The following is a 57,671-nucleotide window of genomic DNA, read 5'->3' on the forward strand; positions in this document are numbered from 1 at the left end:
ACACGGTGGTCGGTACTCGTTATGACGAGGTGACCACGCCGTATGATCTGACGTTCCTGACGCCGGGTCCGGGTGCGACGGTTCGTAACATCACGTTGCAGGACGGGTGTGAGCAGGACCTGTCCGATCACCTGACGCTGATGTACTCGCCGCGCGCGTTGTCGATCATCCTCAACACGCTGGATCCCTCCCAGCCGTTGCAGTGCACCTTCAACCCCTGGGTCATCGGGGGCGGCGGCAAGCTGTAACCCGAGACGTATGCTTCGCCGGCGGTTCCCGACCATGCCTTCCAGGCCGCCGGCAGGCATACCCCACCCGTCAGACTGTCGATGACACCGATCGAGCGGACGCTGCCCGGCCGCTCGGTAGGGCACCCACCCATCGCGTGACGGGCATCCGCCGAGTGGTCTCCCGGGACCACTCGGCGGCCGTCGTCGCGGTGTTTCCCCCGGGAGAGCGGGAATACCCGGCGGGCGTCGCCGGTTCTGGGGTCACGGGTGAATCGACGAAATCACGGAGGGCAGGTGCCGCCAAGATGCGCAGGTCAGTGGTGGGATAGGCTGGATCGGTCATGAGTTCGGCTTTCCCGGGTCCGGTCGGTGCGGCGCCCCAGACGGTCTACCTCGATCACGCTGCCACGACACCGATGTTCCCCGGCGCGATCGAGGCGATGACCGCTGCCCTGCACGGGGCGGCCAACGCGTCGTCGCTGCACGGTTCCGGGCGCGCGGCGCGGCGGCGGCTGGAGGAGGCGCGCGAGTCGATCGCCGCCGACCTCGGTGCGCGGCCCTCCGAGGTCATCTTCACCTCCGGCGGCACCGAGAGCGACAACCTCGGCGTGAAGGGCATCTACCGCGCGCGCCGCGACGCCGATCCGGCGCGGACCCGCATCCTGGTCAGCGCGGTCGAGCACCACGCGGTGCTCGACGCCGTCGAATGGCTCGAACAGCACGAGGGCGCGCGGGTCACGCTGCTGGAGGTGGACGGCACGGGCACGGTGTCGCCGCGCACCCTGCGCGCGGCACTGTCCGCGCACGCTGCCGAGACCGCGCTGGTCACCGTCATGTGGGCCAACAACGAGGTCGGCACGATCCAGCCGATCGACGAACTGGCCGCCGTCGCACAGGAATTCGACGTGCCGATGCACAGCGACGCGGTGCAGGCCGCCGCGCAGCTGCCCATCGACTTCGGCGCCGCCGGGCTGGCCGCGGCCAGTTTCGCCGGGCACAAGGTCGGCGGGCCGCACGGCATCGGCGTGCTGCTGCTGGGTCGGCAGGTGCCCTGCGTGCCGATGATCCACGGCGGCGGGCACGAGCGCGATCTCCGGTCGGGGACCTCCGATGTGCCCGCGGCCCTCGGCCTCGCCGCCGCACTGCGCGAGACCGTGCGCGGATTGTCCACGCGCGCAGCCGAATTGACCCGCCTGCGCGACGAGCTGATCGCCGGTGTGCGCGCCCGGATCCCGGGCGCGATTCTGAACGGGCCCGAGGGTGCGCGGCGGCTGCCGGGCAACGCCCACTTCACCTTTCCCGGCTGCGAGGGCGACTCGCTGCTGATGCTGCTCGACGCCGCCGGGATCGAATGCTCCACCGGATCGGCCTGCAACGCCGGGGTCGCCGCGCCCAGCCACGTGCTGCTGGCCATGGGCGTCGAGACCCGGCAGGCCCGCGGTTCGCTGCGATTCTCCTTGGGGCACACCACAACCGAATACGACATAGCAAGACTGCTGGAAGTGCTGCCGCCGGTGGTGGAGCGCGCCGAGGCGGCGGGGCTGGCCGGGGCGAAGGGAGGTACGCGATGAGAGTGCTCGCAGCGATGAGTGGCGGCGTGGATTCCGCCGTGGCGGCCGCGCGCGCGGTCGACGCCGGCCACGAGGTGGTCGGGGTGCACCTGGCCCTGTCGGCGACGCCCGGGACCTTGCGCACCGGGTCGCGCGGCTGCTGCTCCAAGGAGGACGCCGGCGATGCGCGCCGCGCCGCCGATGTGCTCGGAATCCCTTTCTATGTCTGGGATTTCGCCGATCGCTTCAAGGAAGACGTGATCGACGACTTCGTCGCCGCCTACGCGGCCGGCGAGACCCCCAACCCGTGCCTGCGCTGCAACGAGAAGATCAAGTTCTCCGCGCTCGCCGACCGGGCGGTGGCGCTCGGCTTCGACGCCGTGGCCACCGGCCACTACGCGCGCCTGGACGACGGGGTGCTGCGGCGCGCCGTCGACGCCGACAAGGACCAGTCCTACGTGCTGGCGGTGCTCACCGCCGAGCAGCTGTCGCGGGCGATGTTCCCGGTGGGCGACACCCCGAAGCCGCAGATCCGCGCCGAGGCGGCCGAGCGCGGCCTGGCGGTCGCGGACAAGCCCGACTCGCACGACATCTGCTTCATCCCCTCCGGCGACACCCGCGCCTTCCTGGGCGCGAAGATCGGGGTGCGCCCCGGTGCGATCGTCGACTCCGACGGGCGCAAGCTCGCCGAACACGAAGGGGTGCACGGCTTCACGATCGGCCAGCGGAAGGGGCTCGGGCTGCCCGGGCCCGCGCCGGACGGCCGCCCCCGCTACGTCACCGAGATCGATCCCGACTCCGGCACCGTCCGGGTGGGCGCCGCCGAGGAGCTGCGGGTGTCGACCGTGCGGGCCGAGCGGGCGATCTGGACCTCCGGCACCGCGCCGGTCGGGCCGATCGAGTGCGTCGCCCAGGTGCGGGCGCACGGCGGCACCGCGCCGGCGGTCGCCGAGGCGGTCGGCGGCGGGCTCGAGGTGCGGCTGCGCGAGCCGCTGACCGGGGTGGCGCGCGGTCAGGCCGTGGTGCTGTACCGCCCCGACGCGGCGGGCGACGAGGTGATCGGCAGCGGAACCATCAGCGACACGGGGCGTGCCGACGCCGCGGACCTGGCGGGTTCGGCCGCCGAGTCGGCCCGCTGACCGGGCCGCGCGTCGTAGGCTGTGGATATCGCGTCCGGCCGCCCTGTGACGTCGACGTCGGCGGCCCGCATCCGGGCGCGGACATTTCCTGGTGGCGCCTCGCAGGCGAGTGCGCGCCGACATCGCTATCGAACGAGCTGGATGGTGCACGGTGACATCGGGTGAGAAGGTGCTGTTGCGCGGCGGGATCGCGACCGGGGTCGGGTCGTGGCCGGGGACCGATGTGCGGGAGGCGGCGGCGACCGTCGTCGGCGAACTGGGCGAGCTGCCGCATCTGGTCGAATTGCCCGGGCGCGGACCGGGTTCCGACCTGATCGGCCGCGCCTCGGCGCTGCTGGTGGACATGCAGTTCGAGGTCTCGCCGCGCGGCTACCGGATGGCGCCGCGGCCGGGATCGGTGTCGCGACGGGCCTTCGACCTGTTGCGCACCGATCTGGACGCGCTCGAAGAGGCCTGGGAGACAGCGGGTCTGGCGGGCAGCGCGCGCACGGTGAAGGTGCAGTCGGTGGGACCGCTGACGCTGGCCGCGCAGGTCGAGCTGGCCGGCGGGCACCGGGTGCTCACCGATCCCGGTGCGGTGCGCGATCTTTCGGCGTCGCTGGCCGAGGGCCTCACCCAGCACGTCGCCGAGGTCGGCAAGCGGCTCGGCGCGAATGTCGTGCTGCAACTGGACGAACCGTCGCTGACCGCCGTGCTCGACGGGTCGATTCGCGGGGCGAGTGTCATGCACACCGTGCGCGCGCTGCCGGAACCGGAGGCGCTGGACGTCCTCGACACCGTCGTGACCGCGCCGGAGGTTCCCGTGCTGGTTCACACCTGTGCCGAGCCGCCCGCCCTGGGCCTGCTGCGCGGAACTTCCGCCGCCGCCATCGGTTTCGACATCGCCGCCATCGGCACGGCGGATCTCGACGGCATCGGCGAACTCCTGGACAGCGGAAAACTCCTGGCGCTCGGCCTGATTCCCACCATCGCCCCACCCGGCCGCGTCACCTGGCGCGACGTGGCCGAGCCCGGTGTTCGCCTGATCGACCGCCTCGGCTTTCCTCGTCGCACCCTGCGCGACAGCGTGCTCGTCACGCCCGCCTGCGGCCTCGCGGGCGCACCGCAGACCTGGGCGCGCCGCGCCCTGGAACTGGCCAGCGAAACCGCCCGCGTGTTCGCCGAGGACCCGGAGTCGATCGCGTTCGAGTGAGCTCGTGTGGCGCTCGCAGGTGAATGTGCAGGTGCCGCCCATGGCGTGCGCCGGTTACCGCACTACTTGCGCGCCGCGGGAGTCGGTCGCCGAAGTAGGCGTGTGCGGGGGATCAGCCGCCGAAGTACGGGCGTGCGCCGGGGTGGCCCAGTTGCCAGTTCTGGGGTTTGCCCGGCGGGTACTCGACCGGGATCTGCTCGCCGGGGGAGGGCCATTGGTTCACGTCCCAGGCGAAGCGGCCGTAGACGGTTTCGCCCGCGACGGTGGGGCCGGAGATCGTGCCCGTGATGGTCACGTACTGGTTGCCTTGGGCGGCCGGTCGGGGGCTGACGCCGGTGACGTGCAGCGTGCCGGTTTCCGGTTGCGGACGGTTCCACCCGCCACCGGGCCGCCCGCCGCCCCGGCCGCGCCGGTACGCCATCACCAGCGCCACGAGCACGACCACGGCCGTCACCAGGAACGCGAACTCCAACATGCCCCCATGCTATGCGCGGCCGTCGCCGAACCGGGACCGCGCAGGTCGGGGGCACATTCCTGGGTTCAGTGGGCGGTGAGTTCGGTGGTGCCCTGCGGGGTGCGGCGCAGTTGCCAGACCGTGGTGCGGCGCGCTTGTGAGCGGCCGTTGCCGCGGTCGACCAGCGTGCGGTTGCGCGTCGTGAAGATCAGCTGGGCGCCCCGCGAGTTGGTCTCCGGGTTCTGGAACAGCTGGATGAGACGGTCGGCCGCGTCGCCGGTGAGGTGGGTGTCGATGTCGTCGACGGCCAGCACCCGGCCGGTGTCGAGCGCGTCCAGCATCGGCGGCAGCAGGCGCAGCAGGGCCAGCGTCGCGGTGGACTCGTCGGCGATGTCGAACGCGGCGTCGATGCCCCCGTGCACCAGGCCCAGGCCGACGCCGCGGCGGGCCACCATGCGGGAGTAGAGGGTGTCGCGCGCGGCGCGCAGGTTGCTCAGCTCGCGTTCCAGGCCGGTCGGGGTGAGGCCGTGGGTCTGCCGCAATTGCTCGGCGCGCGCGGGCGAGGCGACGCAGGCGTCGAGTTCGCTTGCGGCACCGGCGATGTCGTTGTCCAGGTCGCGCAGGTAGTCCGCGTACAGTGGGTCGTTCTCGGCGATCAGCAGATCCTCGATGCCCAGGTCCGCCGAGCGCAACAGGGTGAGCAGCCGGGCCGCGTTGTCGGGGGAGCGCGAGATGTGGCTGCCGAGGTGGTGCGCGATGGTCTGCGTATCGTGCTGTCCCCGTTGCACATCCAGCTGCGCGGCGAACCAGCGGTACGCCGGGACCAGCGCCTCGGCGGACATCTGCCCGGTCAGGCTGAGCAGCAACGCATTCGGGCGCACCAGCGGCACCAGCGCGCCGATGCCGTAGCGCGCCGGTTCGAACATCGGGCCGACGCGGATCTGCTCGCCCTCCCGCTCGAAGACGATCCGCTTGCGGCTGTGCGGATGGCTGTGCAGCCACTCGGCGGTCACATCGGCGTTGTCGAGGCGGAACCCGTAGGTGTACGGCACCCCTTCGGCGACGAAGGTGGCGACGAATTCCGAAGGGCGGTCGGCGAATCCGAGATGCGGCGCGCGCACCGGCCCGGCGTAGGGATCCCAGCCGGTGACGGAGTTCAGCACCGCGTCGCGCATGTGGCCCAGCGCGTCGACGAGGCTGGACTTGCCGGTCGCGGCGGTGCCGTGGACGGCGGTCACGGGTGCGGGCAATGCTCCCGCTCGGCTGCCGACCAGACGCAGCTCCTGCGTCTCGGCCAGCGATCTGTGGTTCGTCACCTGAAAACTGCGCAGCACCCGTGCCATCCTGCCGCCCGCCCCGGCGCGGCGCGACACCGGTGTTGACATGCAACCAAACGGCTGCCTATTGTAGAAACGCAGCCAATTGGTTGCCTATGGAGGTGACGACGTGGACGAGGTGTTCAAGGCGCTGGCCGACCCGAGCCGGCGCCGCCTGCTAGACAGCCTGAACGCGGACAACGGCCAGACTCTCCGCCAACTGTGCGCCGTCCTGGAAATGACCCGCCAGTCCGTCAGCAAGCACCTGGCCGTACTGGAGTCGGCGAATCTGGTGACCACCCGCCGCCGCGGCCGCGAAAAACTGCACTACCTGAACGCCGAACCCATCAACGCCATCGCCGACCGCTGGATCAACCGCTACGAGCGCGGGCGCGTCCAAGCCCTCGCCGACCTCAAATCCGCCCTGGAGGCCACCATGACCGAAGAATTCGTCTACACCACCTACATCAGGACCACCCCCGAAAAGCTCTGGCAGGCCCTGACCCAGCCGGAATTCACCAAGCGGTACTGGGGTGCCTCCTTCGAGACCGACTGGCAGCCGGGCTCAGTGATGACTTGGCACGAGAAGGATTGGAAGAGTACCGATCCCGAACAGGTAGTGCTGGAAGCGGACCCGTACCGCAAACTGTCCTACACCTGGCACACGATGAGCCTCGAACACGCCGACGAGTTCGGCGTAGACCACGACACAGCACGGAAGTGGATGAGCGAGCCCCGCTCCAAGGTGGCCTTCGAAATCGAACCCATGGGCGAGACCGTGAAACTGACGGTCGTCCATGACGGTTTCGAACCGGGAAGCGCGCTGCTGGAGGGAATCCGCACTGGCTGGCCGACCATCCTGGCCAACCTGAAGACGCTACTGGAAACCGGGGAAGTGTTGCGTATTGAGTGATTTTCGGGACGTCGGCCTCCTTGCGCTGATGAGGACATCGCAGCAGGATTGAAGGGTGCAGAGCGAAGAAGCATGGGGCGTGGTCAAAGCTGCGGAGGCAAGCCTATGGGCGGTACTGCGTCCCTTTCTTACGAGCTTGAAGGAGCAAGCCCATCAATGGACTGTGCGAATTCAGCGCGCCGCAACGGAGCGACGGGGTGATTACTGGGATAGTAAGTATGAGCCCGAGGAACAGCAAGTGATGCGTGAATGTTTGGAGTGGGTTGCCGAGATTGCTCCTGAATGGCAGGATAGCATGAAGGGCTTGTGGCCATCATATGACCCACTCGGAAAGCATGCGGATCATGCGATTCTCTCAGATGGTGAATCTCTCATCGAGATTGAAGGCGCAATTCAGACTTGGGCCTTCAACCCCTTGGAGCGCATGCTCGCTCGGTTGGAAGAATTCGTCGGGGTAATGCTCGACAAACGCTTGGCGCTTGGCTCTGGATCCCAGATCTACGAGCTTAGTCCGCGTCTATTTACTGACGCGTTCCAGCCGCCTAGATACACAAGTTTACGCGATGGTATCAATAAGAGTTATTTTTCGGGTGATCTCGGTCAGGTTATCCGCGCAGGACAAGAGAGGGTCGGCCAACTAGGTCGGCTTGGCAACGAGCGCGGTGATGTTCCAAGCGACGTAGCGGAAGCTATAGAGCGATGGGTGGAAGAAGGTTTCAAGCTTCTTCGAGGTCTCCGAGTATCGGAACATTCACTGGATGCGGGACGTAATCCCGCTGACGAGTTCTTGTTTTTTGTGCAAAATTGGAAAGCGTATAAGAATCCCTACATAGATAGCGGTGTTCGGTTTGCTGAATGTGTCTTGTTTCTTGGAGTTGTTTACTTGGAAGAAGTGAGGAAAAATATGCCAGATTATATTGAATCTTCGGCTCAGAAATCGCAGCCGCAATATTCTATAACGATAAACGGTGGCACGATCTACGGACCCGTGGCTATGAGACTTGAAGCAATCAACTCATCTATTGCGGGGATTATGAAACAAGGTACTTCTGATTTGGCGGAAGCGCTCAAAGCCTTGGAGAGCGCGATTATTGCCGACACAGACGGTGACGACGAGTTGAGACAAGATCTACTCGACAATCTCGAACTCCTCGCCAATGAGGCTAAATCCCCCCCTGGGGAACGAAAGCGCGGCGTAGTAAAATCGCTGGTAACTGCGTTGAAAAATGCTGCCCTGTCAGGTCCGGAGATTGCCAAAGCTATGGAGGCATGGGGCGGGATCCTGAATACTCTTATCTAATAGATTCGGATCATTTAGCCTAACCGTTAATGGCGAGCTACTTTGGGTGAGGATATGCGGCGGCAGCAGGTCGAGGTTTATTGACGTGTGCGACGGTGAAATGTATATCTAGTTGGGTGTCGGGGTGTCCGCATGGGGTGAATTCAACTCCCGGGGGCAATCATCGAGTGCTGTCGGATCTCGCGGAGCTATGGCGATGGCCTGATACTGCCTGAGTTGTCTACGTCCTGACCGACAAGCTTCGATACGGACAAGCGCATGACCTCTTGCATTTTTTTGATTGTCTCGATGTGTTGGAGAATCGAGGTTTCGATGTCGACGCCCTGCTCGACGAACTTCTTGGTGAGATCGCCGGCCATCACGAAGTCTCCGAAACCGGCCACTGTTTTGGTGCGGCGTACCTGGATGAGGGTTTCCTCAAGGTCGGCGATGCGGTCTGTGCATGCCTTGAGGCACTCACGGGCGGCAGCCTCGTCGTCGAGGTAAAGACCTCCTGCCCGTGCTTGCTCGGCGAAACCCGTCCACTTTTCTGCATCCGCCGTACTCATCCTCGGCCTCCTACGGATAGTGGCGTTACTTCGGCAGGTGTGGGACCAAGGCTGTGGCGGCTTGCTGCAAGGCTGAGCAAGGTTCAGGAGGATTGTCCGCGCTGGCCTTGTTGAGTAGCTCGATTTGGACGCTTCCTTGTGCGGCAGCGAAGATTACGTCGCATGCGAGGTGACCGGCACCGCCGCTTTGGTCTCGAAACTGTCGACCACTTCGCCCGGCAATGGTTACGTCGCGGAAATCGCCATAGTCAGAGCGGCTCTCGTAGTCTGCGACCGTGCGGGCGGATGAGTACACCGTGATCGAGTATTGCTGGCCCCTCCATCCGCAGATTTCGAAGCCTGACTGCGGCACACCCGCAATGCCACTGTCTCTCGTTGCAGGGTCGACGCCGGCCGTGCGCAACGCATCGTCTGGGATGCTCGTGCACGGATTGAACAGGGCAGGTGCCGCGGCGCTGGTCGGTGTCTTGTCTGCCGACTGGCTATCCATACATCCACCTGCGGCCACGAGCGCTGCCCCGGCCGTTGCGACGGCCAATACAAGCTTGATTCGACGCATCCCCACCCTTTCGACCGCCCGATGTCGACTGGGTGAATGTAACAAACGGCGTAGCGACACGCACACGACGGAACGGGTGGTGAGCGATTCTCATGAACTTTCCTTACCTGTGGGTTCACAGAGCAGCCTGTGTGTGCCTTCTGGGTCAGTACGTACGGCCTGAGTCCGGACGGACTCGTCTGGCTTCCACTAGGGCTTGGTAGGCGGCGCGCTTGCGCGGGCAGTCCTCGCGGCGGCATGTGCGGTGTTGCTGCATCGTGCGGTGAGCCTGCGGTGTGGTGAACGGCCGCCCGGGAGCTGCGTGCGTGTATGCCACGAACTCGGCACGGGCGGGCGTCTCGCTGTCGTCACCCCGGCCCATGCGCAACAGAATGCGGACGACCCCGCCGTAGATCACGACTAGAGCCGTGAGGGCCAACCATGCTGCTCCGTTCATGTTTGCCCCGTCTCGCCGGGGAACATCGTCCAGCGCGCAAAACTCATTCGGGGAGTGAGTGTTTCGATGTCCACAATGCACATCAAGGCGTGTAGCTGGATGACGTCGAGGTGGCTGGGTGAGGGGGTGACCACAGCGTCGACGTCGGCGGCGCGCACTTGATCGACCAACGGGATTGCGGACGGGCCGGGCAGGTACAGCTCGTAGCCGAGTCGTCGGGCGAGCCGGCCGATTCTGGCGTTCTCCCACTCTCCCCACGGGCTGACGGCGAGGTCTACCCACGCGAACGCCGTTGGATGTGCCCTCATCGCCCTACCGCTGTCACGTCCGTCGAGGCGTGTGTTGTGCGGTCGTCGAGCACACGCGTACCTGACCACGGGCAACGTTCGCGGTCCTGAACTCGGTGCGAGACGATCTTGCCGTCCACTAGCGGGATGAGACCATCGCACAACCACGATGGGCATGCCACGCTCACCAGCTCGTCGGTATCGGCCGATACGTTCCCAATGCCGCACTGAGACAACAGGATCCATGGTGTGCTGCCGTCGGTGAAGAAAGCGTGCGCCCGGGCTTCGGATGGCTGGGGTGGTATGTGCGACTCGGGCACTTCGCTGCGTAGACGATCGTTTGCCGCAGTTCGGCTGTTCTCGGATTGTGGCCCGGCAAGTGCCGGTCGTTGGTCTGATGCTGAAGGCATGGCGAACCTCGCTGGGTGACGGGCTCAGGGTTATTGGCCCGATGACCGGCGTCCTGGAGGGCGTCGACCGCACAACGCCGTCCATTCGGTAGGGTCTCGAATCAAGTCGCATCCGGCGGGAATCGGTTGAGCGGCTTCCTGATCCAAGCTTTCCGGTCATCGGGTGAGTCCAGGACAGCACTGGACATCTTGCCGATGCAAGCGCACCATGCAATTGCACGGCACAATTTCCGAAGGCCCAGAGCGGCTTTCACGGAGGCACCCAGGTTCTTGCATGGTGCAAGGGAACGTCGCTCCTGACGACTAGCGAGGGGAACGGACCGTGAGCGAGGACAACTCGACGACACTGCCGCGGAGGCAGCTCGGGCAATACCTCAAAGAGGCTCGGATGGCGGCGAACATGAGGCTCGACGATGTAGCGCCGCTGATGCAATGGTCGGCAAGCAAGCTGTCGCGGGTCGAGGCCGGCAAGTCGCCCAACATCCGTGTGGTCGATGTCGAGGCGCTATGTCGCATCTACGGCATCGAAGACAAAGATGTGATCGCGGGCCTGGTCGGGCTCGCCAAGCAATCGGCGGGCAAGAGTTGGTGGCAGGCGTTCGACGATGTCATGTCCGGAAATTTCGATCTCTATGTCGGACTGGAATCCAGCGCCCGGCGACTGTCGATCTTTCGGCCCGACATGCCGTCGGGGTTGTTCCAAACACGTGCGTACGCGCGTGCTGTCGACAGGATCTACTTCCCGCAGATCACCGACGAGGAGCTGGAACGTCGGGTCGAGCTGAAGGTCAAGCGACAGGCTCTGATCATGCGTAAGACGAACCCCGCTGCGGTCGATCTGGTAATTCACGAGTCTGCGATACGGACCGTGGTCGGCGGGGCGGATGTGATGGCAGAACAGTTGGAGCACTTGGCAACCATGCCGGTCAACGTGAATGTGAGAGTCCTCCCGTTCGAGGCAGGGTTTCCTACCGGCATCCCGACGGGGCCGTTCACGATCCTCGACTTCGGTACGGGCGCCGGCGGGCGCGAGGTGTCCCCGACTGTCGTGTACGTCGAGTCCTACGCGGGCGACTTGTACCTTGAGCGTGCCAAAGACGTTGGCAGCTATCGTCAGGCGTACAGCGTCATAGTGCAATCGTCGCTCGACGTTGCATCGAGTAATCGCCGTCTACGGCAAGCAGCGAGGGAGTTTCGGGCGTGAACGTCGAACTGTCAGGTGCGAAGTGGTTCAAGTCGAGTCGTAGTGGTGGCGGTAAGGACTGTGTCGAGGTTGCTCATCTGGGGGATGGGCTTGTCGGCGTGCGTGACTCCAAGGATCCGAGTGGCCCGGCGCTGGTTTTCGGGGCGGGGGAGTGGGATTCGTTCGTTGGACGGCTTGGGCGGGGCGAACTGGGGTAGCGCGCGGCGCTGGGCGTCTTGGCATCGAAACCATGATTTGGGTCACGGTTGTTGGTGAAAACCGTGGGCTGGTCCAATAGATTGGCTGGGGTGAGCGGTGATCTTCGGTTTGTTTCGACGTTGGCGGAGCTCGATGCGTTGCCGCTGATGTCGGTGATCATGGCTGCGAAGCCGGCGCGGTCGGTCTATCAGAAATGGATCGATCAGCAGAGTGGGGCGCCGAGTTGGGTGCGGACGATGAGTAGTGATCGGTACACGTCCGAGGAGTTGGCGGTGGGGCCGTTTCCGTTGTCGGCGCCGCAGCGGTTCTGGTTCGTGGTGCTGTACGACCCGTCCGTGCACGGTCATCCGAACGATTGGGAGATCGCGGAATCGGTGACGCCCGCGCCCTGAACACGGCGCACCCTGCAAGGGTGTGGTCAGTTGCCGTACTGCTTGGTGTCAGGGCGCTCGATCATCAGAGCGTGCGCGGGCTCGTCGGCGACCGGACGGTGTTCGAGGCCGCGGGGTACGACGAACAGGTCGCCGCGCTCGAGGACGACCGGCTCGCGGTCGCGCAGTTCGAGGCGGAAGGTGCCGTCCCAGCAGAGGAACAGTTCGTCCTCATCGTGGTGATGCCAGGGAAATTCGCCGTGCAGGCGGGCCACGCGCACGATGGCGTCGTTGGCGACGGCCAGGTCCTGCGGCTGCCAGGGGCCCGCGAGCGCGGCGACGGTGTCGGGGATGGAAACCTTGGTCATGAATCCATCGTCGGAGCCCCGCCCGCGCGGACCTAGAGCCAATTCGGCACAATTGGTTTGCTCATGGAACCAATCGAACTGGCCGATCGGCTCGGCCGCTGGTCAGCGGGTCGAGGTCCGCTGTATCTGCTGCTGGCCGGGCGGCTCCGCACGCTGATCGACGACGGCGAACTGCCCGCCGGTACGCGGCTGCCGCCGGACCGCGTGCTGGCCAAGGCGCTGGCCGTCGGCCGCAGCACGGTGGTGGCGGCCTACGACCTGTTGCACGTCGAGGGCCGGGTGGTGCGGCGGCAGGGCAGCGGCACCCGGGTGGCGGGAACGAGTCCGGCCGCGGTGCCGCACACGACGCACTCCCCGGCGTTTCTGCAACTGCTGGAACCGGATTCGGATGTCATCGCACTCGCCTGCGCCGCCCCGCAGCGGCCACCGCCGGAGGTTGCCGAGGCGTATCGGAAGATGCTGCCCCGGCTGGCGGCGGTCGACAACGACATCGGCTATCACCCGCTCGGAGAGCCCTTGCTGCGCAAGACGATCGCCGATCGGTACCGCGCGAAGGGAGTGCCGACCGAGCCGGACCAGATTCTGGTCACGGGTGGCGGTCAGCATGCGCTGTCGCTGATCGCGCGCGCCTTCCTGCACCCCGGCGACCGCGTCCTCGTCGAGACGCCCACGTATCCCGGTGCGCTGGAAGCCTTCCGGGAAATGGCAGCGGTGCTCGAAGGTCGGCCGATCGGTCTCGGCCAGGTGGACGACGCCGCGCTCGCCTACGTGGTGTCGATTCACCAAAATCCCACCGGCGCTGTGCTTCCCGCGTTGCGCGGGCGGGCGCTGGTGGAATCGGCCGCGGCGTCGGGGGTTCCGCTGATCGACGACGAAGTGCTGTCGGAGCTGAGTTTCCCGGGCTCGGAACCGCCTCCGCCGCCGCTGGCCGCGTACGGAGACGTGATATCCGTAGGCTCACTGAGCAAGATCCTTTGGGGCGGACTGCGTGTCGGCTGGGTGCGCGCACCGGTCGCGGTAGTCGATCGACTCGCGCGGCTGCGCGCGGTGCAGGACCTCGGCGGCAACGTCCCCGCGCAGCTGGCAGCCGCCGAACTCCTCCCCGGCCTGGACCGAATACGCGAACGAATAGTGCTGGAACGCAAGGAATGCCACGACCTGCTGCTGTCCGAGCTGCACGCACTGCTACCCGAATGGGAAGTGGCTCCCGTCCCCGGCGGCCAAACCCTGTGGGTACCACTGCCTTACGGCGACGGCACCTCCTTCGCCCAGCGCGCACTCCGGCACGGCGTCGCGATCCTGCCCGGCACCGGGCTCGATGCCACCGGCGGCAGCACGGCGTACGTCCGCATCAGTTTCGTTGCTGCGCAAGATGATCTACGCCGGGCCGCGCATCGACTGGCGCAGGCGTGGCGCGGCTACGAGCCGCCGGTGCGGCGTGCGCTCGGTGCGCCCGTGTTGGCTGTCTGACGGTCCGTCGCGCCGGAAGACGCGCCGCCCGGTGATGACGTATTCGTCGCCCTCGCGCACCGCACGGATCGGCGGCAAGGGCAGGATGCGGCGGTCAGGGCAGCATGCCGTATGCCCGGGCGGGCGTGATCCGGACCAGCACGCGGCGTTCGGTGACCATGGCGCGGCGGTAGTCGTCCCAGTCCGGGTGTTCGCCGCTCGCCTCGCGGTAGTAGTCGACGAGGTCGTCGACCGTCGCGTCGTGCGGGTCGGCCGCGACCGGTGTCAGCTGCGCGTCGCCCTCCAGGACGGCGTAGGACCAGAAGTCGTCGCTGGTGATGTGCAGCGCTGCCCACGGCTCGCGGCGGAGGTTGGCGTACTTCGCGCGGTCGGCGGTGATCGAGATGCGGACGACGCCGTCCGGGCCGACGAGATGCAGCACATTGGACTGCTGCGGGCGGCCGTTGCCGCGGATGGTCGTCAGTACCGACCTGCGGTGTGCGCGGGCGAAGTCGAGTGCCTTGCCGAGTTCCATCTGCCCTCCCGATCGCGGCGCCGGAATGGTCGCCGGTACGACTCGATCATCGTCCTCCCGCGGCCCCGCTGTCGACCCGATGCGCGCGGGCGCGGGACCCCGCGCACCGCGAATCAGTGGGCGCGACGTGCCCGTATGTGCCGGAGAGGTGTCGGTGGACTCGGCTAATCTGCCTGCTGTGAGCGAATCCGGGATCGAGGGCACCGAGGCGACGGCGGACGAGCGTACCCAGTGGCAGCAGCTCGCGGAGGAGGTCCGCGAGCACCAGTTCCGCTACTACGTGCGCGACGCGCCGATCATCTCCGACGGCGAGTTCGACAAGCTGTTCCAGCGCCTGCTGGCCCTGGAGGAGGCCCACCCGGACCTGCGCACCCCCGATTCGCCGACCCAGCTGGTCGGCGGCGGTTTCGCCACCGAATTCACCGCGGTCGACCACCTCGAGCGGATGCTCTCGCTGGACAACGTCTTCGACGAGGACGAGATGCGCGTGTGGGTGAGCCGGGTGGAGGCCGAGACCGGTCCGGACATCCATTACGTGTGCGAGGTGAAGATCGACGGCGTCGCCCTGAACCTCGTCTACGAGGACGGCCGCCTGACCCGCGCCGCCACCCGCGGCGACGGCCGCACCGGTGAGGACGTCACGCTCAACGCCCGCACCATCGACGACATCCCGGTCCAACTCGCCGCGAGCACGGAGTTCCCGGTGCCCAAGCTGCTCGAGGTGCGCGGCGAGGTCTATTTCCGGCTGGCGGATTTCGAGACCCTCAACGCCGCCATCGTCGCCGAGGGCAAACCGCCCTACGCCAACCCGCGCAACACCGCCGCCGGCTCACTGCGGCAGAAGGACCCGGCGGTGACGTCGCGCCGCCGGCTGCGGATGATCTGCCACGGCTTCGGCCGGATGGAAGGCTTCACCCCGGCCTCGCAGTACGAGGCCTATCGCGCGCTGGCCGCGTGGGGCCTGCCCGTCTCCGAGCACACCGTCCGGGTGCAGGGCGCCGACGCGATCGTCGAGCGCATCCGCTATTGGGGCGAGCACCGCCACGACATCGAGCACGAGATCGACGGCCAGGTGATCAAGGTCGACGAGATGGTGCTGCAGCGCCGCCTCGGCTCCACTTCACGCGCGCCGCGCTGGGCGATCGCCTACAAGTACCCGCCGGAGGAGGTCACCACCAAACTGCGCGACATCCAGGTCAACGTCGGCCGCACCGGTCGCGTCACCCCGTTCGCGGTCATGGAACCGGTCACCGTCGCCGGATCCACGGTCTCGATGGCCACCCTGCACAACGCCGCCGAGGTGAAACGCAAGGGCGTCCTGATCGGCGACACCGTCACCATCCGCAAGGCCGGCGATGTCATCCCCGAGGTCTTGGGCCCGGTGGCCGACGTGCGCGACGGCTCCGAACGCGAATTCGTGATGCCCACCCACTGTCCCGAATGCGGCACCGAACTCGCCCCGGAGAAGGAGAGCGACGCCGACATTCGCTGCCCCAACCAGCGGCACTGCCCGGCGCAGTTGCGCGAGCGCGTGTTTCACGTGGCCGGGCGCGGCGCGTTCGACATCGAAGCGCTCGGCTACGAGGCCGCCGTCGACCTGCTGAAGTCCGGCGTCCTCACCGACGAGGGCGACCTGTTCGACCTCGACGAGGAAAAGCTGCTCAGCACAACGCTTTTCACCAACAAGAACGGCAGCCTCTCCGCCAACGGCAAACGCCTGCTGCAGAATCTGGACACCGCGAAGGACCGGCCGCTGTGGCGGGTGCTGGTCGCCCTGTCGATCCGGCACGTGGGCCCCACCGCCGCCCGCGCGCTGGCCACCGAACTGGGCAGCATGGAACGCATCGAAAGCGCCACGCTGGAGGAACTGTCCGCCGTCGACGGTGTCGGCCCCACCATCGCGGCCGCGGTGAAGGAATGGTTCACCGTCGACTGGCACCGCGCCATCGTCGAGAAGTGGGCCGCGGCCGGCGTGCGAATGGCCGACGAGCGCGACGAATCCATCGAGCGCACCCTCGAGGGCCTCTCGATCGTGGTGACCGGTTCGCTGCAGACCCTTTCCCGCGACGAGGCCAAGGAGGCGATCCTGGCTCGCGGCGGCAAGGCGGCGGGCTCGGTGTCGAAGAAGACCGCCTACGTCGTGATCGGCGACGCACCGGGCTCCAAGGCGGCCAAGGCGGAGGAACTCGGTGTGCCGATCCTGGACGAGGACGGCTTCCGCCGATTACTCGAGGGCGGCCCGTCCGCGGTGGAGTGAATCGGTGGAAGGCGCGGGCACGACGGCGAGCGGTGCCCGAGTACGGGGTAGGTACGAGCGAAAGGTGTTGTGTGATGGTGTATTCCGGCGTCGAGGTCCGGAAGGCGCGGACCGAGGAGTTCGCGACCGTGGGCGCCCTGACCGTCGAGGTCTATGTCGGTGAGGGGCACGTCGACGCCGAAAGCCCTTACGTCGCAGAGCTGTTCGACACCGCGACCCGCTCGGCGGCAGCCGACGTGCTGGTGGCCGTGCGCGACGGCGAGGTGCTCGGCTCGCTCACCATCGCCCGCTACGGGACCGAGTACGCCGACATCGCCCGCCCGGGCGAACTGGAATTCCGGATGCTCGCGGTCGCCAAGCGGGCGCGCGGCGCGGGTGTCGGTACCGCACTGGTGCACCGGGTCATCGACACCGCGCGCGCCGAGGGACTGTCCGCGGTGGTGCTCACCACCATGCCGTCCATGCCCGAGGCGCGTCGCATCTACGAGCGGCTGGGCTTCGCCGGTGTGCCCGAACGTGATTGGCAGACCGCCAGCGGACTACCGCTGACGGTCATGCGACTAGCGGTGTGAGTACTCGAATCAGCCCAGCACCGTGGCGATTATCCCGGTGAGGTAGCCCAGCCGCGCCACCTCCGACGGCCGGAATTCCGGGCCGCCCGGACGGCCGAGCAGCAGCACCTTGCCGGTGTTGCCCAGCGGGGCCGCGGCCAGCTTGGTGTCCATGTCCTTCCAGATCTGCGGCACCCAGGCGGCCTCGCCGTCGAGCGCCGCGGGCTTCTCCAGCGGCATCCACGGGACCGTCACCGCCTGCGTCTCCGGCGCGCTCTGGCTGCCCACCACCCGGTAGGCGCCCTGCGGGCCCATATCGATCACGGTGCTCCAGCCCACCCGTAACACCCGGGGCACACCGTCGACGAGGACCTGCAGCCGGTCGTCCCGGGCGCTGGCCACCTGGTCGATCAGTTCCAGTTCCCGATGAGTGTCGAGGATGCCGGAGTACGGACGTAGCGAGTCGACCCGCACATCGGCCAGGGACTCGGCCGCGGTGATCAAGGTGTCGGGCAGCGCGCCCGAGGGAACCTCCACCACCAGATCGTCGATCGCGTAACCGGCGCCGCGTTCGACCACATCCAGCGAGAGGATGTCGCCGCCGACGGAGCCCAGCGCGAGAGCGAGTGAACCGAGACTTCCTGGGCGATCCGGAAGTTGCACGCGAAGCAGGAATGACACGTGCGTTCCTTCCTTTCCTGTGCGACCGAGACTTTCGGACGGATACCCCCGCCTCGCAATACTTACACTCGCGGGTCTCGGCCACCGACTCGAAGTCCGCGGAGTGACGTATGCCACTCCATTGTCGGACGGCGGGAGCGTCGGTGCCAGCGGTAGCGCGAAGGTAGGGGCGCGGGCGCCCACCGCCGGCTGCGCGGTGCTCCCGCGCGGGTCGCCGGGAGGCCGGTCGGATAGGCTTTGTCTTCGCCGACAGGCTACAACCTTGGTATTCAGTCGTCTCCGCGCGCCCGCGCGGGGAGCTAGCTCGAACCTGCCGAAAGGGGTCCCGCGGTGCCCGCCATCTCCCGCGACGAGGTCGCACACCTCGCCCGGTTGTCCCGGCTCGCCCTGACCGACGAGGAGCTCGACCGGTACGCCGGTCAGCTCGATTCGATCCTGAGCCACGTGCAGGTCATCGCGGAAGTCGCCGCCGACGTGCCGGCCACCGCGTCGCCGAATCCGACCACCAACGTCACGCGCCCGGACGTCGTCGTGCCCGGCCTCACCCCGGAGCAGGCGCTGTCCGGCGCGCCCGCGGTCGAGGAGCAGCGGTTCATGGTCCCGCAGATTCTGGGAGAGGGCGAATGAGCGACCTGACCAAGCTGTCCGCGGCCGAGCTGGCGGAGAAGATCCACGGCCGCGAGGTGTCCTCGGTCGAGGTCACCGAGGCGCACCTGCGGCGCATCGGCGAGGTGGACGGCGAACTCAACGCCTTCCTGCACGTGGCGGGCGAGCAGGCGCTGGCGACCGCCGCCGAGGTGGACCGCGCGATCGCCGCGGGCACGGTGGCCTCCGCGCTGGCAGGAGTTCCGTTGGCGCTCAAGGATGTTTTCACCACCACCGACATGCCGACCACGTGCGGCTCCAAGATCCTGGAGGGCTGGGTCCCGCCGTACGACGCGACGGTGACCGCCAAGCTGCGCGAGGCCGGGATCCCCATCCTCGGCAAGACCAACATGGACGAGTTCGCGATGGGTTCGTCGACGGAGAACTCCGCCTACGGCCCCACCCTGAACCCGTGGGATCCGCAGCGGATCCCGGGCGGCTCCGGCGGCGGGTCGGCGACGGCGCTGGCCGCCTTCGAGGCGCCGCTGTCCATCGGCACCGACACCGGCGGCTCGATCCGCCAGCCCGCCTCGATGACCGGCACCGTCGGCACCAAGCCGACCTACGGCACGGTGTCGCGGTACGGGTTGGTGGCCTGCGCCTCGTCGCTGGACCAGGGTGGTCCGTGTGGTCGCACCGTGATCGACACCGCGCTGCTGCACGAGGTGATCGCGGGCTACGACCCGAAGGACTCCACCTCTCGCAACGCCCCCGTGCCGCCGGTGGTCGCGGCCGCACGTCAAGGCGCGCAAGGTGATCTGCAAGGCGTGAAGGTCGGCGTGGTGCGCGAACTGCACTCCGACAGCTACCAGCCGGGCGTGCTCGCCTCCTTCGACGCGGCCGTGGCGGTGTTGAAGGATCTCGGCGCCGAGGTGGTCGAGGTGTCGTGCCCGCACTTCGAGTACGCGCTGCCCGCCTACTACCTGATCCTGCCCAGCGAGGTCTCCTCGAACCTGGCCCGCTTCGACGCCATGCGCTACGGCCTGCGTGTCGACGACGACGGCGCGCACAGCGCCGAGCAGGTGATGGCCGCGACCCGCGAGGCCGGTTTCGGCCCGGAGGTCAAGCGCCGCATCATGATCGGCACCTACGCGCTGTCGGCCGGTTACTACGACGCCTACTACGGCCAGGCGCTCAAGGTGCGCACCCTCATCGCCCAGGACTTCGACAAGGCCTACGAGCAGGTCGACGTGCTGGTGTCGCCGACCAGCCCGTTCACCGCGTGGAAGCTGGGCGAGAAGGTCGACGACCCGCTTGCGATGTACCTGTCGGACCTGTGCACGCTGCCGACCAACCTGGCCGGCTACTGCGGCATGTCGGTGCCCTCGGGCCTGAGCCGCGACGACGGCATGCCGGTCGGCCTGCAGATCATGGCCCCCGCCCTCGCCGACGACCGCCTCTACCGCGTCGGCGCGGCCTACGAGGCCGCCCGCGGGCCCCTCACCTGACACACGCCGCAAGCGCTACCCGGCTCCACGTCGGGTAGCGCCTAAAGGCGCGCTCGCCTTCGGGAACATCGGCGGCCCGGCGGTGAGAAAAGCGTTGGGCCGTGCCGAGGGAAGCGTCAGTGGCGCCGCCGGAAGCGTTGGGTAGCTCCGCCGGAACCAGCTTGCGGCCCTTGTGATTACGACTCGGGGCGCGGCCAGGGCCGTCCGTCGAGGCGCTCGATGTCGGTGTTGAAGCGCTGGAGGTAGGCGGCGAAGGCGGCCACGTCGTCGGCCGACCAGTCCGCCAGTACCCGGCCCAGGCCCTCCACGTTGGCCCGGCGCTCGGCCGCCAGTTTGCTTTCCCCGCTGTCGGTGACGCGGAACTTGCGGGCCATGCCGCCCTGCGGGTCGGGGATGCGCTCGACCAGTCCGCTCCGGACCAGGGCGGCGGTCTGGCGGTTCAGCGTCGAGGCGTCCAGGCGGAAGGCGTCGCTGAGCTGCCCGATGGACATCGGTCCGTCAATGGACAGGCGGCTCAGCAGCAGGTAGGCGCTGCGGTCCAGGTGAGTGCTGTCGCGGCGATAGCGCGGATTGAGGGTGTACCGGCCGAGCAGCATGGTCTCGAATTCGACCAGGTCCGTGGGCTTGTCCATGCCGTCCTTCCGCCTGTTCGCGCTGCCGACCTGCGAGGACCGGTATAGCACAGGCACCCTTGCCCGAGCCGACGATGTGCGCGATACACATAATATGCGCTGTGCATATCGGCCTGCGCGGGCCCTGCGCTCAGCAGTCGCCCAGCGCGGTGCCTTGGTCGGCACCGTAGCGGTGGCCGTGGCCCGGGGGCGGACTCAGTGCCGTCAGCAGATCGGCGGTGGTCTGCACGAAGCCGAGCACCGGAAGCCAGTGCGGGCGTGGGGCGTCCGTCCGGGTGCCGGTGAGATCCGGTGCGCGCCAGAGCAGTTCGGGCGACCAGTGCACCACCGGATCGGAGGAATTGGCGAGCACGGTGGCGCCGGCGCGGTGCACCCGCCCGGCCGGCGGTCCCGCCCAGAGCGCGGCGCAGACCCGGCTCCGCTGCTCGGTCTCGTCGGCGAAGATGGCGCTGCCGGCGGTGGCGCCCAGGCTCTGGCCGTAGACGTAGAGCCGGGGCTTGTGCGCCAGCGTCGCGAGGCGCTGTTCGACGGCGGTGAACAAGGCGCGCGCGGACTGTTCGGCGGCCCGGCGGCCGAAGACGAAGGTCGCCCAGCTCGGCGCCTCGGAGTACTGGAGTCCGACCAGCGCGACGTCACCGGCGAAACGTTCCTCCAGCCCCTCGGCGGCGCGGGCGTCGATCCAGCCGGAGCCGGTCGGCACCGTCACGACGAGGTGCGAGCGGTTCAGTCCGCCGGAGCGCTCCAGCTCCCGAATCGCCAGCGCGACACGGGAATCCAGATCCGGCGCGGAATTCAGCCCGACGTACAGCCGCACCGCCCGCGACGCCGGACCGGCGACGAACTTGCGCCCCTCGGCACCGAGCGAGCCCCAGCCGACCGCCGATTCGGTGCTGCCGGAGCGGGTGATCGACACCGGTTGCACCAAGGCCGGATCCACGGTCGCGTTGGCGGCGGCGTCGGCCGCGCGCCGCCAGTCCACGACGGCGGGCAGCAGCACGAACTGCGCGGCCAGCGCGGCCACCACGGCGATACCGACCGTGCGCGTCCGGCCCAGGCGGCGGAAGACCCACCGCAACCCGCGGACCGTCCCGACCAGGATCGCGGCGAGGAGCGCCGCGCCGAGCGCACAGCGCACCCAGTGTCCGGCGGCGACGGCCGGAACGCCCATCGCGGCGCGTAACTCGTTCTGCCACTGCTGGGCTCGCACGATCGCGCCGAGCACCACCAGCGTGCCGACCAAGGCCACGGGCGTCCGGGCGCCGGCGAGCGCGCGGTTGATGTCGAAGCCTCGCCGCCGCGTGACCGCGCGCAGCACACCGGCGACGGCGAGCGCGAGCGACACCAGCAATCCGGTCAGAATCGCCTGTGCCGTGGCGGTGCGGGGAAGAAGTCCGGGGGACAGCGAGGCCGCGGCGCCCAGTGTGACGGCGAGCGAGGTCCCGATGCGGGGCGGCGTGCGGAGGTTCCGGAGACGGAAGCGCGGACGGGGCGGCCGATCGTTCGTCGGCGGGTGGAGCTCGAGGCGGCCCCGGCGGGCCTCTGGTCCGGCAAGGGTTGCAGACATGGCGAATCCTCAGTGCTGTAATCGAATTCGTGCCGACGCGGGCCGTGCGGCCGGTGGGCACGTCGAAGAAGCCGTGCCACCCGTCGGTGGTCGAAGTGGTGTTCCGCGCGCCGGGTGACGGCGGATGAGCGCACCGGCCGGGCCGGTGCGAGGCGGATGCGGTGCTCGCGAGCGGGTCGCGCTCACGAGAGAGCGGAGCCGGGTGTGCTACCCGGCGCGGGCGCTGCCGCCGTCCGCGGTCAGCAGGCAACCCGCGGCCTCCTGCGCAGCACTGCGGCCGGGCCGAAGCCGCGGCGTCGGGCGCGCCGGATCCCGAAGATCAGAGCGAGCAGTGCGGCCAGCGCCCCGGCGGCTGGGGCAACCACCTGGTGACCGATATCCGTACCGGACAGTTCGGTACCGAAGACGTACTCCGGGACCGGCGTGGCGTAGTTCTGGCGGCGCGAGTTCAGGTCCACGGCGGTGGTGGCCACACTCGCCAGCACCTCGCACCGGGTCCGGTCCAGCGGCTCGGAGTGGGTGCCGCACGCGGCGTACATGCGCTGCTCCAAGGCCGCGTCGACGGCTTGGCGGGCCCACGGCCCGAGCGGCTGGTGGTCACGGTCGGCGTAGCGGAGCAGGTCGTAGCCCAGATCGTGGGCCTTGCAGGCGTTCTCGAAGTCCGGCGGCAGCGGGATCGGCGAGGAGCAGCCCCCGCTCGGATCGATCAGCAATCCGTCCGCTACTACGGGGCGGTAGCCCTGCCGGGCCTGGAAGTCGGCGGGAATCGACGCGTCCGCCGGACGGTCACCGGTCAGTTCCGCGACCGCGGTGCGCGCCGCCGCGCTCTCGGGCACGTGCGAGATGGCGGCGGCAGCCGCCGGGGCGAAGGCAACGGTCGACCCTGCCACCATCGCGACCACGCCCGCGGCACCCACCATCCGCCGTAGCCGTCCCGGTCTGTCGTGCGGCGTCGCGGCGGCCCCGTGGCCGCTCTCCGACACCCCCGACATCGTGTCCGCATCCCGCGACTCACGTGAGCCGGCGATCGACTCGACGCGGGATGGGTGGTCCTGCGTTGCATCGCTCATGACAGCCAAGGTTATGAACACCCCCCTCACCCGTCGTCACGCCGGGGATCGATTCCGCCGCCGCAGCGGTGGGGGAGCGCCGGCGAGGCGTCGTACCGGGGTAGGGGGTGCGAATTCACCCGGGGGTATGACGACGCAGGTCGCGCGGATTTCTAGGGTCTAAGGCATGGCTCGGATCACGCGCGGTGCGCGGCTTGCGACACGGACGGCACGCGACCCCGAACGGATGCGCCTCGCCTTCGACGGCTTCACCGCCCTGGTCACCGGAATCTTCTTCGCGGTGGCGTGGCCGACGCTGCACGTGACCCATCAGGTGCCGGTGGCCGCGCAGCCGTTCATCGCCGGGCTGGCCGCCTTCCCGTTCGCGCTGATCCGGGTCAACGCCCCCCTGGGCTGGGCGATCTCCGCGGGTTCCGCGCTGGTGATCTCGCTGGCCATCCCGCACCAGCCGAACAACACGCTGCCGTTCCAGGTTGTGCACATCCTGGCCCTGTTCGCGTTGCTGTTCGCGGTGGCGATGCGGGCGCCGATGCAGATCGTGGGCGTGACGTGGCTGTGCTCGGCGCTGCTGTTCGGTACCACCATGGCGGGCACCGGCGACGCGGCGCTCGGCTGGCCGATCGCGATCACCGGCCTGGTCGTCTTCGGCCTGATGGCACGCTGGCTGACGCTCTCGCGCCGGGCGCTGGTGCGGCAGGAGGAGGAGAACGAACTCGAGCGCGCGCGCCGCGCGATCCTCGAGGAGAAGGCCCGCATCGCCCGCGATCTGCACGACGTGGTCGCCCACCACATGTCGATGGTGGTGGTGCAGGCACAGACGGCGCCCTACCGGGTGGCCGACGTATCACCCGCGGCCCGAACCGAATTCGAGTCGATCGGCGCCTCCGCGCGCGAGGCGCTCAACGAGATCCGCAGCATGCTCGGCGTGCTGCGCAGCGACGGCCAGCTGCCCGAGCACGCGCCCCAGCCGGCGGCCGCGGACGTGCTCGCGGTGCTCGACGGCGCGCGGCGGGCGGGCGTCTCGATCGAGTGGACGATCGACGGCGAGCTGACGGGCATCCCCGACACCGCGGGCCTGGCGCTCTACCGGATCGTGCAGGAGTCGCTGTCCAACGCCTCCCGGCACGCCGCCGGGGCAGCGGTGCAGGTCGCAGTCACCGCGCGTCCCGGTGTGGTGGAGGTGGTGATCGGGAACGGGCCGGGGACGACGTCCGCGAGTGGCACGCCCGGCACCGGCATCGCGGGCATGCGAGCCCGCGCGGAGGCGATCGGCGGCGTGCTGACCGCCGGACCCCGCCCGGACGGCGGTTTCGAGGTGCGGGCGGTGCTGCCGTGCACCGTGGACGGCGACGCGCTCGACGGGCCGCGGTTCGGCGCCGCGGCCGCACCCGAGCTCGAATCGTCCACGCCCGCCGAGTGACCGTCGCATCGCCGCGGTGCTCCCGGTACGGGTGCGGCGGTTCCGGCCGCCGCATGCGAGACTCGTTGCGATGCTCACCTACCTCCCGGCGATCGACGCGCTGCCCGGCCACTCCGGCGCACCCGCGATCGCCCGATTCCGCTGAGGTCCGCTCTCGTGCCCATAACCGTGTTGATCGCCGACGACCAGGCGATGGTGCGGCAGGGTTTCGGCGCCCTGCTCGCCGCCCAGTCCGACATCAGCGTCATCGGTGACGCCGCGAACGGCAAGGCCGCGGTCGACGAGGCCAAGCGGCTGCGCCCGGACGTGGTGCTGATGGACGTGCGCATGCCGGAGATGAACGGCCTGGACGCCGCGCGCGCCATCCTGGCCGCCAACTTCGACCCGCCCGTGCGGGTACTGATGCTGACCACCTTCGACATCGACGACTACGTCTACGAGGCACTGAGCCTGGGCGCCAGTGGTTTTCTGCTCAAGGACGCCCCCGCCGAGGAACTGGTGCGCGCGGTGCGGGTGGTCGCCGACGGCCAGGCGCTGCTGGCGCCCACGGTGACCCGGCGGCTCATCGCCGACGTCACTCGCCGCCGGGCCCGCCCCAAACCCACGCCCGCGCTGGACGCGCTCACCCCGCGCGAACGCGAGGTGCTCGAGCTGATCGCGAAGGGCATGTCCAACACCGAGATCGCCGAGGCCCTGTTCGTCGCCGAGCAGACCGTGAAAACCCATGTGTCCAAGGTGTTCTCGAAGCTGGAACTGCGCGACCGGGCCCAGGCGGTGGTGCTGGCCTACGAATCCGGCCTGGTCACGCCCGGCTGAGCGGGCAGGTAGGATCCCGGACTTGTACCTCGCAGGAAGGGGCGACGCAGGTGTTCAGCAGCGGTGACGTGTTCGCCGGCTTTACCATCGAGCGGCTCCTCGGGCAGGGCGGGATGGGGTCGGTGTACCTCGCGCGGCATCCGCGCCTGCAACGCCACACCGCCCTGAAGCTGCTGAACCGGGAGTTGTTCGCCGACGCCGAGATTCGCGCGCGCTTCGAGCGCGAGGCGGACCTGGCCGCGCAGCTGGACCACCCGAACATCGTCGCCGTCTACGATCGCGGCGTCGAGGACGAGCAGCTGTGGATCAGCATGCAGTACGTCGACGGGGTGGACGCGGCCACGGTCTACCCGCATTCGCTGCCGCCGGAGCGCGCGGTGCAGATCATCGAGGGCGTCGCCGCCGCGCTGGACTACGCGCACGGCAACGGCGTCCTGCACCGGGATGTGAAGCCGGCCAACATCATGCTGGCCCGCTCCAGCGGCGGCAAGGGCGAGCGGGTGTACCTCACCGACTTCGGCATCGCGCGGCTGCGGGAGGATTCCCAGCACCTGACCCAGACCGGCATGTTCACCGCCACCCTCGCCTACGCCTCGCCCGAACAGATGACGGGAGCCGAACTGGACCACGGTTCGGACCAGTACTCCCTGGCCTGCGCGCTGTACTGGCTGCTGACCGGGACCGGCCCGTTCGATTCCGACGACCCGTCCGAGGTGATCCACGGCCACCTGCAACTGCCGGTGCCGCCCGCGAGCATCCGCCGGGTGGGGCTGTCGCCGGCCGTGGACGTGGTGATCGCCAAGGCCATGGCCAAGCGGCCCGTCGACAGATTCGCCAGCTGCGCCGATTTCGCCGCCGCCGCCCGGCACGCCCTGACCGCGCCCGCACCGGTGGGCCCGGCCACGGGCCGCTACCCGGCCGCGGCGAATATGCCTGCGCCGCACGGCTATGCGGCCGTCGGCTCGCCCGGTGCCCCGATCGGTGCCCCGCCGCCCGTGCCTGGCTCACCGGTGGCTTCGCCTGTGCCGGGCTCGCCGCTCGCTTCCCCCGTGCCGGGTTCGGTGGTGGGTTCGCCTGTGCCCGGGGCACCGGTTGTTGCGGCCGTGCCACTACCGGGTGGGGGGACGTCCACTCCGGCATCGGGAGTTGCGGGCTCGGCGAATTCGTCCTATGCCGCGTCGTCCGCTCCGGGGACGCCGGGGTTCCCGGCGCATCCGGCCGGCTATCCGCCGAAGCGGTCGTCGAGCCTGATGGGTTTGCTCGTCCTCGCGGTCGTCGTGCTGGTCGCGGTGCTGGCCATTGTCATCGGTGTCGTCGCCTCCGACGATGACGACGAGAGCGCCGTCTTCGAATCCACTACACCCGCACGGGCCGTCGACCCGGTCCAGGGCCTGCGCGCCATGCACACCGCGTTCCCCGGTCTGGCTCCCGAACTGCCGAACGACGACGGCACCGGGAACGGCATGGGGTTCGGCGGCAAGATGTGCTACGCGACCAAGGCGGGAAATCCGCTGATGCAGCACAACGAAGGCCAGCCGCAGCTGGGCAACTGGGTGGCCGCCTGGGACTGCTGGGCCGGCGACGAGTCCCAGCCGGACTACGCGCTGCTGTCCTACGGCTCGCCGGCCGACGTGCACACCGTGCTGGCGCGCCTGCCCGCGAACCGAAAACTGGTGGAGCAGAACGGCGGCCGGTCGTACACCAACCACCGCTGGAACACCCCCGAGAACGAGTCGCGCACCACCTATTACGTGACGACCTCGTTCGAGGACGACGCGCAGCGGTCGAACTTCCTGCTGTTCAGCAGTGCCGACTACTGGCCGTCGGTGCCGCGCGGGTTGTCCGGTCCCGAGTTCGCGGAGTGGTGGAAGTCGCTGCCGCTGCGGTGAATTCCGCGCCGCCCGGCCGGGTCACCCGAAGAACGCCGCGGCCTCCTCGTGCCGGTCGGCGGGCACCAGCTTCAGCTGCTTGGTCGCCTCCGACAGCGGCACCAGCTCGATCTGGGTGCCCTGCAGCGCCACCATCTGCCCGAACTGCCCGTCGTGCACGGCCTCGGTGGCGTGCACGCCGAACCTGGTCGCCAGCACCCGGTCGAACGCGGTCGGCTTGCCGCCGCGCTGCACGTGCCCGAGCACGGTGGTGCGGACCTCCTTGCCGATGCGGCGCTCGATCTCGACGCCGAGCTGATGCGCGACGCCGGTGAACCGCTCGTGGCCGTACTCGTCGATGCCGCCCTCGCGCAGGTGGAAGGAGCCCTCCTTGGGCTTGGCGCCCTCGGCTACCACGCAGATGAAGTGCGAATCACCGCGCTGGAAGCGGCGTTTGATCATCGTGCACACCTCGTCGACGTCGAAGGGCACCTCGGGAACCAGGGTGAGGTGCGCGCCGGAGGCGATGCCGGAATTCATCGCGATCCAGCCGGCGTGCCGGCCCATCACCTCCACCAGCATCACGCGCTGGTGCGATTCGGCGGTGGTGTGCAGCCGGTCGATGGCGTCGGTGGCGATGGTGACGGCCGTGTCGTGACCGAAGGTGGTGTCGGTGCAGTCGATGTCGTTGTCGATGGTCTTGGGCACGCCCACCACGGGCACGCCCTCGTCGGCCAGCCAGCTCGCGGCCGTCAGCGTGCCCTCGCCGCCGATCGGGATGAGCGCCTCGATGCCGTTGTTGTCCAACGTCCGTTTGACCTGGCCGAGGCCGGCGCGCAGCACGTCGGGATTGGTGCGCGCGGTGCCGAGCATGGTGCCGCCCTTGGTGAGCAGCCGGTCGGTGCGGTCGTCGTTCTGGATCTGGATCTTGCGATCCTCGAGTAGCCCGCGCCAGCCGTCCTGAAATCCGACGACCGCGTCCCCGTATCGGCCGTTCGCAGTGCGAACGACCGCCCGGATGACCGCGTTCAAGCCTGGGCAGTCCCCGCCTCCGGTCAAGACTCCGATGCGCATGCCAGCTATCTTGCCGGGCGCGCCCCGGTAGCGCAGCCCCGACCCCGTGAAGCCTCGGTTACGGCATCGCCGGGCGGGTCATTGCGCGCCCCGGCACTGACCGGCGGGCAACTCGCCCAGATGCTTGCCGACCAGGGCCGACAGCTTGTTCAGGATCAGGGTCCCGTCCTCGAAGCCACCCGAATTGGCCTGCGCCGCAAGTGCGACGGCGAGCTGACCGTTCGGCGTGGTCACCAGCCCGAACTGGCGCACCAGGTAGGCGCCGCCCTGGTCGGGGCCCCAGCCGCCCTTGTACTGGGCGTTGTCGAGCCGGCCGATGCCCCACTGCTGGCCCCACACCACCTTGCCCATCAAACCGACCACCGTGTCGGCGTCGGGCAGGCAGGGCAGCCGCGACGCGAAGCGCACCTGGTCGGCCAGCGACCAGTCGGCCTGGCCGAACGCGGAGTACTCGGCGCGGGTGCGGGTCGCGGGCACCTTCGTGGTGGTGTCGCCGCCCTCGCGCAGCACCGCCTCCACGGCCTGCGCCGCGCTGTCGCCGCCGCCCAAGGACTGCCACAGCCCGTCGGCGGCGCTGTTGTCGGACTCGGTGATGGCGGCCGACATCTGATAGGTGCCGGTGTTGCCGTTGGTGCGCAGCACCGCGAGGGTGAGCGGCACCTTCATCGTCGACCAGGCCGGTCCGGTGGTCCAGTCGCCCAGCGACGTCATTCCCTCCCCGCCCACCGGCATCAGCGCCAGCCCGGCGTGACCGCCCAGCGACGGCTGGAGGTCCTTGAAGTCGGCCGCCAGCGTGCCGGGCAACGCGACCATCGCACCGATGGTGGGATTCGCGGGGCGGGCCACGGTGGTGGGCAGCCCGCTATCGGTTTCGGACGAGCACGCGGCGCCGCCCAGGACCAGCGCGCCGCACAGCACCGCCGCCAGCCGCCGGACGGCCCTGCGCGACCCCGTGCGCCGCTCGACCGAGCTCACACCGAAAAAGCCTGACAGCGGGCTCTTTTGGGCCCGTCCGGACCGGTCGCCCGGACGCCGGTGTGGTGCGTCCACCGGTTCACCTCCAACATCGCGGGGCGGCGCGCAACCCGGCCACCCGTCGGTCGAGGCATTCTGTGCCGTCCGCGCGCGGCGGTCAAATGCCGTGACTCACGGTGTCGCATATGAGCCGGAATCCGACATCACTTCCGGCATTCGCCGCCGCCCAGTTCGCCGACGTGCTCGGCCAGCAGGGCGGCCATCTTGTCGAGCATCGCGGTGCCGTCCTCGAAGGTGCCCGAATCCGGTTGTGCCGCAATGGCCACCGCCAGCTGCCCCGACCAGGTCGGGATCAAGCCGAACTGGCGGACCAGGTAGGCGCCGGTGTCGTCGTCGGGACCCCAGCCGCCCTTGTACTCGGCGCCGACGAAGGAGCCCAGGCCCCACGCCTGGCTGGAGGTGATCTCGCCCATCAGGTTCACCACCCGCGCCGCGTAGCGCAGGCAGGGCAGCCGGCTGGCGAAGCGGACCTGGTTGACCAGGGTCCACACGGTGGCGCCGAAGGCCAGCGGGTCGTCGACCGTCTCGCGGGCCTCCGGGTTGTGCCGGTCGGCGACATCGGTGGTGGTGTCCCCGGCTTCGCGCAGCACCGCCTCGACCGCGTCGGCCGCCTGGTCGCCGCCGCCGAGCGCGTCCCACAGCTGCTGGGCCGCGTCGTTGTCGGAGGCGGTGATCGCCGCGGAAGCGGTGTCGAACAAGCCGTCCGGTTCCTTGCGCAGGGCCGCCAGCGCCAGCGGGACCTTGATGGTCGACCAGGCGATTCCGGTGGTCCAGTTGCCCAGGGTGATGGCGCGGTCGCCGCCGACCGGCATCACGGCCAATCCCATGGTGCCGGGCAATTCCGCTTGCAGCGCGGCGAATTCGGTGGCCAGCGAACTCGGCACGGCCAGATCGCCGCCGACCCGGTGCGTGCCCGGCTGCGCCGCCGTGTTCGCGGTGGGCGCCGGGACGACGACCTCGTCCGCCACCGGGACCGGGGCGCCGGCGTTCGCCGCGCACGCCGAGATCGTCACCGTCGACACCGTCAGCAGCGCCCACCGAAAAGCTTTGCGCCGGAAACCATTCACCTCAGTAGACATACACCACCGCGTTCTCACCACCGGTGCAGGTGACGATGCGGCCGGAGGTCGTGCAGTTCATGGTGTACGACCGCCCCGTCACCGGGCTCACCGCGACCACCGACGACGGTGCGGCCGACCCGCCCGCGGCCTGCTGCGCGTACGCCTCGCGGACCGCCTCCGCGAACGCGCACGAGGTCACCGAACTGCCCGTCGCCGATTTCGAGTACTTGCCCGTCGCCGCGGTGCCGCTCTGGCATTCGGTGGCGCCGGCGGGCACGGCGGCGGTGGTCGTCGTGGCCGAGGTGGTGGTGGGCGTGGCCGACGTGGACGGCTGGGGCGCAGCGACATTCGGTTCGCTGGTGTCCGAGGCCGCCGACGGGGCGGTGTCACCGGGTTTGCTCACAATGCGCCAGCCGACCGCGGCGACGCCGAAGACGAGCACCACCGCGAGCACGCCGAGGACGGCCGGCAGGACGTAAGAGCGTTTCCCGTTGCGTTCGCGGCCGTCGCCGGGGGCGGCGGTCCGGCGGTCGTAGTCCTGGTGTCCGCCGAAGGCGTAGTCGTACTCCTCGTATTCGTCGCCGTAAGCGCGGGATGGTTCGTATTCGTCGTTGTACGCGCGGGGTGACTTGTATTCGTCGCCGTACGGGCGGGGTGACTCGTTTTCGTCGTCGTACGCGCGAGGTGATTCGTATTCGTTGTAGGCGCGGGGTGACTCGTATTCGTCGCCGTATGCCCGGGGGGACTCGTACTCGTCGCTGTATGTCCGGGGGGACTCGTGTGCGTCGCCGTACGCTCGGGGTGAGTCGTGTGCGTCGCCGTATGCCCGGGGGGACTCGTGTGCGTCGCCGTACGCCGCGGGGGAGCCGTACTCGTCGTCGGGGCGGTCGTAGTCGCCGGTGTGGTTCTGCTGCGCGTAACCGTCGCGCTGGTCGTAATCCGGGTCGTCGTATCCGGCTGGGGCGTAGGCGTTCTCGGCGTAGTCGGCGTAGGCGCGCGGCTCGTCGTAGCCGCGCTGGTAGTCCTCGTCGAGGGGATAGCCGCTCGCGGGTTCGGCGTAATCGTCGCCCACCGGGGCGCGGTCGCGGGGTGCGTCGGATTCGCGGGCGGGCGGCAGCGGGGCGAAACGGAAGTCGTCCGGGCGCACCTGCGTCGGATCCGTCGGACGGATAACCGGGAGATCGCCGGAGGTGTCGCGATCCCGGTCCGGGTCGGGCGGCGCGATGATTCGCAGCGAGCCCGTGGTGGAGTAGCCGCGCGCCGCGGGGAGTTGCTCGTCCTCGAAGGACGTGCCGCGCGGTGCGGTGGTCGGGTCGTCCTGGGGCGTGCCGGGGCGGTTGCGTGCCGAACCGGCGTCTGCGGCCGCGGGACCGGTGCGTGCGGATCGGTCCGGGAGCGCGCCCGCGGCGCCCGTGCCGGTGCGCATCACGGTGGTGGGCTGTCCGGCAGGAGTGTTTTCCGCAGGCGTCGCCGGTGCGGCCTCGTCGCCGGGCGTGGCGACCGGACCGCGCGGTGGGAAGCGGGCGGGGATGGTGGGACCCTCGGGGCCGAACGGCTGGAAGGTGTTGGCGCCGGGCGCCTTCGGCACCTGCTCGGGGTGCGCCGCGCCCGCGTCGCCGGGTGCCAGGGTGTCGGCGCGCAGCACGGTGGTGGGCTCGGCCGGCGTTCGGTCGAGGCTGAACGGTCCCGGCCGGGCGGCGTGCGCGACGCCTGCGGCGCCCGTACCCTCGGCACTCGCGCCGGGGTCCGGACCTACCAGGAACCGGCCGCGCGCGGAGAAATCAGCGGGGGGCGACGCTTGGTAGGCGTCCGAGTCAGAGGTTGCGATCGATTCGAAGGCACCCGAGTCAGGAGGTGGGAACGACTCGTAGGCATCGGATTCGGGGGGTGCGGATTTGAAGGCACCGGATTCGGTGGGGGCGTACGACTCGTAGGCGCCCGAGTCGGTGGCGGGGAACGATTTGTAGGCGTCGGAATTGGCAGGCGGGCGGGATTCGTAGGTTTCGGATTCGACGGGGGTGCGGTCGGAATCGTCGAATGCGGCGGTGGCGGCGTCGAATTCGTGGGAGCCGGTCGAGTAGCGGCCCGCCTCGTCGTACTCGTCGGGCTGGTCGGTGTTGTCGGCGAACATGTCCGCGCCGGCGTAGGCCGCGGCGATGGCTCCGCTATCGGCCGGGCTGGGGCCGTATCCGGCGGAAAGCCCGAAGGCCGCGCGGGCCGCCCCGGCGAATTCGCCTGCCGTCGAATAGCGATCCTCGGGGGCCTTGGCCATCGCGTGCGCGATCACCGCGTCCAGCGCGGGCGGGACATCGGAGCGTTGCAGGCTGGGCCGCGGCGGCGGATCGGACAGGTGGGCGCGGATCAGCGCGCTCACGTTCTTCGCCGGGAAAGGGGCGTTGCCCGTGAGGCATTCGTGCAGCACACAGGCCAGCGAGTAGATGTCGGCGCGGCCGGTCACCGGGCCCACGTCGAACCGCTCGGGGGCCATGTAGGTGTAGGTGCCCGCGGCCGTGCCCACCAGCGTCACACTGCTGTCGCCCTCGCTGCGCGAGATCCCGAAATCGGCGAGGTAGGCGAAATCGGCCGCGGTGACCAGGATGTTCGCGGGCTTGACGTCGCGGTGCACCACGCCCGCGCGGTGCGCGGCGTCCAGCGCCGCGGCCACCTGTTCGACGAGATTGACGGCCCGATCCGGATCCATCGGGCTGTGCCGGCGCAGCAGCGTGCGCAGATTGTCCCCCCGGACCAGGCGCATATCGATGTAGAGGACGCCGTTGATCTCGCCCCAGTTGTGGATCGGAATGACGTGCGGCTCGGACAGTTTCGCCGTGGCCTCCGTCTGGCGACGGAACCTCGCCCGGTAGGCCGGGTCCTCCGCCAAGGCTTCCGACAGCAACTTCAGCGCGACGACCCGGTCCTGGGTCGAGTCGTAGGCCTCGTAGACCTCGCCCATGCCGCCTCTGCCCAGCAGCGAGCGCAGCTCGTACGGGCCGAATCTGTCGCCGGCCCGGGACCGCGGTGCGTCCACCGGTGAAACCTCCACATCCTGGGCAGGGTGCGAAACCCGTGCCCGGTGTGTCACCGGGGTTGTGCCTGCCCCTCAGACTGCCGATTCTCCGGGTGCGACCACGCCGTGGTCAAACGCGTACACGATCGCCGCCGCCCGATCCCTTAACCCGAGCTTCCCGAAAATATGTCCTACGTGGCTCTTTACGGTCACCTCCGAGATACCGAGCTCTTCCGCGATTTCGGAGTTGACACGCCCGCGGCCGATCAGCCGCAGCACCTCGAATTCGCGGGCGGTCAGCTCGTCGAGCCGGTTGTGCGTCTTCGACGGTGCGGGGCGCACCGACCGGTAGGCCGAGAGCACGCGGCCGGTGACCGACGGATCCAGCCACGAACCGCCCGCGGCGACCGTGCGGACCGCGCGGATGAGGTCCTCGGCGGGCGAGTCCTTGAGCAGGAACCCTGCCGCGCCCGCGCGCAGCGCGCCCGACAGCAGCTGGTCGTCGTCGAAGGTGGTGAGTATCAGGACCGGCGGGGCGTCGCCGTGGGCGCGCAGCAGGCGGGTGGCGTCGATGCCGCCGACCCGTTTCATCCGCAGATCCATCAGAACCACGTCGGGGCGCTGCGCGGCGACGGCCGCCGGCACCTCGTCGCCGTCGGAGCATTCCGCGACCAGGAAACCGTCGCGGCGGCGCAGGATGCGGCGCAGTCCGCCGCGCACCAGTTCCTGGTCGTCGACCACGAGGACGGTGATGGTGCCGGCCTCCGCTCCCACGGGGGCGCTCGCGGTGTCCGGTCCCGAAGTCACGTACCCTCCTGCATTTTCCGTGTCATCGAGGCGAAGGCGTCGCGCACCAACCGCAGCGGATCCTCCACGGCGCCGGCCGCGCAACCGCCTGCGGATTTCTCGCCGCCCAGTGGAATGCGTGCTCGCACTTGCCATCCGCTCTCGCCGGGGCCGGCGGTGAGGCTGCCGCCCAGCAGCGTGGCCCGCTGGCGCATGCCGGAGATGCCCATGCCGCGCCCCCGATGCACCGTCCAGCCGGGCGTCGTGTTGGTCACCAGCGCGGACACCTCCGATGCGGTGATCTCGATGCGCAGCACGACCTCGGCGCCGGGGGCGTGCTTGGCGACGTTGGCCAGCGACTCCTGGCTGATCCGGTAGAGCGCCAGACCCGTGGCCGCGGACACCGAGCCGGTGTCGCCGACGAGGGTGTAGTCGACCGGGAGGCCGGCGCGGACGAAATCCGCTACCAGGCCGTCCATATCGTCCAGGCCGGGTTCGGGCGCCCAGCTCGACGGCCGCTGGTCGAGCAGGCCCACCGTGCGACGGATGTCCGACATGGCCTGCCGGCCGAGCCGTTCGGCGTCGGTGAGCGCGTCGACCGCCTCGTCCACATCGCGGTCGGTCTGCAGGGCGTGGCGCGCGGCGGTCAGGTGCAGCATGGTGACGCTGAGCGAGTGCGCGATCACGTCGTGCACCTCGCGGGCGATGCGGCGGCGCTCCTCGTCGGCGGCGCGGATGGCGCGGTTCTCCTGGTTCTCCCGCTCCTGGTAGAGGAAGCGGCGCTGGAACTGCAGCATCAACCCGACCATCCAGCCCAGCACGACGCCGACCAGATACATCGGCAGCCCGGCCTCCACATTGCCCAGCGCGGCGAACAACAGCAGCTCGAGCAGGGCGGCGACGGTGACGGCGATGCTCACCTTCTTCGGCGCGATCGCGGCCACCTCGCCCACGACCACCGTGAGCACCAAGGTCGAGCAGTCGGGGGAGACCGGCTGGGCCAGGAAGATCGCCGCAGCGGCCATGGCCGACCCGGCCAGCACGATCGGATGCGGCTCCAGATCGAACAGGAAGATGATCGGGTAGCACAGCACCAGGATCAGCACCGCGACGAACGGCAGTGTGGTGGCGAAGTAGTCGTGCCGCAGCGCGGCCGCGGCGATGGCGGTGATGATCATCGCGCCGTCGGCGGTGTAGATCACCGAGGGCGGATAGTCGTAGGACGTGTTCTCGATCTTGCGGCGCACCGAATTGACCGGGTCGTGCAGGAATTCGCGGAGCCGCGCGCCGATCCGGGCGGGCAGCCGGGAACCGGCGACGGTACCGGTCGGCCCGGTCTCGCCCTGCGCGGGGGCGCTTCTGCCCTGCCCCGTGGCGTCGGTCACAGCCATTCTGCAAGGCTAGCCGCCCCGCCGGTGCCGCGGCATCGTGCCGTGAACGCAGGGGTACTCCTACCACGGTAGGAGGCGAAGTCTCGTCCGCGGCACGAAGACGCGGCGGCCCGGCGACCGTAGCGTGAGTGTCACCGTGCCCGGTGGTGAGCGGCGGGCACACGAACGGAGGAGGTGGGTGCGATGACGTGGACCGACCTGCACGCTCGTACCGAAATCCTGCACGAGGTACTCGCCCGCGCGGCCGCGGACCCGGCCACACCCGGCTTGTTCTACGACCTTCCCGAATGCGACAGACTCTTCGGCGGCCCCGCCGGGGTGCTGGCCGCCCTGCAGTACCAGTGGGACAACCACTTGCGCGCAAAGCTGGATCAGGCCCTGCTGGAGGGGAGGTCGGCCGCCGAGGCCTACCTGGAGCTGGCGGCCGAGCAGCCCGTGCTCCGGGCCGTCCTCGATGCCCAGGACGCCCGCCGCTGGCGGGAGTCGCGGGCACTGGCCTCCTGATCCGGCACCCGAAAGCCGCAGCATGCCGGCGCGAGTCGAACCGCGCCGAAGAACGACAGAGAGGCGACCGCTGTGTTGGAACTGACCGACGTCAGTAAGGAATACCTGGTGGGGGAGCAGCGGGTGCGCGCTCTGGACGGCGTGAGCCTGCGCCTCGAACCCGGGGAATTCACCGCGATCATCGGGCCGTCCGGATCCGGCAAAAGCACCCTCCTGCACCTGCTGGGCGCGCTGGACACCCCGAGTTCCGGGTCCATCGAGTTCCGCGGCGAGGAGATCGGCTCGCTCGACGACGACCGCCAGTCCGAATTCCGGCGGCACCGCGTCGGTTTCGTGTTCCAGTTCTTCAACCTGCTCCCGACGCTGTCGGCCTGGGAGAACGTCGCGATCCCGAAACTGCTGGACGGCACCGGATTACGCCGCGCCAAGCCGCGTGCCTTGGAACTGCTGGACCTGGTCGGCCTCCGCGACCGCGCCAACCACCGGCCCGCCGAGCTGTCGGGCGGCCAGATGCAGCGCGTCGCGGTGGCCCGGGCCCTGATCATGGACCCGCCGCTGATCCTGGCCGACGAGCCCACCGGCAACCTGGATTCCAAGACCGGCGCGGCGATCCTCGAGTTGCTCGGCGAGATCACCGGCGGCGGCAACTCGGTCGTCATGGTCACCCACGACATGGGCGCGGTCCAGTACTGCGACCGCGTGATCACGCTGCGCGACGGGAAGATCGGCTCGAACGACAAGGTCGAGCGCGGCCGCGCGAGCATCGCCGAGATCGAGAAGGCGGTGCGCGCGTGATCGGTGCGGGCTGGGACCGGCTGCGGCTGTTCAACATCGGCGAACTGTTCGTGCACCGCGGGCGCACCCTCATGTCGATGTCGGTCATGGCGGTGTCGGCGGCGCTGCTGGTGGCCGTGCTGAGCATCGCCGGATCGGTCACCGGCTCGGTGGACAAACTCACCCACGCCTTGGGCGGCAAGGCGCAACTGGAGATCTCCGGCATCACCGAATCCGGCTTCGACCAGCAACTGCTGCCGGAGCTGCGGGCGGTGCCGGGCGTCGAGGCGGCGGTCCCGATGCTGCGCACCCGGGTCGGCAGCCACGGCGACCGGACGTTGCTGGTCGGTGCCGACGCCAGCGTGGCGGCACTGGGCAGCGATCTGGACGGTCCGCTGCGCGACCAGGCCACGAAGCTGCTGTCGGTGCCCAACGGCGTGCTCGTCGGCGCGGTGCTCGGCCACGGCGAGGGCGAGCAGTTCCAGCTCGGGTCCGCCACGGTCACGGTCGCGGGAGTGCTAGACGAGGCCGCGTCGAAGGATCTCAACGACGGGCACATCGTCGTCGCCACCCTGCCGGTGGCGCAGAAGCTGGTGAATCGCACCGGCATGCTGGATTCCGTCCAGATCGTCCCGAAGCCGGATGCCGATGTCGGCCAACTGCGTTCCCGGCTGACCGACCTGGTCGCCGGTCGCGCGGTGGTGGCCGACCCGAGCCTGCGGACCGCGCAGGCCGGCGGCGCCATCCAGCTGGTGCGGTATTCCACCACGATGGCCTCGGCCGCGGCGCTGATCGTGTCGGGATTCCTGATCTACAACGCGATGAGTATGGCCGTGGCGCAACGCCGCCCGGTGCTCTCGCTGCTGCGCGCCATCGGCGGCCGGCGCGGGCCCATGGTGCGCGACCTGATCGCCGAGGCCGCCCTGCTGGGCGTGGTGGGCGGCGCCATCGGCGCGGTGATCGGCATGTTCGCCGGGCGCACCGCGATCGACAAGATCCCGTCGGCGATGGTGGCGGCGGTGGAGTCGCGCACGCAATACATGGTGCCCTGGTACGCGATTCCGGTCGCGATCGTGGCCTGCGTGCTCGCCAGCGTGGCGGCCGCCTCGATCGCCGCCCGGCAGATCTACAAGGTGGAGCCGATCGAGGCGCTGGTCCCCGTCGGAGTGTCGAAGTCCGACATGGTGCCGCCGCTGTTGCGGTGGTTCTCCGGATTCACCGGCATCGCGATGCTCGTGGCGGCGGTCTTCGTCGCCGAGTCGAAGCTGGGCCGGCTGTCGCTGGCCTCGATCTCGCTCTCGATCGCGGGAGCGGTGGGGCTGTGCTTCGCCGCGGCCGGGCCGATCATCCGGATGACGGCCGCGATCGCGCGCTGGTTCGGCGCACCGGGCGCCCTGGGCGCGACAACCCTGGAACGCTCCCCGCGCCGAGTGTGGGCCACCACCATGACCGTGATGATCGGCATCACCGCCACGGTCGCCATGGGCGGTGCGTCCCGGAACCTGGTCGATTCGGCGGCCGCGTCCTTCCAGGACCTGGCCGACCGCGACGCCTACGTCAGCCCGTCCGCGCTGGCCGAATTCCCCACCGGCCCACTGCTTCCCACCGATCTGAAGGAGCGGATCCGCGCCGTGCCGGGGGTCGAGGGCGTCGGTGCGGCCCAGATGGCCTTCGCCACCCTCGGCCGTGATCGGGTGATGTTGCAGGCCTACGAGAACGGCGTGCGCGCCAGCCTGATCGGCGAACTCGACGAGGGCGTGCGCAAGCAGATGGCCACGGGCGCGGGCGTGGTGCTGTCCCGAGACGTCGCCAAATCGCTGGGCGTGCAGGAGGGTTCGACGCTCGACATGCCGACGCCGACCGGCATCCACAACGTCCGGGTGCTACAGGTGATCCCGTATTTCTCGGCCGTCTCCGGCATCGTGCTGCTCGACATCGACATCCTGCGTCAGTGGTACGAGCGGCCGGGCGAGACCATCCTAGGCGTCGACTTCGCCCCGGGCACAGACAAAGCGGGGATGATGGCCGCGCTGCGCAGCGTCGCCGGCCCCGACTTGGCCGTCGACACCGGCGACGAGGCGGTGGCCGCGGTCTCCCAGGGAGTCCGGCAGGGCACGTCGCTGTCGGCGTCGATCCTCTGGATCGTGGTCCTGGTCTCCACCGCCGCGCTGCTCAACACGCTGATGCTGTCGGTCCTGGAGCGCCGCCGTGAACTAGGGGTGCTGCGCGCCATGGGCACCAGCCGCCGCTTCCTGCTCCGCACTGTCATGACCGAGGCCGTCGGGATCGGATTGACCGGGGCGGCAATCGGTCTGGTCACCGGCGCGGGCGTGCAGTACCTCGCCACCCTCGCCATGGGCCAGGCCATGACCATCGACGTCGTGTACCGGCCGAGCCCGATCCTGCTGGTGTACGGCGCCGCCGCACTGATCCTGGCGCTGCTCGGTTCCATTCCACCCGCGTTCCGAGCAGCCCGCATGCCGATCGTCGAGGCCATCGCCGTCGACTGATCGGCCGAGGAGGGGAACCCTCACCCGGCTCGGGCGGGTGAGGGTCTCCGGGGCCGGTCGGGAGGGTCGGGTGGGCGCTGAGCGGCGCGCGACTTTCCTTAGACTGAGGGACATGACTGCACCCACGGTGGACTTGATGGACTATGCCGACGTCGTCGACCGGTACGAGCCGGTGCTGGGCATGGAGGTCCACGTCGAACTGGGCACCGAGACGAAGATGTTCTGCGGGTGCCCGACGGCGTTCGGCGCCGAGCCGAACACCCAGGTGTGCCCGGTGTGCCTGGGCCTGCCGGGCTCGCTGCCGGTGGTGAACCAGAAGGCCGTCGAGTCGGCCATTCGCATCGGCCTGGCGCTCAACTGCTCGATCACCCCGTGGGGCCGGTTCGCCCGCAAGAACTACTTCTACCCCGACCAGCCGAAGAACTACCAGATCAGCCAGTACGACGAGCCGATCGCCACCGACGGCCACCTCGAGGTCCCGCTGGACGACGGCACCACCTTCCGGGTCGAGATCGAGCGCGCCCACATGGAGGAGGACACCGGCAAGTCGGTGCACGTGGGCGGCGCCACCGGCCGCATCCACGGAGCCAGCCACTCGCTGCTGGACTACAACCGCGCCGGCGTGCCGCTGATCGAGATCGTCACCAAGCCGATCACCGGCGCCGGCGACCGCGCGCCCGAGGTGGCGCGCGCCTACGTGACCGCGCTGCGCGATCTGCTGAAGTCGCTCGCCGTGTCCGACGTGAAGATGGAGCAGGGCTCGCTGCGCTGCGACGCCAACGTGTCGCTGATGCCCAAGGGCGCCACCGTCTTCGGCACCCGCACCGAGACCAAGAACGTCAACTCGCTGCGCAGCGTGGAGGTGGCGGTGCGCTACGAGATGCGCCGCCAGGCCGCGGTGCTCGCCTCCGGCGGCACCGTGATCCAGGAGACTCGCCACTTCCACGAGACCGACGGCACCACCTCGCCCGGCCGCGTCAAGGAGACCGCGGAGGACTACCGCTACTTCCCGGAGCCGGACCTCGAGCCCGTCGCGCCCGACGCCGCCTGGGTCGACGAGCTGCGCGGCACCATCCCGGAGTACCCGTGGCTGCGTCGCGCCCGCATCCAGGCCGACTGGGGCCTGTCCGACGAGGTGTTCCGCGACCTGATCAACGCCGGTGCGCTCGACCTGATCATCGCCACCGTCGACGCGGGCGCCTCGGTCGACGCCGCCCGCGCCTGGTGGGTCAACACGCTGACCGAGCGCGCCAAGGACCGCGAGGTCACCCTGGAGGAACTGCCGATCACGCCGAAGCAGGTCGCCGAGGTGGTCGCGCTGGTGGACGCCAAGACCATCAACAGCAAGGTCGCCAAGCAGGTCGTGGACTTCGTGCTCGCCGGCGAGGGCGACCCGGCCCAGATCGTCGAGGCCAAGGGCCTGGGCATGGTCTCCGACGATTCGGCCCTGCAGACGGAGGTCGACAAGGCACTGGCCGCCAACCCCGACATCGCCGACAAGATCCGCTCCGGCAAGGTGCAGGCCGCCGGCAAGATCGTCGGCGACGTCATGAAGGCCACCCGCGGCCAGGCCGACGCCGCCCGCGTCCGCGAACTCGTCCTCGCCGCCTGCGGCGCCGCCTGACCCCGCCCCCACACCGAAAACCCCTGGCCGCGTTCATCTCTCGATGAAACGCGGCCAGGCTGGGGCCCGGCTGATCGGCCCGGATGCAGGTCCTCGCGATGTCCAGAGCACCACGAGCGCCGAACTCGCTGCGGCACTTCGGTAACCACCGCTGCCCGAGCATGCCGGAGTGGCGAAGGCGGCCCGCCGAAGCCGGATCGACATAGACGGACCGGCGTACCGCTGCGAGACCCGGACCGGCGTACCGCTACGAGACCCGGCCCGCCTAGTCCGGCGTACCCCCGCCCCCACCCGCGGGCGAGATGACGACCACGCGGTCGTCGGTCGGGGTGGGCTGGCCGCCGACCTTGTTGGCCGTGCTGGCCCAGATCAGGCCGTTCGGGCCGGGGGCGGCGTCGTTGAGGCGGCCCCACTTGTCCTGGTACATCAGGGCGGGGGCCGAGGTGATGGCGTGTGAGTCCTTCTCCACCTTGGCCATTGCCAGGCCCTTCGCGTCGGACATGGCGACGGCCACGTAGTCGTCGCCCGCGACGCAGCCGGCCGCGCCCGGGTGGTCCGGCCAGTTCCATGCCGTGGTGACCGTGCCGTTCGGGTCCAGCCGCTGGAGCCGGTCGGCGACGGGGGTGCGGTCGGTGAACCAGATGTTGCCCTCGGCATCCGGGCAGACGCCGCCGGCGGTGCCGACCCCGGAGGCCAGCACTTCCGGCGAATTGCCGCCGGAGGTCGGATTGGTGACGCGCAGCAGCTTCCCGGCCAGCGAACCCGGATCGGCCGCCGCGCCGGGATTGCCCGCATCGCCGGTCAGCACCAGCATCTTGTCCAGCGAGACGAATTCGACCGAGCCTCGATTCCCGCTGTCGCTCTTGGGAATTCCGGTGACGATCGGCTTGGCCGACCCGTCGGACCCGATGCGCACCACGCGATTGTCGCTGCCGGTGGTGATGTAGGCGTAGATCAGCCGATCCTGGCTGTAGGTGGGCGACAGGGTGATGTCGAGCAGCCCACCGTCGCCGGACGCGTCCACGTCGACCTGCGCGATCTGCTTCATGTAGTACGGCCACGGCCCGGGATCCTGCGTGTCGATCAGGAAGATCTTCCCGGTGGCGCGCTCGGCGACGATCCCGGTGGTGCCGTCGGGCATCGCGAGGACGCCGGTGGATTCGTTCACGCAGCTGGCGACGACGGTCGGGTCGGGATCCTCGCACGGCCCGGGCGGGCGCTTCTTGGTGCTCGGCGCTTGCGGAGTGGTCGGCCCGACGCCCTCGGGCCGAATGGTCGGCGCGGGGGTGAACGGATCGGACGCGGATTCGTCGAAGCGCGCACAGCCGGCCAGCAGGCCCGCGGTGACGGCCAGGCTCAACGCGACACGGCCGGCGACAACCACACTCATGGCTCAGACGTTACGGAAATACCCCGACCCGCGCTCGCACGGGGTTGCCGCGCCGACGCCGCCGCCACGGGACACGCCGAGATCGGACAGCGCGCAGACCGTCCGCCCGTCATACTCTGTGCCCGTGACCGAGAAGCCGAATCAGACACCGGAGTCGAACGAGCCGACGGAGCAGCCGGCGCACGAGACGTCCGGTCACGCGGCCACCAGCCCCTTCGACAATCCGACCGGCGAATTCCCGCCGGTCCGGCCGCCGACGGGCAAGCAGGTGCCGCACACCGACGACGAACTCGGTCTCGATCCCGAGGTCCCGCCCGCGGGCGCCGCGGGCTCTGCGGGCGCGGCGAGCGCCGCGGGTACTGCCGGTGCCGTCGGTCCCGAGGACGCGGACGCACCGACCTACGCGTTCGCCACGATTCCGCCCGCCCCGGCCGCGACGGCCGAGAACGGCCGCCCGCGCCGCCGCGATTCTCGCCGCGGCACACAGGATCTGGGCCTGCTCGGACTGCGCCTGGTGATCGGCTTGACCTTCCTCTACCACGGCCTGCAGAAGCTGGCGGGTTGGTTCCACGGCCCCGGCCTGGACGGCACCAAGCAGATGCTGGAGCAGGGCGGCTGGAAGCACGTCGAACTGTCCACCGCGATGCTCACCATCTCCGAGGTCGGCGGCGGCGCGCTGGTGGTGCTCGGCCTGGCCACGCCACTGGCGGCGGGCGCGCTGTTCGCCTCGATCGCCGACGCGTGGCTGTGGAAGCAGGGCATGGCGCCCGGATTCCAGTACAAGACAACCGAGTTGGAGGCGATCCTCGCCGGCCTGGCCGCCGTGCTGATCCTCACCGGCCCCGGCCGCCTGTCCTTCGACCGCAACCGCGGCTGGGCCTCCCGCCCCGCCTGGGGCTCCTTCGTGGTCCTCCTCCTCGCCCTCGCCGCAGCCATCGGCGGCTGGCTGGTCCTCCACGGCGGCAACCCCTTCGTCGGCACCATCGACTGACCCGTCACAGAGATAACGAAAGCCGGGACCCCGCAAGGGATCCCGGCTTTCGCGTAGCGGTGGCGCCTACGGCACCCGGCGGACCGCGCCCTTGTCGGCGGAGGTCGCCAGGGCCGCGTAGGCCCGCAGCGCGGTGGTGACGGTCCGGTCGCGGTGGGCCGGCTGCCAGGGGCGTTCGGAGGCATCCATTTTCGCCCGGCGCTCGGCGAGAACCTCGTCGGGGACCAGCAATTCGAGTGCGCGGGTGTGCACGTCGATGCGGATGCGGTCACCGTTCTCGATCAGGCCGATGGCGCCGCCGCTGGCCGCCTCGGGGGAGATGTGGCCGATCGACAGGCCCGAGGTGCCGCCGGAGAAGCGGCCGTCGGTGATCAGCGCGCACTGCTTGCCCAGCCCCAGACCCTTGAGGAACGAGGTGGGGTGCAGCATCTCCTGCATGCCCGGCCCGCCGGACGGGCCCTCGTAGCGCACCACGACCACGTCGCCCGGCTTGATCTGCTTGCCGAGGATGGCCGACACCGCCTCCTCCTGGGACTCGACCACCACGGCCGGTCCCTCGAAGGTGAACAGGTCCTCATCGATACCGGCGGTCTTGAGGATCGCGCCGTCGGGAGCGATGTTGCCCTTCAGCACGCACAGCCCGCCCTCGACGGTGTAGGCGTGCTCGAGATCGCGGATGCACCCGCCGGCCGCGTCGGTGTCGAGCGAGGACCACCGGTTGTCCGTGGAGAACGGCTCGGTGGTGCGCACCCCGCCCGGCGCGGCGTGGAACAGTTCGATGGCCTCCTCGGAAGCCTTGCCGGAGCGGATGTCCCAGGTGTCGAGCCACTCTTCCATCGTCGCCGTGTGCACGGTGCTGACGTCGGTCTCCAGCAGGCCCGCGCGGCGCAGCTCGCCCAGGATGGCGGGGATGCCGCCGGCGCGGTGCACGTCCTCCATGTGGTAGTCGGAGTTCGGCGCGACCTTCGACAGGCACGGCACACGGCGACTGATCTCGTCGATGGTGTCGAGGTCGAAGTCGATCTCGCCCTCCTGCGCGGCGGCGAGGATGTGCAGCACCGTGTTGGTGGAGCCGCCCATCGCCACGTCCAGGGCCATCGCGTTGCGGAAGGCCTTGGCGTTGGCGACGTTTCGCGGCAGCACCGACTCGTCGTCGTCGCGGTAGTACCGGGTCGCGATGTCGACGATGGTGGTGCCCGCCCGCTCGAACAGCGCCCGGCGCGCGGCGTGCGTGGCGAGGGTGGAGCCGTTGCCCGGCAGCGCCAGGCCCAGCGCCTCGGTGAGGCAGTTCATCGAGTTGGCGGTGAACATGCCCGAACACGAACCACAGGTCGGGCACGCGCTGCGCTCGACCTCGGTCAGGCCTTCGTCGGTCACGTTGGTCGACGCGCTGGCGGAGATGGCGGTGATCAGGTCGGTCGGCGCCTGCGCGACACCGCCGACCACCACGGCCTTACCGGCCTCCATCGGCCCGCCGGAGACGAACACGGCCGGGATGTTGAGCCGCATCGCGGCGTTCAGCATGCCCGGGGTGATCTTGTCGCAGTTGGAGATGCACACCAGCGCGTCGGCGGTGTGGGCGTTGGCCATGTACTCGACCGAGTCGGAGATGATCTCGCGACTGGGCAGCGAGTAGAGCATGCCGCCGTGCCCCATCGCGATGCCGTCGTCCACGGCGATGGTGTGGAACTCGCGCGGCACCCCGCCCGCGGCCCGTACCGCGTCCGCCACGATCTCGCCGACGTCCTTGAGGTGGACGTGGCCCGGCACGAACTGCGTGTAGGAGTTCGCGATGGCGACGATCGGCTTGCCGAAGTCGGAGTCGGTGAGGCCGGTGGCCCGCCAGAGCGCGCGAGCGCCCGCGGCGTTGCGTCCGGCGGTGGTGGTGCGTGAGCGAAGCGGTGGCATGGGTATGGGTCCTAGGTCGTCGGGTATGAGCCGTCCGGTATGGGCCGTCGGGCCGTCGGCACCGCCGTCGTCGGGGGAGGGCGGTCCTCGCTGTCGGCGAGGTCGGGCCTCTCGTGGTCCCCGAGTCGGCGCTCGTCGTTCCGGTGATGCCGGAACCGGGTCGCCCGGGCTGGTCGGCGACTGTGCCGAGAATCTCGGCGGCTATTCCACGGTACTCCCGCGCGGTACGAACAGATGCGCCGGTAGGCGGCCCGCCAGCGGGAAGGCATCGGCCTCGCGCGGGCGGTATCCGGGTGAGCACGGCACGCGCGAGTCGAGAAAGCGGTATGGGGTGCAGCGCGGCGCCCGCCGTTCTTGTTCCCGGCGCGACGCTGTGTCGTTGCCTACTTCGGCTCGTCGTCCGTTTCCGGAGCGTCCGCGGCGGGCTCGGTATCCGAGTCGTCTTCCGCGGGTTCCGGCTGGGCGAACGGATCCGGGATGCGTCCATTGGACGCCTCGACCAGCAGCCGCAGGCGGTCGTAGCTCACCGCGGGCAGCGCGACCTCGGAGTCGTCGGTCAGATGCGCGCGCACGAAGCCGCGCTTGGGAATTCGCAGTCCCTTGATCTGCGACCAGTCCAGGTGCCGCGACCCGAATACGGTCCGCAGATCCAGCCCGCCCTCCGACACCGTGGTCCGCGAGCGTTCGATCCACAGCGACACCGCGGCCGGAATCAGGAACAGCACCCACAGCACCGCGGGCCACCCGAAGAACGGGAACGCCACGCAGAACAGCAGGATGAGCACCCCGACATGACCGAGCCGGGGGATTCTGATCACCCGACCCGTATCCCCTCCGCTCTCGGCGGTATGCGACGATCGAGCAGGTGGCACGGACTGATGCGGCGACGACACACCCCCATCCTCGCATCACGGTAGACAGACAGACGAAACCGCCCCGTCTCACATAATGGGACACCACATGTCAAGCAATTTGACTCATCGGCTCTCGCACGCATACCGTCGTGCGCGTGAATCGAATCGAGCTTCTCGTAATCGGCCGGCGCGTCCAGCGCTGAGCCTGACAACGTCAAGCTCGCAGCTGCGACGCGCCACCCTCGATCAGCCTCGGCTGTCGGGGGCTTTTTTATGTTCAGGCAAGTTCTGTGACCAGAACGACAAGCAGTAAGGAAAAGACGGTGAGCGCACCTACCGCACGGCCCGGGCCCTCGGCTCGCAGGCCCGCGCCTTCGGCCACCCAGCCGACACCGGCGGCATCCGGAACCCGCCGCCAGGTCCCGCCCGAGAAGGTGACCGGCGCGCAGTCGGTCGTCCGCTCCCTCGAGGAGCTCGGCGTCGACACGATCTTCGGCATTCCGGGCGGTGCGGTACTCCCGGTCTACGATCCGCTGTTCGATTCCACCAAGGTGCGTCACGTTCTCGTCCGGCACGAGCAGGGCGCGGGTCACGCCGCGACCGGCTACGCGCAGGCCACCGGCAAGGTCGGTGTGTGCATGGCCACGTCCGGTCCCGGCGCCACCAACCTGGTCACCCCGATCGCCGACGCGCAGATGGACTCGGTGCCGCTGGTCGCCATCACCGGTCAGGTCGCGCGCTCGCTCATCGGCACCGACGGTTTCCAGGAGGCCGACATCTCCGGCATCACCATGCCGGTGACCAAGCACAACTTCCTGGTCAACGACGCGATCGACATCCCGCGCACCATCGCCGAGGCCTTCCACCTGGCCTCCACCGGCCGCCCGGGCGCGGTGCTGGTCGACATCCCGAAGGACGTGCTGCAGGCGCAGACCACCTTCAGCTGGCCGCCGGAGATGCGGCTGCCCGGCTACCGCCCGGTCACCAAGCCGCACGGCAAGCAGGTCCGCGAAGCCGCCCGCATGATCCTCGAGGCGAAGTCCCCGGTGCTCTACGTCGGCGGCGGCGTGATCAAGGCCGACGCCTCGAAGGAACTGCTGGAACTGGCGGAGCTGACCGGCATCCCGGTGGTCACCACCCTGATGGCGCGCGGCGCGTTCCCCGACAGCCACCAGCTGAACATGGGCATGCCCGGCATGCACGGCACCGTGGGAGCCGTTGCGGCACTGCAGAGGTCGGACCTGCTGATCACCCTCGGCGCGCGCTTCGACGACCGCGTCACCGGCCGCCTGGACTCGTTCGCCCCGAACGCCAAGGTGATCCACGCCGACATCGACCCCGCCGAGATCGGCAAGAACCGGCACGCCGACGTCCCGATCGTGGGCGACTGCCGCGAGGTGATCGGCGAGCTGATCGAGACCCTGAAGGCCGATCCCGCCGCCAAAGGCGCTCCGCTGCTGAACCTTTCGGAGTGGTGGGCCTACCTCGACGGCGTCCGCGAGCAGTACCCGCTGGGCTGGACCCCGCCGAGCGACGGCTCGCTGTCGCCGGAGTTCGTCATCGAGAAGCTGGGCGAGCTGGCCGGTCCCGACGCCGTCTACGTGGCGGGCGTGGGCCAGCACCAGATGTGGGCCGCGCAGTTCATCAAGTACGAGAAGCCGCGCACCTGGCTGAATTCCGGTGGCCTGGGCACCATGGGCTACGCCGTTCCGGCGGCCATGGGCGCCAAGATGGGCGCGCCGGACAAGGAGGTCTGGGCGGTCGACGGCGACGGCTGCTTCCAGATGACCAACCAGGAGCTGGCCACCTGCGCCGTCGAGGGCGTGCCGATCAAGGTCGCGCTGATCAACAACGGCAACCTCGGCATGGTCCGGCAGTGGCAGACCCTGTTCTACGAGCAGCGCTACTCCAACACCGACCTGGGCACCCACACCCTGCGCATCCCCGACTTCGTGAAGCTCGCGGAAGCCTTGGGCTGCCACGGAATTCGCGTGGAGAAGGAAGAGGATGTCGAGGCCGCCATCCGCGAGGCGCAGTCCATCAACGACCGACCCGTGGTGATCGACTTCATCGTCGGCAAGGACGCCCAGGTGTGGCCGATGGTCGCCGCCGGCACCTCCAACGACGAGATCATGGCCGCGCGCGGCATCCGCCCGCTGTTCGACGAGGACGAGACCGTCGCCGAGCCCGCGGTGATCCACGAGGCCATGTCGCACGAGAAGGCCACGCTCGCCGCCCACGAGCGGGCCACCCGGAAGGGGACCGACCAATGAGCACCACCCACACCCTGAGCGTGCTGGTGGAGGACAAGCCGGGCGTGCTGGCCCGCGTGGCCAGCCTGTTCTCCCGCCGCGGGTTCAACATCGAGTCCCTCGCCGTCGGCGGCACCGAGGTCAAGGACGTCTCGCGGATGACCATCGTGGTGACCGTCGAGGACCTGCCGCTCGAACAGGTCACCAAGCAGCTGAACAAGCTGGTCAACGTCATCAAGATCGTGGAGCAGGACGCCGAGAACTCGGTGGCCCGCGAACTCATCCTGGTGAAGGTGCGCGCCGACGCCAGCGTGCGCACCCAGGTGATCGAGGCGGTCGGCCTGTTCCGGGCGAAGGTGATCGACGTGTCGCCCGACGCGCTCACCGTCGAGGCGACCGGCACCCGCTCCAAGCTCGACGCGCTGCTGCGGATGTTGGAGCCGTACGGGATTCGCGAGATCGTGCAGTCGGGCGTGGTGGCCGTGGGACGCGGGCCCAAGTCGATCACCGCGACTCGTTAGAGTTGTCCGGATCGACAGGGCAAATTCTCAGCTCGTGGATCCGACTTGATACTGCGCTCCCGCGCGGGGCGCTGACCGAATGCTTATAGAGATTCCAGAAGGGATATAACCAGTGGCTGTCGAGATGTTCTACGACGACGATGCCGACCTGTCGATCATCCAGGGTCGCAAGGTCGCCGTCATCGGTTACGGCTCCCAGGGCCACGCGCACTCGCTGAGCCTGCGCGACTCGGGTGTCGAGGTGCGCATCGGCCTCAAGGAGGGCTCGAAGTCGCGCGAGAAAGCCGAGGAGGCCGGGCTGACCGTCGGCACGCCCGCCGAGGTGTCGGCGTGGGCCGACGTCATCATGGTGCTCGCCCCCGACACCGCGCAGGCGGCGATCTTCAAGGAGGAGATCGAGCCGAACCTGAAGGACGGCGACGCGCTGTTCTTCGGCCACGGCCTGAACATCCACTTCGGCCTGATCAAGCCGCCGGGCAACGTCACCGTCGGCATGGTCGCCCCGAAGGGCCCGGGCCACCTGGTCCGCCGCCAGTTCATCGACGGCAAGGGCGTTCCCGCCCTGATCGCCATCGACCAGGACCCGAAGGGCGAGGGCCAGGCCCTGGCGCTGTCGTGGGCCAAGGGCATCGGCGGCACCCGCGCCGGCGTCATCAAGACCACTTTCAAGGAAGAGACCGAGACCGACCTGTTCGGTGAGCAGGCCGTGCTCTGCGGCGGCACCGAGGAGCTGGTGAAGACCGGTTTCGAGGTCATGGTCGAGGCCGGCTACGCCCCGGAGATGGCCTACTTCGAGGTGCTGCACGAGCTGAAGCTGATCGTCGACCTCATGTACGAGGGCGGCATCGCCCGCATGAACTACTCGGTCTCCGACACCGCCGAGTTCGGTGGCTACCTGTCGGGCCCGCGCGTCATCGACGCCGACACCAAGGAGCGCATGAAGGCGATCCTGAAGGACATCCAGGACGGCACCTTCGTCAAGCGCCTGGTCGCCAACGTCGAGGGCGGCAACAAGGAGCTGGAGTCGCTGCGCAAGCAGAACGCCGAGCACCCCATCGAGGTCACCGGCGCCAAGCTCCGCGGCCTGATGAGCTGGGTCGACCGGCCGATCACCGAGACCGCCTGAGTCCCAGCGCATTCGGGGCCCCCGCCGGTTCGGCGGGGGCCCTTCGCGTTTCGTAGATTACTGCGCGTGGGCTTGCTGGACCTTGTGTACGGGGAGGGGGAAGTGCTTGTCGGACAGGAGGACCGAGCGGAGGTCGCCGGTGAGGGCGGAGGCCAGGAACTGGGTGCAGGTGTGGGGGACGTGCTCCCAGAGGGGGCCGCGACTTTCGTTGATCAGGACGGTCCAGTCGTCGGGTTGCTGGCCGGGGCGGATAAGCCAGTAGAGCATCTCGCCGTTGTCGGTGGTGGCCCAGGGGACGATCCGGGTGCCGGGTTCCTCCAGTTCGGCGGGCTTGGGCTCGAACTCCCAGAGGTCGTTGAGCTCCTCGGTCTGCCAGTCCTTCCACTCGAACAGGTCGTAACTGCCGACCGGGCAGCCGGGCGCCATGACGTAGAGGTAGTCCTCCCAGTGGCTGCCGCCGTAGGTGTCGACGAACTCCTTGTAGTCGGTCGGTAACCGGAACCCGAGTGTTCGTTCCACGTTGTCCCAGTTGGTATCCGGGGCGGGAGTGGGTGGCGGGACGATTTGGCGGAGCCGGTCCATGGACGAAGTCACCCGGTCGATTCTCCAGCAAACCCGGCGGCCGCTGGGCAAAACGTGACAAGGATTGCTCGCGGTTCGAGCGAGCGCGCCCGAACCGTCCGTTTCGGTTCCGCACCCGCCGCTGCCGGGAAGTCAGTTACTCGCCCGTAATCGCGCCGGATGCCTATGGTGCTCCGCGACAACGGAGTCAGAGCATCGAACCTCTGCCCGAACGGATTGTGACACCTTGCCTTCAGCTCAACTCGCGCCCACCGTCCCCAACCCGGCCTCGGCCGGACGGAGATCCGAGGCGATCCATCGTTTTCTCGTCAAGCCCGCCGACGCCGGCATACTCGGCTCGGTCGACGGTGGCAAACTGCTCGAATGGGTCGATAAGGTCGCCTATGCCGCGGCGGCCCAGTGGAGCGGCCGCTACTGCGTGACGGCCTATGTCGGCAACATCCACCTGGACCGCCCGATCGCCGCGGGCGAGCTGGTCGAACTGCACGCGAAGCTCGTCCACACCGGACGCACCAGCATGCACATCCTCGTCACCGTGTACTCGACCGATCCCACCCGCGTGAAGCCGGTGCAGACGGCGCAGTGCCTGACGATCTTCGTCGCTGTGGACGAGCACAAGCGCACCGTCGAAGTGCCGCAATGGAATCCGACGACCATCCTGGAGCTGGAGCGGCACCGCCAGGCGCGCTCGCGCATCGCGGTCCGCAAGCAGATCGAGGAGGCGATGGCCACACAGCACTACACGGCATCCGGCACCGCGCCCAGCGCCACACTGCGTTTCCTCGCCGCGCCCTCGGACATCAACTGGGGCGGCAAGGTGCACGGCGGCCGCACCATGGGCTGGATCGACGAGGCCGCCTGCGTCTGCGGCGCGGATTGGGCCGCGCAGCACGTCATTACGTCCTACTTCGGCGGAATCCGGTTCTACCGGCCCATTCTCATCGGCCACGTCGTCGAGATCACCGCGCGGCTCATCCACACCGGCCCCCGCAGCATGCACATGAGCGTCCATGTGACAGCCACCGAAACCCATTCCGACGAACCGGAACTCGCCGCTCACGGTCTGGCCGTCGTGGTCGCGGTCGACGAGCACGGCAAGGCGCGCCCGGTGAAGCAGTGGCAGCCGGTGTCGGAGGAGGACCGCCTGCTCGACGCGCATGCCCGGCATCTCATCGAATTGCGGTCGCTGGTAGAGCCTTTCACCCTCGCCACTGCGGTTCCTGCAGACGCCGAACCGAGTCACTTTCGGGTTCCTGCCGCGAAGTAGGATGCGGCGGAGGAATTTCTGCCTCGGGTAGCTGCTCGGCCAGGCCCGCCGTGCGTACTTACCGCTTGCGGCGTGTGTTGGCAGGCGTGACGGCGACGAACCGGTGTCGGCCCGCGGGAGAATGCGGGGCCTTCGACGCCGGTCCGACGCGGGTGGTGCAGCGCTACTCCGAGTCGCGCTGTAAGCCTTGGGGTTTCGTGACGCCGGCGGTCAGCAGTGCTGCGATGACGTCGACGAGATGGGCGCGATCGGTGCGGAACTCGCCCCGCAGCCAGGCGCCGACGAGTTCGAGGGTGCCGCTGACCAGGACGTAGGCCGTGAGGTCGATGTCGCGGGGGTCGGGGGCGGGCGTGATGAGCAGTTCCCGGGCGACCGCCGCCATGGCGTCGGCGATGGCGTGCTGCGTGCTCACCCGCGCTCGCTGCAGCACCTCGGTGCTGTTGGCGAGCAGCAGCGCGTTGCGGCGCGGGTCGGCGGCCAGGAAGTCCAGCGAGGCCGTCGCGGCGGCGCGGATCTGCTCGTCGATGTCCGGGCCGGCGGCGAGCGTCGCGGCGACGACGGCCTGGATGCCCCGCGAGGTGACGTCCTCGGCGAGCGCTTCCAGCAGCGTGTCCCGATCGGCGAAGTGCTCGTAGAAGTAGCGGTCGTTCAGACGCGCGCGGGCGCACACCGCGCGCTTGGTGACCGCGCCCGCGCCGCCCTCGGCCAGCAGATCCAGCGCGGCGTCCAGCAGCGCGGCGCGCCGCCGTCCGCGACGTTCCCGCGCGCCGACGCCGCCATAGGTCCGGTCGGTCTCGTCGCTCATGATCTTGACCATCTCACAGTTCTGGTGCACTCTGACACCAGACATGTTTGGTGCCGCAGTGCACCAGAATAGCCGGATATGGCATTCGTGGCCCGGAGCAGCGCGGATGCCGGAACAAGGGAGTTCTCTCCGATGACTTGCCCCGTCACTCACCAGCAGTTGTCCGCGTCGACTTCGCGGGCGGAGACCCCGGCCGTGGTGAAACGGTTCGAGCGCGTCGGCGGCTCGGTGTTTCTCCGCTTCTTCGGCCTCGGCCTGTACGACCAGACGATGCTGCCGCCGGTGTCGGCCGCCCTCGAGAACACCGGCCGCGTCCGCTACGAGCCGTGGGCCCGCGCTATTCGCACCACCGCGTCGGACCAGATGGTGTTCCACGGCGAGGAGGCCGATCGGCTGGCCGAGTCGGAGCGGTTGCTGCGGCTGCACCGCGACGTCAAGGGCGTCGGGCCCGACGGGGAACGGTACTCGGCGCTGAATCCCGAGACGTGGAACTGGATCCTGTACTCGTCGTTCTTCGTGCAGCGCACCGCATTCGTGGCCGTCACCGGCGAGCGGTTGGCCGACGCGGACAACCAGGCGATCTGGGATCACTTCCGCGGCAAGGTATCCGGGCTCGAACTGCCCGGGCGCTCGCGACTACTCGAGGACTATCGGGACGTGGTGGCGCACTACGACCGGATGGTCGAGGAGAAGCTCACGACGACAACAACTTTGGAGGCGGCGACGTCGGCGATCCGCCGCGCCCCGCGGCCCGACTTCCTGCCACCGGCCGCCGAACCGCTGTGGCGCCTGAGCGCTCCCGCGATTCGTCATGTGATCACGATTCTCGGCTGCGGCGGCATGCACCCCGGCGTGCGCGCCCGCATGCCCATCACCTGGACCCGCCGCCACGACCGCGAATACCAGCTGATGACCTCGGCGCTCCGGCTCGCCTACCGCTGGCTGCCGGCCGCGGTTACGGACACCCCGCTGGTCCGCAACCGCCGCAACTACGACAAGCTCATCGCGAAGTACCGGGGGATGGGGTTGGAATCGTTCGTCCCCGGTGCCACCGCGCCCGCGCACAGCGAAAAGGCCGGGTAGACATCACTTTTCGCCTTCCGCTCAGGACAACGGCCCGGCACCCGTGCGGTACCGGGCCGCTGCGTAGCTGGGACTAGCTGCTTCCGAGCCACCCCGGAGGCACAACCTGCCGCCACCCACCGCCCGGATGGTGGTGACGACGATCCCGCCAGTCGCGGTCGTCCCAGCGGTCATTGCGATCCCACGGGTTGTCCCACAACCCCGGCCCGTCCCACGGATTGTGCCCGTGATGACCGTGCACCTCGGTGACCTCCGGCCCGCCGACCACATCGGCCTGCGCCGGAATCGCAAGCACAGCAAGCGGAGCCGCCACAACCGCACCGGCCACAGCCACCCGCGCCACAGTGCGCCTGGTTATCGATAACAAGATGAATCCTTCCAACTCAACTGCCGTGCCAGCAGTCTCGCGCAAAGCCACGGGAAGGTCACGGGGGTTAGCACCAGTACGGGGGACAAATCCCCCTCCCGGATGAGGGACCCTGGGTGAACACCCTGATCCCCGCCCTCTAGGTCCCCGACACGTTACGCGATTCACCGTCCGGATTGGCCGGATCGATATGCCAGCTGTGGATGCGTCGGGGATGGACCCGAATCACCTCGCGGCTGAACCACTCCGGGTTCACGGGGATGTCCTCCACCGTCACAACCTCCGCAATCCCTCGAATCTCCACTCCTCGCCCCCAACCCGGCTTCACTTCGTTCGGATCATCGGGGGTCATGTCGTCCACCACGAAGCTCACGTTGGGGTTCTGGCGAATGTTCTTGTACCGCTGAGCGTTGGGGTTCGGTCCGCCGATGTCAATGGTGTTGTCAGGGTTGAGGCGGAAGCCTACGGGGACTTGGTGGGGGTGGTTGGTGGGGGTAACGGTGGCCAGGCGGCCTAGGTGTTGACTCTTCAAGTAGTGCAACTCGGCATCAGTGAAGTACATGGGTAGACGGTAAGAACTCAACAGAGGTTGAGGTCAAGATCGCCTCGCTGTATCGATACGCGGCTGCGCATGAAGAGTAAGGCCGAATGCTAAGCGGAGTCGTGCCCTCATTATTCGAGTTATTGAGCTGAGTTAGTGGCACGTATAGCTCGCGCGCAACGATCGATTTCTTCGTCGGTCGGCAGTTCGACCGATCCGTACTTGGTCGGTTTTGCCATCTGGAGCGTTACGAAATCGAATCGGTTTTGGTCGCCCAGAATCTGCTGCGCGCGATGCTTCCGGCCCTGTTTTTCTCGTCGGTAACGTGGATTCTCGATATAGATTTCGACGACAGTGTCATTGCACCACATGTCGGTGCGAAACAAGGCATCCGCCAGTGGGTGGGCGAACGCCTCGAGGCCTAGTCGGCGAAGCTTGCTCACGGTGTATATTTCACGGAGAAACGAATAGTAGGCCGTGCCAATTCGCCACCGCAAGGCGCTCCGAACCGCCTTAGTGGCATCGGGCTCCGTGTAGCCTTTATAACGGATAAGTCGTTGCTCGGCCGTTCGCCTAATTTCCCATACAGGCTCCCGTAGCCATGACTCCCGGGATTGCGCTGTGCTCCATTCGTCTCTGAACTCCTGGTAGCTATATATTCTTCCCAGGTCTTCGGCGCAGAAATGGAACAAATGTGAAAAAGCGAAGTCCGGGCGCCAATCTCGGATGATTTGCACCGTGTCTTCATAGCTCTCGCGGAGGTCGCCAAGCGGGTGTTCGGTGTCAAGGTGGCGTATTGCTTCTGGCTCAATCTCGAAGATCGCTGAACTCTTGTGGCTAAGAACCTTTTCCGCGACGTACTCTTTGCCCCGCAAATTCGACCATGCGCGCAACTTTCGAAGCGCCTCCCCGGACCGCCCGAAAAATTCTGCCACATCATTTCCCGTGACCTGGATACTCATTTCAACCACCCCCGGACTGTCTGCCCAGCCGAACCTACTTCATGCCGGGATAAGCCTACGGCAGACCACTGACAAGTGCAGCTGGCCGGGAGTTCCCGGGTGGTCAAGCAGGTAGCTACACCACGGTCACCCCTTCGCCTGATCGCGTGCGTGTGCTCTCTTCAGCACATCCATGATGGACTCGCCCACGGCCTTGGCGACCGGCGGTGGAAAGGCATTTCCGACCTGCCGGTACTGTGCTGTCTTGCCGCCGGAAAACTCCCATTCGGACGGGAAGCCCTGGATGATGGCCGCCTGACGAACGGTGAGCATCGGGCCGTCTGGCCCGAAAAGATCGCGTTCCTCCGTGCCCTTCTGGAGACAAGCGTCGATATCGTTGGCCACACCCATGCCCGAGATCCCGAGTTGTCTCCAAGAGGCCTTTGCTCGGCTCGGACCGAGATCTGCGCCTCCGTGCTTCTTGGACCCTCCAACGAGTGTAGGGGCGATGCCTCCGCCCTTACCCTTGAGCTCTGCATCCCGTTGTCGCGCTGTCTTGCGCCACCTTTCATAGGCCTTTCGCGCCTTCTCCGAATGGATGCCTTCGAAGTATCGTGAGTATCTCTCACGCATCGAGCGGTCCAGGCTTTCTGCGACGCTCACAGGATCTTCATGCGTTTGTGTAGGCCATTTGTAATCCAGCTTTCCGATCACGTCGTCACGAAAAGCGACCAGAATCGCGCGGGGTCGTAGTTGCGGCACACCGAAGTCGCTGGCTTCCAGGACGCCCCATTTCCCAATGGTGTATCCGAGGCCAGGGTCTGCTACTTTCTCATTGTTATCGTCAGTATAAATCCCGCCCTCCAGCCTCGCCTGGATCCAATCGCGATAGCTCGAGAACTTCGGGTCCATGATCCCTCGAACGTTCTCGATAAGAACTGCTCGCGGCTTGAGGATTTCGACCAACTCCAGCATGCGCGGAAAGAGATCTCGTTCGTCGTGTTTGCCCAGTTGTTTACCCGCATGCGAGAACGGTGGGCAGGGAACGCCACCGGCGAGGAGGTCTAAGCCGTGCTGCTTCAGGATATCGGCGCTCTTGTTCAGGTCGTCGTCGGGATGGAACTTCTTGACATCGGTGGAGAGGATGTCGCAATGCTCTCGCTCCCACGCCCATACTTCGTGGTCTTCGATGTTGAGCCGAAGAGTTTCCACGGCATGCTCATCGATCTCGATCAGCGCCAAGTGGCGAAACCCGGCCTGGTGCAGGCCTACGGCTTGTCCGCCGGCTCCCGCGCAGATCTCGATCGACGTAAACCGGTGCTCCAATGGCAGCATTCCGGTGGCATCGAGGGATTTGGCTCGCTTGGGTTTGCCGGGTCGTCTGCCGGGAGCAGTCGCTCGACGCTGCGACCGGCCGTCCTTGTGTGATGCGCCTTCCCCTGGATCGGGACTTATCGCATCGAACAGCGGCACAGTCTCTGCGGGGATGGAGGATTCCGGCACCTGCTCACCGTTTGCTTGTGTGTCGATGATGCAAAGGTCGGTCACACTAATGCCTTTCGCTGCGGAGGCCGGAGTGGGGCAGATGTCTGTGCGGGAGTATCTTCCCGCACGACATGCGTACGCCACGAACTGGGATCGTTGTGACTGGAAGCAGATCGGAAGAAGCCCGGAGGAAGGCCCATGAAGAGGGTCTGTACCCGGCTCCGCTCAATGAGGGGCGCTCACGGAACATGCGAGCGAACCGTCGATCCAACACGAAGCCTGAGGTTGCCTTGCGGAGCGCTCTCCATCGGCTCGGGTATCGGTATCGCAAGGATCTCAGGTTGGACCTCGGCTCGATCAAGGTCCGGCCTGACATCGTCT

At 68.6% G+C, this 57,671-nt stretch carries 52 protein-coding genes and 1 pseudogene (1 of these 53 running past the window's edge); 28 read left to right on the forward strand and 25 right to left on the reverse strand.

Features of this window, described 5'->3' with window-relative positions; translation table 11 throughout:
- From IU476_RS19350 to IU476_RS19365, 4 genes and pseudogenes are all read left to right on the forward strand, one after another.
- A pseudogene (locus tag IU476_RS19350) lies at positions 1–248 on the forward strand (lipase); the annotation flags it as partial.
- A gap of 323 nt (positions 249–571) precedes the next feature.
- Positions 572–1,801 carry a cysteine desulfurase family protein gene (locus tag IU476_RS19355; protein ID WP_195102084.1) on the forward strand — a complete coding sequence of 410 codons (1,230 nt, stop codon included), beginning with the start codon at positions 572–574 and terminating at the stop codon, positions 1,799–1,801.
- On the forward strand, positions 1,798–2,919 hold the full coding sequence (mnmA, locus tag IU476_RS19360) for a tRNA 2-thiouridine(34) synthase MnmA (RefSeq protein ID WP_195102085.1): 1,122 nt from the start codon (positions 1,798–1,800) through the stop codon (positions 2,917–2,919). The genes IU476_RS19355 and mnmA overlap by 4 nt, the downstream gene beginning before the upstream one ends.
- Positions 2,920–3,070: 151 nt before the next feature.
- Positions 3,071–4,111 carry a methionine synthase gene (locus IU476_RS19365; protein WP_324194135.1) on the forward strand — a complete coding sequence of 347 codons (1,041 nt, stop codon included), beginning with the start codon at positions 3,071–3,073 and terminating at the stop codon, positions 4,109–4,111.
- Positions 4,112–4,223: 112 nt separating this feature from the next.
- On the opposite strand, the gene IU476_RS19370 is transcribed toward IU476_RS19365, so the two are convergent.
- Positions 4,224–4,586, reverse strand: coding sequence for a hypothetical protein (locus IU476_RS19370; protein WP_195102086.1), 363 nt, complete (start codon positions 4,584–4,586; stop codon positions 4,224–4,226).
- 65 nt (positions 4,587–4,651) lie between these two features.
- Positions 4,652–5,950 carry an AAA family ATPase gene (locus IU476_RS19375; RefSeq protein ID WP_228823963.1) on the reverse strand — a complete coding sequence of 433 codons (1,299 nt, stop codon included), beginning with the start codon at positions 5,948–5,950 and terminating at the stop codon, positions 4,652–4,654.
- A 61-nt stretch (positions 5,951–6,011) separates the two neighbouring features.
- Between IU476_RS19375 and IU476_RS19380 the strand changes: the two genes are divergently transcribed.
- Together IU476_RS19380 and IU476_RS19385 are read left to right on the forward strand one after the other, a co-directional pair.
- Positions 6,012–6,794 carry an ArsR/SmtB family transcription factor gene (locus IU476_RS19380; protein WP_195102087.1) on the forward strand — a complete coding sequence of 261 codons (783 nt, stop codon included), beginning with the start codon at positions 6,012–6,014 and terminating at the stop codon, positions 6,792–6,794.
- Positions 6,795–6,849: 55 nt separating this feature from the next.
- Entirely contained in the window at positions 6,850–8,094 is a 1,245-nt protein-coding gene (locus IU476_RS19385) for a globin family protein (RefSeq protein WP_195102088.1), read from the forward strand.
- 188 nt (positions 8,095–8,282) lie between these two features.
- On the opposite strand, the gene IU476_RS19390 is transcribed toward IU476_RS19385, so the two are convergent.
- The 3 genes from IU476_RS19390 to IU476_RS19400 all read right to left on the reverse strand — a co-directional run bounded on the left by IU476_RS19390 (position 8,283) and on the right by IU476_RS19400 (position 9,945).
- On the reverse strand, positions 8,283–8,642 hold the full coding sequence (locus IU476_RS19390) for a hypothetical protein (RefSeq protein ID WP_195102090.1): 360 nt from the start codon (positions 8,640–8,642) through the stop codon (positions 8,283–8,285).
- Positions 8,643–8,667: 25 nt separating this feature from the next.
- Complete coding sequence (locus tag IU476_RS19395) at positions 8,668–9,201, reverse strand: DUF3558 domain-containing protein (RefSeq protein ID WP_195102092.1); 534 nt, start codon at positions 9,199–9,201, stop codon at positions 8,668–8,670.
- Positions 9,202–9,633: 432 nt separating this feature from the next.
- Positions 9,634–9,945, reverse strand: a complete 312-nt coding sequence (locus tag IU476_RS19400) for a hypothetical protein (RefSeq protein WP_195102094.1) — start codon at positions 9,943–9,945, stop codon at positions 9,634–9,636.
- A gap of 711 nt (positions 9,946–10,656) precedes the next feature.
- Here IU476_RS19400 and IU476_RS19405 point away from each other — a divergent pair.
- From IU476_RS19405 to IU476_RS19415, 3 genes are all read left to right on the forward strand, one after another.
- Positions 10,657–11,538 (forward strand): helix-turn-helix domain-containing protein, encoded by an 882-nt coding sequence (locus tag IU476_RS19405; RefSeq protein WP_324194136.1) that lies wholly within the window; start codon positions 10,657–10,659, stop codon positions 11,536–11,538.
- Complete coding sequence (locus IU476_RS19410) at positions 11,535–11,735, forward strand: DUF397 domain-containing protein (RefSeq protein ID WP_195102095.1); 201 nt, start codon at positions 11,535–11,537, stop codon at positions 11,733–11,735. The genes IU476_RS19405 and IU476_RS19410 overlap by 4 nt, the downstream gene beginning before the upstream one ends.
- A gap of 90 nt (positions 11,736–11,825) precedes the next feature.
- On the forward strand, positions 11,826–12,128 hold the full coding sequence (locus IU476_RS19415) for a hypothetical protein (RefSeq protein ID WP_195102098.1): 303 nt from the start codon (positions 11,826–11,828) through the stop codon (positions 12,126–12,128).
- 26 nt (positions 12,129–12,154) lie between these two features.
- On the opposite strand, the gene IU476_RS19420 is transcribed toward IU476_RS19415, so the two are convergent.
- A complete protein-coding gene (locus tag IU476_RS19420) occupies positions 12,155–12,475 on the reverse strand; it encodes a cupin domain-containing protein (protein WP_195102100.1) in 321 nt (106 codons plus the stop codon).
- Between the two features lie 63 nt (positions 12,476–12,538).
- On the opposite strand from IU476_RS19420, the gene IU476_RS19425 reads away from it, so the two are divergent.
- Entirely contained in the window at positions 12,539–13,945 is a 1,407-nt protein-coding gene (locus tag IU476_RS19425; RefSeq protein ID WP_195102102.1) for an aminotransferase-like domain-containing protein, read from the forward strand.
- Between the two features lie 94 nt (positions 13,946–14,039).
- On the opposite strand, the gene IU476_RS19430 is transcribed toward IU476_RS19425, so the two are convergent.
- On the reverse strand, positions 14,040–14,459 hold the full coding sequence (locus IU476_RS19430; protein ID WP_195102105.1) for a PPOX class F420-dependent oxidoreductase: 420 nt from the start codon (positions 14,457–14,459) through the stop codon (positions 14,040–14,042).
- Positions 14,460–14,637: 178 nt separating this feature from the next.
- Here IU476_RS19430 and ligA point away from each other — a divergent pair, with 178 nt between their 5' ends.
- Both ligA and IU476_RS19440 read left to right on the forward strand, forming a co-directional pair.
- The gene (ligA, locus tag IU476_RS19435) at positions 14,638–16,716 is read left to right on the forward strand and encodes an NAD-dependent DNA ligase LigA (RefSeq protein ID WP_324194137.1); all 2,079 of its coding nucleotides are present in this window, start codon (positions 14,638–14,640) and stop codon (positions 16,714–16,716) included.
- Positions 16,717–16,790: 74 nt separating this feature from the next.
- Complete coding sequence (locus IU476_RS19440; RefSeq protein WP_195102109.1) at positions 16,791–17,288, forward strand: GNAT family N-acetyltransferase; 498 nt, start codon at positions 16,791–16,793, stop codon at positions 17,286–17,288.
- Positions 17,289–17,297: 9 nt separating this feature from the next.
- Here the strand turns inward: IU476_RS19440 and IU476_RS19445 are convergent, their stop codons facing one another.
- The gene (locus IU476_RS19445) at positions 17,298–17,948 is read right to left on the reverse strand and encodes an ACT domain-containing protein (protein WP_195102111.1); all 651 of its coding nucleotides are present in this window, start codon (positions 17,946–17,948) and stop codon (positions 17,298–17,300) included.
- A 330-nt stretch (positions 17,949–18,278) separates the two neighbouring features.
- Between IU476_RS19445 and gatC the strand changes: the two genes are divergently transcribed.
- Both gatC and gatA read left to right on the forward strand, forming a co-directional pair.
- Positions 18,279–18,575 (forward strand): Asp-tRNA(Asn)/Glu-tRNA(Gln) amidotransferase subunit GatC, encoded by a 297-nt coding sequence (gatC, locus tag IU476_RS19450; protein WP_195102112.1) that lies wholly within the window; start codon positions 18,279–18,281, stop codon positions 18,573–18,575.
- Positions 18,572–20,041, forward strand: a complete 1,470-nt coding sequence (gatA, locus tag IU476_RS19455) for an Asp-tRNA(Asn)/Glu-tRNA(Gln) amidotransferase subunit GatA (protein WP_195102113.1) — start codon at positions 18,572–18,574, stop codon at positions 20,039–20,041. Before gatC ends, gatA begins: the two co-directional genes overlap by 4 nt.
- A gap of 176 nt (positions 20,042–20,217) precedes the next feature.
- Here gatA and IU476_RS19460 read toward each other — a convergent pair whose 3' ends face one another.
- The 3 genes from IU476_RS19460 to IU476_RS19470 all read right to left on the reverse strand — a co-directional run bounded on the left by IU476_RS19460 (position 20,218) and on the right by IU476_RS19470 (position 23,307).
- Complete coding sequence (locus IU476_RS19460) at positions 20,218–20,673, reverse strand: MarR family winged helix-turn-helix transcriptional regulator (protein ID WP_195102114.1); 456 nt, start codon at positions 20,671–20,673, stop codon at positions 20,218–20,220.
- A gap of 130 nt (positions 20,674–20,803) precedes the next feature.
- Positions 20,804–22,237 (reverse strand): alpha/beta-hydrolase family protein, encoded by a 1,434-nt coding sequence (locus IU476_RS19465; RefSeq protein WP_195102115.1) that lies wholly within the window; start codon positions 22,235–22,237, stop codon positions 20,804–20,806.
- 239 nt (positions 22,238–22,476) lie between these two features.
- Positions 22,477–23,307 (reverse strand): phospholipase A2 family protein, encoded by an 831-nt coding sequence (locus tag IU476_RS19470; RefSeq protein WP_195102116.1) that lies wholly within the window; start codon positions 23,305–23,307, stop codon positions 22,477–22,479.
- Positions 23,308–23,473: 166 nt separating this feature from the next.
- On the opposite strand from IU476_RS19470, the gene IU476_RS19475 reads away from it, so the two are divergent.
- The 3 genes from IU476_RS19475 to IU476_RS19485 all read left to right on the forward strand — a co-directional run bounded on the left by IU476_RS19475 (position 23,474) and on the right by IU476_RS19485 (position 27,432).
- Entirely contained in the window at positions 23,474–24,727 is a 1,254-nt protein-coding gene (locus tag IU476_RS19475) for a sensor histidine kinase (protein ID WP_324194138.1), read from the forward strand.
- A gap of 156 nt (positions 24,728–24,883) precedes the next feature.
- A complete protein-coding gene (locus IU476_RS19480) occupies positions 24,884–25,543 on the forward strand; it encodes a response regulator (protein WP_195102117.1) in 660 nt (219 codons plus the stop codon).
- 50 nt (positions 25,544–25,593) lie between these two features.
- Complete coding sequence (locus IU476_RS19485; protein WP_195102118.1) at positions 25,594–27,432, forward strand: serine/threonine-protein kinase; 1,839 nt, start codon at positions 25,594–25,596, stop codon at positions 27,430–27,432.
- A gap of 21 nt (positions 27,433–27,453) precedes the next feature.
- Here the strand turns inward: IU476_RS19485 and IU476_RS19490 are convergent, their stop codons facing one another.
- From IU476_RS19490 to IU476_RS19515, 6 genes are all read right to left on the reverse strand, one after another.
- Positions 27,454–28,485, reverse strand: a complete 1,032-nt coding sequence (locus tag IU476_RS19490; protein ID WP_195102120.1) for an ATP-dependent 6-phosphofructokinase — start codon at positions 28,483–28,485, stop codon at positions 27,454–27,456.
- Positions 28,486–28,563: 78 nt separating this feature from the next.
- Positions 28,564–29,460, reverse strand: a complete 897-nt coding sequence (locus tag IU476_RS19495) for a serine hydrolase (protein ID WP_324194139.1) — start codon at positions 29,458–29,460, stop codon at positions 28,564–28,566.
- Positions 29,461–29,663: 203 nt separating this feature from the next.
- Positions 29,664–30,599, reverse strand: a complete 936-nt coding sequence (locus IU476_RS19500) for a serine hydrolase (protein WP_195102121.1) — start codon at positions 30,597–30,599, stop codon at positions 29,664–29,666.
- On the reverse strand, positions 30,589–33,609 hold the full coding sequence (locus IU476_RS37080) for a serine/threonine-protein kinase (protein WP_324194140.1): 3,021 nt from the start codon (positions 33,607–33,609) through the stop codon (positions 30,589–30,591). The genes IU476_RS19500 and IU476_RS37080 overlap by 11 nt, the downstream gene beginning before the upstream one ends.
- Before the next feature lie 72 nt (positions 33,610–33,681).
- Positions 33,682–34,395: a response regulator gene (locus IU476_RS19510; protein WP_324194141.1), complete on the reverse strand. Its 714-nt coding sequence runs from the start codon at positions 34,393–34,395 to the stop codon at positions 33,682–33,684.
- Positions 34,392–35,765, reverse strand: coding sequence for a sensor histidine kinase (locus IU476_RS19515; protein WP_195102122.1), 1,374 nt, complete (start codon positions 35,763–35,765; stop codon positions 34,392–34,394). Before IU476_RS19515 ends, IU476_RS19510 begins: the two co-directional genes overlap by 4 nt.
- Positions 35,766–35,948: 183 nt before the next feature.
- On the opposite strand from IU476_RS19515, the gene IU476_RS19520 reads away from it, so the two are divergent.
- From IU476_RS19520 to gatB, 4 genes are all read left to right on the forward strand, one after another.
- The gene (locus IU476_RS19520; protein WP_195102123.1) at positions 35,949–36,269 is read left to right on the forward strand and encodes a hypothetical protein; all 321 of its coding nucleotides are present in this window, start codon (positions 35,949–35,951) and stop codon (positions 36,267–36,269) included.
- A gap of 72 nt (positions 36,270–36,341) precedes the next feature.
- A complete protein-coding gene (locus IU476_RS19525) occupies positions 36,342–37,064 on the forward strand; it encodes an ABC transporter ATP-binding protein (RefSeq protein ID WP_195102124.1) in 723 nt (240 codons plus the stop codon).
- Positions 37,061–39,553, forward strand: coding sequence for an FtsX-like permease family protein (locus IU476_RS19530; protein WP_195102125.1), 2,493 nt, complete (start codon positions 37,061–37,063; stop codon positions 39,551–39,553). The genes IU476_RS19525 and IU476_RS19530 overlap by 4 nt, the downstream gene beginning before the upstream one ends.
- A gap of 112 nt (positions 39,554–39,665) precedes the next feature.
- Positions 39,666–41,177, forward strand: a complete 1,512-nt coding sequence (gatB, locus tag IU476_RS19535) for an Asp-tRNA(Asn)/Glu-tRNA(Gln) amidotransferase subunit GatB (protein ID WP_195102126.1) — start codon at positions 39,666–39,668, stop codon at positions 41,175–41,177.
- 265 nt (positions 41,178–41,442) lie between these two features.
- Here the strand turns inward: gatB and IU476_RS19540 are convergent, their stop codons facing one another.
- Positions 41,443–42,567, reverse strand: a complete 1,125-nt coding sequence (locus IU476_RS19540; protein ID WP_195102128.1) for a PQQ-dependent sugar dehydrogenase — start codon at positions 42,565–42,567, stop codon at positions 41,443–41,445.
- Positions 42,568–42,691: 124 nt separating this feature from the next.
- Here IU476_RS19540 and IU476_RS19545 point away from each other — a divergent pair, with 124 nt between their 5' ends.
- A complete protein-coding gene (locus tag IU476_RS19545) occupies positions 42,692–43,558 on the forward strand; it encodes a DoxX family protein (protein WP_324194142.1) in 867 nt (288 codons plus the stop codon).
- Positions 43,559–43,624: 66 nt separating this feature from the next.
- Here IU476_RS19545 and ilvD read toward each other — a convergent pair whose 3' ends face one another.
- A complete protein-coding gene (ilvD, locus tag IU476_RS19550) occupies positions 43,625–45,466 on the reverse strand; it encodes a dihydroxy-acid dehydratase (RefSeq protein WP_195102130.1) in 1,842 nt (613 codons plus the stop codon).
- A gap of 383 nt (positions 45,467–45,849) precedes the next feature.
- A complete protein-coding gene (locus tag IU476_RS19555) occupies positions 45,850–46,284 on the reverse strand; it encodes a PH domain-containing protein (protein WP_195102131.1) in 435 nt (144 codons plus the stop codon).
- A gap of 359 nt (positions 46,285–46,643) precedes the next feature.
- Between IU476_RS19555 and IU476_RS19560 the strand changes: the two genes are divergently transcribed.
- The 3 genes from IU476_RS19560 (at position 46,644) to ilvC (ending at position 50,219) form a co-directional block, all read left to right on the forward strand.
- Positions 46,644–48,593: an acetolactate synthase large subunit gene (locus tag IU476_RS19560; RefSeq protein WP_195102132.1), complete on the forward strand. Its 1,950-nt coding sequence runs from the start codon at positions 46,644–46,646 to the stop codon at positions 48,591–48,593.
- Positions 48,590–49,093 (forward strand): acetolactate synthase small subunit, encoded by a 504-nt coding sequence (gene ilvN, locus IU476_RS19565; RefSeq protein ID WP_195102139.1) that lies wholly within the window; start codon positions 48,590–48,592, stop codon positions 49,091–49,093. Before IU476_RS19560 ends, ilvN begins: the two co-directional genes overlap by 4 nt.
- Before the next feature lie 124 nt (positions 49,094–49,217).
- A complete protein-coding gene (gene ilvC, locus IU476_RS19570) occupies positions 49,218–50,219 on the forward strand; it encodes a ketol-acid reductoisomerase (protein ID WP_195102660.1) in 1,002 nt (333 codons plus the stop codon).
- Between the two features lie 57 nt (positions 50,220–50,276).
- Here the strand turns inward: ilvC and IU476_RS19575 are convergent, their stop codons facing one another.
- A complete protein-coding gene (locus IU476_RS19575) occupies positions 50,277–50,813 on the reverse strand; it encodes an SMI1/KNR4 family protein (RefSeq protein WP_324194143.1) in 537 nt (178 codons plus the stop codon).
- A 214-nt stretch (positions 50,814–51,027) separates the two neighbouring features.
- Here IU476_RS19575 and IU476_RS19580 point away from each other — a divergent pair, with 214 nt between their 5' ends.
- Complete coding sequence (locus IU476_RS19580; protein WP_195102141.1) at positions 51,028–52,068, forward strand: acyl-CoA thioesterase; 1,041 nt, start codon at positions 51,028–51,030, stop codon at positions 52,066–52,068.
- A 163-nt stretch (positions 52,069–52,231) separates the two neighbouring features.
- On the opposite strand, the gene IU476_RS19585 is transcribed toward IU476_RS19580, so the two are convergent.
- Positions 52,232–52,873, reverse strand: a complete 642-nt coding sequence (locus IU476_RS19585; protein WP_195102143.1) for a TetR/AcrR family transcriptional regulator — start codon at positions 52,871–52,873, stop codon at positions 52,232–52,234.
- Between the two features lie 132 nt (positions 52,874–53,005).
- Here IU476_RS19585 and IU476_RS19590 point away from each other — a divergent pair, with 132 nt between their 5' ends.
- Positions 53,006–53,956: an oxygenase MpaB family protein gene (locus IU476_RS19590; RefSeq protein WP_195102144.1), complete on the forward strand. Its 951-nt coding sequence runs from the start codon at positions 53,006–53,008 to the stop codon at positions 53,954–53,956.
- 506 nt (positions 53,957–54,462) lie between these two features.
- On the opposite strand, the gene IU476_RS19595 is transcribed toward IU476_RS19590, so the two are convergent.
- The 3 genes from IU476_RS19595 to IU476_RS19605 form a co-directional block, all read right to left on the reverse strand.
- Positions 54,463–54,885 carry a PPOX class F420-dependent oxidoreductase gene (locus IU476_RS19595; protein ID WP_195102145.1) on the reverse strand — a complete coding sequence of 141 codons (423 nt, stop codon included), beginning with the start codon at positions 54,883–54,885 and terminating at the stop codon, positions 54,463–54,465.
- Positions 54,886–55,004: 119 nt separating this feature from the next.
- Positions 55,005–55,826: a hypothetical protein gene (locus tag IU476_RS19600; protein ID WP_195102146.1), complete on the reverse strand. Its 822-nt coding sequence runs from the start codon at positions 55,824–55,826 to the stop codon at positions 55,005–55,007.
- 126 nt (positions 55,827–55,952) lie between these two features.
- Entirely contained in the window at positions 55,953–57,353 is a 1,401-nt protein-coding gene (locus tag IU476_RS19605; protein WP_324194144.1) for a DNA cytosine methyltransferase, read from the reverse strand.
- A 185-nt stretch (positions 57,354–57,538) separates the two neighbouring features.
- On the opposite strand from IU476_RS19605, the gene IU476_RS19610 reads away from it, so the two are divergent.
- A protein-coding gene (locus tag IU476_RS19610; RefSeq protein ID WP_228823966.1) for a very short patch repair endonuclease crosses the window boundary here: on the forward strand, positions 57,539–57,671 show its start. It continues 251 nt past the right edge of the window; only the first 133 of its 384 coding nucleotides appear in the window; the start codon lies at positions 57,539–57,541; its stop codon lies beyond the right edge, outside the window.

It is taken from the genome of Nocardia blacklockiae, assembly GCF_015477355.1.
Taxonomy (GTDB): domain Bacteria; phylum Actinomycetota; class Actinomycetes; order Mycobacteriales; family Mycobacteriaceae; genus Nocardia; species Nocardia blacklockiae.

Excerpts from the sequence above, each read along its gene's own strand:
- gatB (WP_195102126.1), top strand. The coding sequence starts at position 39,666 with ATGACTGCACCCACGGTGGACTTGATGGACTATGCCGACGTCGTCGAC.
- ilvD (WP_195102130.1), bottom strand. The coding sequence starts at position 45,466 with ATGCCACCGCTTCGCTCACGCACCACCACCGCCGGACGCAACGCCGCG.
- IU476_RS19420 (WP_195102100.1), bottom strand. The coding sequence starts at position 12,475 with ATGACCAAGGTTTCCATCCCCGACACCGTCGCCGCGCTCGCGGGCCCC.
- IU476_RS19395 (WP_195102092.1), bottom strand. The coding sequence starts at position 9,201 with ATGCGTCGAATCAAGCTTGTATTGGCCGTCGCAACGGCCGGGGCAGCG.
- IU476_RS19465 (WP_195102115.1), bottom strand. The coding sequence starts at position 22,237 with ATGTCTGCAACCCTTGCCGGACCAGAGGCCCGCCGGGGCCGCCTCGAG.
- IU476_RS19370 (WP_195102086.1), bottom strand. The coding sequence starts at position 4,586 with ATGTTGGAGTTCGCGTTCCTGGTGACGGCCGTGGTCGTGCTCGTGGCG.
- IU476_RS19515 (WP_195102122.1), bottom strand. The coding sequence starts at position 35,765 with ATGGCTGTGACCGACGCCACGGGGCAGGGCAGAAGCGCCCCCGCGCAG.
- IU476_RS19470 (WP_195102116.1), bottom strand. The coding sequence starts at position 23,307 with ATGAGCGATGCAACGCAGGACCACCCATCCCGCGTCGAGTCGATCGCC.
- gatA (WP_195102113.1), top strand. The coding sequence starts at position 18,572 with ATGAGCGACCTGACCAAGCTGTCCGCGGCCGAGCTGGCGGAGAAGATC.
- ilvN (WP_195102139.1), top strand. The coding sequence starts at position 48,590 with ATGAGCACCACCCACACCCTGAGCGTGCTGGTGGAGGACAAGCCGGGC.
- IU476_RS19425 (WP_195102102.1), top strand. The coding sequence starts at position 12,539 with ATGGAACCAATCGAACTGGCCGATCGGCTCGGCCGCTGGTCAGCGGGT.
- IU476_RS19430 (WP_195102105.1), bottom strand. The coding sequence starts at position 14,459 with ATGGAACTCGGCAAGGCACTCGACTTCGCCCGCGCACACCGCAGGTCG.
- IU476_RS19600 (WP_195102146.1), bottom strand. The coding sequence starts at position 55,826 with ATGAGTATCCAGGTCACGGGAAATGATGTGGCAGAATTTTTCGGGCGG.
- IU476_RS19500 (WP_195102121.1), bottom strand. The coding sequence starts at position 30,599 with ATGTCTACTGAGGTGAATGGTTTCCGGCGCAAAGCTTTTCGGTGGGCG.
- IU476_RS19440 (WP_195102109.1), top strand. The coding sequence starts at position 16,791 with ATGGTGTATTCCGGCGTCGAGGTCCGGAAGGCGCGGACCGAGGAGTTC.
- IU476_RS19595 (WP_195102145.1), bottom strand. The coding sequence starts at position 54,885 with ATGTACTTCACTGATGCCGAGTTGCACTACTTGAAGAGTCAACACCTA.
- IU476_RS19585 (WP_195102143.1), bottom strand. The coding sequence starts at position 52,873 with ATGAGCGACGAGACCGACCGGACCTATGGCGGCGTCGGCGCGCGGGAA.
- IU476_RS19460 (WP_195102114.1), bottom strand. The coding sequence starts at position 20,673 with ATGGACAAGCCCACGGACCTGGTCGAATTCGAGACCATGCTGCTCGGC.
- IU476_RS19520 (WP_195102123.1), top strand. The coding sequence starts at position 35,949 with ATGACGTGGACCGACCTGCACGCTCGTACCGAAATCCTGCACGAGGTA.
- IU476_RS19355 (WP_195102084.1), top strand. The coding sequence starts at position 572 with ATGAGTTCGGCTTTCCCGGGTCCGGTCGGTGCGGCGCCCCAGACGGTC.
- IU476_RS19590 (WP_195102144.1), top strand. The coding sequence starts at position 53,006 with ATGACTTGCCCCGTCACTCACCAGCAGTTGTCCGCGTCGACTTCGCGG.
- IU476_RS19375 (WP_228823963.1), bottom strand. The coding sequence starts at position 5,950 with ATGTCAACACCGGTGTCGCGCCGCGCCGGGGCGGGCGGCAGGATGGCA.
- IU476_RS19475 (WP_324194138.1), top strand. The coding sequence starts at position 23,474 with ATGGCTCGGATCACGCGCGGTGCGCGGCTTGCGACACGGACGGCACGC.
- IU476_RS19400 (WP_195102094.1), bottom strand. The coding sequence starts at position 9,945 with ATGAGGGCACATCCAACGGCGTTCGCGTGGGTAGACCTCGCCGTCAGC.
- mnmA (WP_195102085.1), top strand. The coding sequence starts at position 1,798 with ATGAGAGTGCTCGCAGCGATGAGTGGCGGCGTGGATTCCGCCGTGGCG.
- ilvC (WP_195102660.1), top strand. The coding sequence starts at position 49,218 with ATGTTCTACGACGACGATGCCGACCTGTCGATCATCCAGGGTCGCAAG.
- IU476_RS19490 (WP_195102120.1), bottom strand. The coding sequence starts at position 28,485 with ATGCGCATCGGAGTCTTGACCGGAGGCGGGGACTGCCCAGGCTTGAAC.
- IU476_RS19390 (WP_195102090.1), bottom strand. The coding sequence starts at position 8,642 with ATGAGTACGGCGGATGCAGAAAAGTGGACGGGTTTCGCCGAGCAAGCA.
- IU476_RS19540 (WP_195102128.1), bottom strand. The coding sequence starts at position 42,567 with ATGAGTGTGGTTGTCGCCGGCCGTGTCGCGTTGAGCCTGGCCGTCACC.